53 protein-coding genes, 6 tRNA genes and 1 pseudogene (2 of these 60 cut by a window edge) are annotated in these 55,489 nt (G+C 61.7%); 51 read left to right on the forward strand and 9 right to left on the reverse strand.

Going from position 1 to position 55,489, the window contains the following annotated elements:
* Together ACZYR5_RS19160 and ACZYR5_RS19165 are read left to right on the forward strand one after the other, a co-directional pair.
* Positions 1-1,356, forward strand: the 3' portion of a protein-coding gene (locus ACZYR5_RS19160; protein WP_489091044.1) for an AMP-binding protein. 312 nt of this gene lie to the left of the window's left edge; only the last 1,356 of its 1,668 coding nucleotides appear in the window; its start codon lies off the left edge, out of view; the stop codon is at positions 1,354-1,356.
* A 30-nt stretch (positions 1,357-1,386) separates the two neighbouring features.
* Complete coding sequence (locus ACZYR5_RS19165; protein WP_489091045.1) at positions 1,387-1,830, forward strand: hotdog fold thioesterase; 444 nt, start codon at positions 1,387-1,389, stop codon at positions 1,828-1,830.
* Here the strand turns inward: ACZYR5_RS19165 and ACZYR5_RS19170 are convergent.
* Positions 1,827-4,886, reverse strand: a complete 3,060-nt coding sequence (locus tag ACZYR5_RS19170; RefSeq protein WP_489095172.1) for an RHS repeat domain-containing protein — start codon at positions 4,884-4,886, stop codon at positions 1,827-1,829. The genes ACZYR5_RS19165 and ACZYR5_RS19170 overlap by 4 nt on opposite strands.
* A 117-nt stretch (positions 4,887-5,003) precedes the next feature.
* Here ACZYR5_RS19170 and ACZYR5_RS19175 point away from each other — a divergent pair, with 117 nt between their 5' ends.
* The 6 genes from ACZYR5_RS19175 (at position 5,004) to pyrF (ending at position 10,132) form a co-directional block, all read left to right on the forward strand.
* The gene (locus tag ACZYR5_RS19175; protein ID WP_489091047.1) at positions 5,004-5,810 is read left to right on the forward strand and encodes an alpha/beta fold hydrolase; all 807 of its coding nucleotides are present in this window, start codon (positions 5,004-5,006) and stop codon (positions 5,808-5,810) included.
* On the forward strand, positions 5,807-6,661 hold the full coding sequence (locus ACZYR5_RS19180; protein WP_489091048.1) for an alpha/beta fold hydrolase: 855 nt from the start codon (positions 5,807-5,809) through the stop codon (positions 6,659-6,661). The genes ACZYR5_RS19175 and ACZYR5_RS19180 overlap by 4 nt, the downstream gene beginning before the upstream one ends.
* A gap of 50 nt (positions 6,662-6,711) precedes the next feature.
* Positions 6,712-7,371, forward strand: coding sequence for a glutathione S-transferase family protein (locus ACZYR5_RS19185; protein ID WP_489091049.1), 660 nt, complete (start codon positions 6,712-6,714; stop codon positions 7,369-7,371).
* A 23-nt stretch (positions 7,372-7,394) separates the two neighbouring features.
* The gene (locus ACZYR5_RS19190; RefSeq protein ID WP_489091050.1) at positions 7,395-8,201 is read left to right on the forward strand and encodes a DUF4892 domain-containing protein; all 807 of its coding nucleotides are present in this window, start codon (positions 7,395-7,397) and stop codon (positions 8,199-8,201) included.
* A 71-nt stretch (positions 8,202-8,272) separates the two neighbouring features.
* Positions 8,273-9,325, forward strand: coding sequence for an AI-2E family transporter (locus ACZYR5_RS19195; RefSeq protein ID WP_489091051.1), 1,053 nt, complete (start codon positions 8,273-8,275; stop codon positions 9,323-9,325).
* 108 nt (positions 9,326-9,433) lie between these two features.
* Positions 9,434-10,132, forward strand: a complete 699-nt coding sequence (gene pyrF, locus ACZYR5_RS19200) for an orotidine-5'-phosphate decarboxylase (protein WP_489091052.1) — start codon at positions 9,434-9,436, stop codon at positions 10,130-10,132.
* A 42-nt stretch (positions 10,133-10,174) separates the two neighbouring features.
* Here the strand turns inward: pyrF and ACZYR5_RS19205 are convergent, their stop codons facing one another.
* On the reverse strand, positions 10,175-11,179 hold the full coding sequence (locus ACZYR5_RS19205; RefSeq protein WP_489091053.1) for an NADP-dependent oxidoreductase: 1,005 nt from the start codon (positions 11,177-11,179) through the stop codon (positions 10,175-10,177).
* A gap of 232 nt (positions 11,180-11,411) precedes the next feature.
* On the opposite strand from ACZYR5_RS19205, the gene ACZYR5_RS19210 reads away from it, so the two are divergent.
* From ACZYR5_RS19210 to ACZYR5_RS19225, 4 genes and pseudogenes are all read left to right on the forward strand, one after another.
* On the forward strand, positions 11,412-12,173 hold the full coding sequence (locus ACZYR5_RS19210; protein WP_489091054.1) for an SDR family oxidoreductase: 762 nt from the start codon (positions 11,412-11,414) through the stop codon (positions 12,171-12,173).
* 215 nt (positions 12,174-12,388) lie between these two features.
* The gene (locus ACZYR5_RS19215) at positions 12,389-13,744 is read left to right on the forward strand and encodes an aminotransferase-like domain-containing protein (RefSeq protein WP_489091055.1); all 1,356 of its coding nucleotides are present in this window, start codon (positions 12,389-12,391) and stop codon (positions 13,742-13,744) included.
* 182 nt (positions 13,745-13,926) lie between these two features.
* Positions 13,927-14,982 (forward strand): annotated as a pseudogene (locus ACZYR5_RS19220) (HAMP domain-containing protein); the annotation flags it as partial.
* Positions 14,980-15,843, forward strand: coding sequence for a methyl-accepting chemotaxis protein (locus ACZYR5_RS19225; protein ID WP_489091228.1), 864 nt, complete (start codon positions 14,980-14,982; stop codon positions 15,841-15,843). The pseudogene ACZYR5_RS19220 and the gene ACZYR5_RS19225, both read left to right, overlap by 3 nt.
* A 53-nt stretch (positions 15,844-15,896) precedes the next feature.
* Here ACZYR5_RS19225 and ACZYR5_RS19230 read toward each other — a convergent pair whose 3' ends face one another.
* Positions 15,897-16,655: a hypothetical protein gene (locus tag ACZYR5_RS19230; RefSeq protein ID WP_489091056.1), complete on the reverse strand. Its 759-nt coding sequence runs from the start codon at positions 16,653-16,655 to the stop codon at positions 15,897-15,899.
* Between the two features lie 370 nt (positions 16,656-17,025).
* Between ACZYR5_RS19230 and ACZYR5_RS19235 the strand changes: the two genes are divergently transcribed.
* The 10 genes from ACZYR5_RS19235 to ACZYR5_RS19280 all read left to right on the forward strand — a co-directional run bounded on the left by ACZYR5_RS19235 (position 17,026) and on the right by ACZYR5_RS19280 (position 21,233).
* A tRNA-Glu gene (locus tag ACZYR5_RS19235) sits at positions 17,026-17,101 on the forward strand.
* Between the two features lie 2 nt (positions 17,102-17,103).
* Positions 17,104-17,179: transfer RNA gene (locus ACZYR5_RS19240), tRNA-Gly, on the forward strand.
* Between the two features lie 104 nt (positions 17,180-17,283).
* A tRNA-Glu gene (locus ACZYR5_RS19245) sits at positions 17,284-17,359 on the forward strand.
* Positions 17,360-17,362: 3 nt separating this feature from the next.
* A tRNA-Gly gene (locus tag ACZYR5_RS19250) sits at positions 17,363-17,438 on the forward strand.
* A gap of 77 nt (positions 17,439-17,515) precedes the next feature.
* Positions 17,516-17,591, forward strand: a tRNA-Glu gene (locus ACZYR5_RS19255).
* Positions 17,592-17,595: 4 nt separating this feature from the next.
* A tRNA-Gly gene (locus ACZYR5_RS19260) sits at positions 17,596-17,671 on the forward strand.
* Between the two features lie 420 nt (positions 17,672-18,091).
* Positions 18,092-18,874: a transporter substrate-binding domain-containing protein gene (locus tag ACZYR5_RS19265; protein WP_489091057.1), complete on the forward strand. Its 783-nt coding sequence runs from the start codon at positions 18,092-18,094 to the stop codon at positions 18,872-18,874.
* Between the two features lie 56 nt (positions 18,875-18,930).
* Entirely contained in the window at positions 18,931-19,659 is a 729-nt protein-coding gene (locus tag ACZYR5_RS19270) for an ABC transporter permease (RefSeq protein ID WP_489091058.1), read from the forward strand.
* Positions 19,656-20,366 carry an ABC transporter permease gene (locus tag ACZYR5_RS19275; RefSeq protein WP_489091059.1) on the forward strand — a complete coding sequence of 237 codons (711 nt, stop codon included), beginning with the start codon at positions 19,656-19,658 and terminating at the stop codon, positions 20,364-20,366. Before ACZYR5_RS19270 ends, ACZYR5_RS19275 begins: the two co-directional genes overlap by 4 nt.
* Before the next feature lie 102 nt (positions 20,367-20,468).
* The gene (locus ACZYR5_RS19280; protein WP_489091060.1) at positions 20,469-21,233 is read left to right on the forward strand and encodes an ABC transporter ATP-binding protein; all 765 of its coding nucleotides are present in this window, start codon (positions 20,469-20,471) and stop codon (positions 21,231-21,233) included.
* Between the two features lie 48 nt (positions 21,234-21,281).
* Here ACZYR5_RS19280 and ACZYR5_RS19285 read toward each other — a convergent pair whose 3' ends face one another.
* Positions 21,282-21,908 (reverse strand): alanyl-tRNA editing protein, encoded by a 627-nt coding sequence (locus ACZYR5_RS19285; protein WP_489091061.1) that lies wholly within the window; start codon positions 21,906-21,908, stop codon positions 21,282-21,284.
* Between the two features lie 91 nt (positions 21,909-21,999).
* Between ACZYR5_RS19285 and ACZYR5_RS19290 the strand changes: the two genes are divergently transcribed.
* Positions 22,000-22,998, forward strand: a complete 999-nt coding sequence (locus ACZYR5_RS19290; RefSeq protein WP_489091062.1) for a LysR family transcriptional regulator — start codon at positions 22,000-22,002, stop codon at positions 22,996-22,998.
* A gap of 72 nt (positions 22,999-23,070) precedes the next feature.
* Here ACZYR5_RS19290 and ACZYR5_RS19295 read toward each other — a convergent pair whose 3' ends face one another.
* Both ACZYR5_RS19295 and ACZYR5_RS19300 read right to left on the reverse strand, forming a co-directional pair.
* Positions 23,071-23,469, reverse strand: coding sequence for a PA2817 family protein (locus ACZYR5_RS19295; RefSeq protein ID WP_489091063.1), 399 nt, complete (start codon positions 23,467-23,469; stop codon positions 23,071-23,073).
* A gap of 94 nt (positions 23,470-23,563) precedes the next feature.
* Entirely contained in the window at positions 23,564-26,011 is a 2,448-nt protein-coding gene (locus tag ACZYR5_RS19300) for an acyl-CoA dehydrogenase (protein ID WP_489091064.1), read from the reverse strand.
* A 224-nt stretch (positions 26,012-26,235) separates the two neighbouring features.
* Between ACZYR5_RS19300 and ACZYR5_RS19305 the strand changes: the two genes are divergently transcribed.
* From ACZYR5_RS19305 to ACZYR5_RS19320, 4 genes are all read left to right on the forward strand, one after another.
* A complete protein-coding gene (locus ACZYR5_RS19305) occupies positions 26,236-26,895 on the forward strand; it encodes a transglutaminase-like domain-containing protein (protein WP_489091065.1) in 660 nt (219 codons plus the stop codon).
* 43 nt (positions 26,896-26,938) lie between these two features.
* Positions 26,939-27,562: a glutathione S-transferase family protein gene (locus ACZYR5_RS19310; RefSeq protein WP_489091066.1), complete on the forward strand. Its 624-nt coding sequence runs from the start codon at positions 26,939-26,941 to the stop codon at positions 27,560-27,562.
* Between the two features lie 134 nt (positions 27,563-27,696).
* Positions 27,697-28,629 carry an ABC transporter ATP-binding protein gene (locus ACZYR5_RS19315; protein ID WP_489091067.1) on the forward strand — a complete coding sequence of 311 codons (933 nt, stop codon included), beginning with the start codon at positions 27,697-27,699 and terminating at the stop codon, positions 28,627-28,629.
* Positions 28,626-29,405: an ABC transporter permease gene (locus ACZYR5_RS19320; protein ID WP_027618673.1), complete on the forward strand. Its 780-nt coding sequence runs from the start codon at positions 28,626-28,628 to the stop codon at positions 29,403-29,405. Before ACZYR5_RS19315 ends, ACZYR5_RS19320 begins: the two co-directional genes overlap by 4 nt.
* A gap of 47 nt (positions 29,406-29,452) precedes the next feature.
* Here ACZYR5_RS19320 and ACZYR5_RS19325 read toward each other — a convergent pair whose 3' ends face one another.
* Positions 29,453-29,968 (reverse strand): DUF2062 domain-containing protein, encoded by a 516-nt coding sequence (locus ACZYR5_RS19325; protein ID WP_489091068.1) that lies wholly within the window; start codon positions 29,966-29,968, stop codon positions 29,453-29,455.
* Positions 29,969-30,104: 136 nt separating this feature from the next.
* Between ACZYR5_RS19325 and ACZYR5_RS19330 the strand changes: the two genes are divergently transcribed.
* The 11 genes from ACZYR5_RS19330 (at position 30,105) to ACZYR5_RS19380 (ending at position 40,578) form a co-directional block, all read left to right on the forward strand.
* Complete coding sequence (locus ACZYR5_RS19330; protein ID WP_489091069.1) at positions 30,105-32,345, forward strand: DNA internalization-related competence protein ComEC/Rec2; 2,241 nt, start codon at positions 30,105-30,107, stop codon at positions 32,343-32,345.
* 93 nt (positions 32,346-32,438) lie between these two features.
* A complete protein-coding gene (locus tag ACZYR5_RS19335) occupies positions 32,439-33,074 on the forward strand; it encodes a MotA/TolQ/ExbB proton channel family protein (protein WP_489091070.1) in 636 nt (211 codons plus the stop codon).
* Positions 33,071-33,499: an ExbD/TolR family protein gene (locus tag ACZYR5_RS19340; protein WP_489091071.1), complete on the forward strand. Its 429-nt coding sequence runs from the start codon at positions 33,071-33,073 to the stop codon at positions 33,497-33,499. The genes ACZYR5_RS19335 and ACZYR5_RS19340 overlap by 4 nt, the downstream gene beginning before the upstream one ends.
* Entirely contained in the window at positions 33,499-34,509 is a 1,011-nt protein-coding gene (lpxK, locus tag ACZYR5_RS19345; protein ID WP_489091072.1) for a tetraacyldisaccharide 4'-kinase, read from the forward strand. The genes ACZYR5_RS19340 and lpxK overlap by 1 nt, the downstream gene beginning before the upstream one ends.
* Positions 34,510-34,531: 22 nt before the next feature.
* Complete coding sequence (locus ACZYR5_RS19350; RefSeq protein WP_027618679.1) at positions 34,532-34,717, forward strand: Trm112 family protein; 186 nt, start codon at positions 34,532-34,534, stop codon at positions 34,715-34,717.
* The gene (gene kdsB, locus ACZYR5_RS19355) at positions 34,714-35,478 is read left to right on the forward strand and encodes a 3-deoxy-manno-octulosonate cytidylyltransferase (RefSeq protein WP_489091073.1); all 765 of its coding nucleotides are present in this window, start codon (positions 34,714-34,716) and stop codon (positions 35,476-35,478) included. Before ACZYR5_RS19350 ends, kdsB begins: the two co-directional genes overlap by 4 nt.
* Positions 35,478-35,942, forward strand: a complete 465-nt coding sequence (locus ACZYR5_RS19360) for a low molecular weight protein-tyrosine-phosphatase (RefSeq protein WP_489091074.1) — start codon at positions 35,478-35,480, stop codon at positions 35,940-35,942. Before kdsB ends, ACZYR5_RS19360 begins: the two co-directional genes overlap by 1 nt.
* Positions 35,939-36,958, forward strand: coding sequence for a UDP-N-acetylmuramate dehydrogenase (gene murB / locus ACZYR5_RS19365; protein WP_489091075.1), 1,020 nt, complete (start codon positions 35,939-35,941; stop codon positions 36,956-36,958). Before ACZYR5_RS19360 ends, murB begins: the two co-directional genes overlap by 4 nt.
* 232 nt (positions 36,959-37,190) lie before the next feature.
* Positions 37,191-37,661 (forward strand): (2Fe-2S)-binding protein, encoded by a 471-nt coding sequence (locus ACZYR5_RS19370; protein WP_489091076.1) that lies wholly within the window; start codon positions 37,191-37,193, stop codon positions 37,659-37,661.
* Complete coding sequence (locus ACZYR5_RS19375) at positions 37,658-39,973, forward strand: molybdopterin cofactor-binding domain-containing protein (RefSeq protein WP_489091077.1); 2,316 nt, start codon at positions 37,658-37,660, stop codon at positions 39,971-39,973. The genes ACZYR5_RS19370 and ACZYR5_RS19375 overlap by 4 nt, the downstream gene beginning before the upstream one ends.
* On the forward strand, positions 39,973-40,578 hold the full coding sequence (locus tag ACZYR5_RS19380; RefSeq protein WP_489091078.1) for a nucleotidyltransferase family protein: 606 nt from the start codon (positions 39,973-39,975) through the stop codon (positions 40,576-40,578). The genes ACZYR5_RS19375 and ACZYR5_RS19380 overlap by 1 nt, the downstream gene beginning before the upstream one ends.
* Positions 40,579-40,644: 66 nt before the next feature.
* On the opposite strand, the gene rne is transcribed toward ACZYR5_RS19380, so the two are convergent.
* The gene (gene rne / locus ACZYR5_RS19385) at positions 40,645-43,824 is read right to left on the reverse strand and encodes a ribonuclease E (protein ID WP_489091079.1); all 3,180 of its coding nucleotides are present in this window, start codon (positions 43,822-43,824) and stop codon (positions 40,645-40,647) included.
* Between the two features lie 741 nt (positions 43,825-44,565).
* Here rne and rluC point away from each other — a divergent pair.
* Genes rluC through sppA form a run of 3 tightly spaced genes read left to right on the forward strand, consistent with a single transcriptional unit; the run spans position 44,566 to position 47,185 of the window.
* The gene (gene rluC / locus ACZYR5_RS19390) at positions 44,566-45,522 is read left to right on the forward strand and encodes a 23S rRNA pseudouridine(955/2504/2580) synthase RluC (protein ID WP_489091080.1); all 957 of its coding nucleotides are present in this window, start codon (positions 44,566-44,568) and stop codon (positions 45,520-45,522) included.
* Positions 45,512-46,171, forward strand: a complete 660-nt coding sequence (locus tag ACZYR5_RS19395; RefSeq protein WP_489091081.1) for an HAD-IA family hydrolase — start codon at positions 45,512-45,514, stop codon at positions 46,169-46,171. The genes rluC and ACZYR5_RS19395 overlap by 11 nt, the downstream gene beginning before the upstream one ends.
* A 24-nt stretch (positions 46,172-46,195) precedes the next feature.
* Positions 46,196-47,185 (forward strand): signal peptide peptidase SppA, encoded by a 990-nt coding sequence (gene sppA / locus ACZYR5_RS19400; protein ID WP_489091082.1) that lies wholly within the window; start codon positions 46,196-46,198, stop codon positions 47,183-47,185.
* 49 nt (positions 47,186-47,234) lie between these two features.
* Here the strand turns inward: sppA and ACZYR5_RS19405 are convergent, their stop codons facing one another.
* A complete protein-coding gene (locus ACZYR5_RS19405; RefSeq protein WP_489091083.1) occupies positions 47,235-47,813 on the reverse strand; it encodes a Maf family protein in 579 nt (192 codons plus the stop codon).
* A gap of 105 nt (positions 47,814-47,918) precedes the next feature.
* Between ACZYR5_RS19405 and ACZYR5_RS19410 the strand changes: the two genes are divergently transcribed.
* From ACZYR5_RS19410 to tmk, 10 genes are all read left to right on the forward strand, one after another.
* Positions 47,919-48,446, forward strand: a complete 528-nt coding sequence (locus ACZYR5_RS19410; protein WP_004371317.1) for a YceD family protein — start codon at positions 47,919-47,921, stop codon at positions 48,444-48,446.
* 13 nt (positions 48,447-48,459) lie between these two features.
* Positions 48,460-48,642, forward strand: coding sequence for a 50S ribosomal protein L32 (gene rpmF, locus ACZYR5_RS19415; protein WP_003179396.1), 183 nt, complete (start codon positions 48,460-48,462; stop codon positions 48,640-48,642).
* 4 nt (positions 48,643-48,646) lie between these two features.
* The gene (gene plsX, locus ACZYR5_RS19420; RefSeq protein WP_489091084.1) at positions 48,647-49,657 is read left to right on the forward strand and encodes a phosphate acyltransferase PlsX; all 1,011 of its coding nucleotides are present in this window, start codon (positions 48,647-48,649) and stop codon (positions 49,655-49,657) included.
* A 126-nt stretch (positions 49,658-49,783) separates the two neighbouring features.
* On the forward strand, positions 49,784-50,722 hold the full coding sequence (fabD, locus tag ACZYR5_RS19425; RefSeq protein ID WP_442101937.1) for an ACP S-malonyltransferase: 939 nt from the start codon (positions 49,784-49,786) through the stop codon (positions 50,720-50,722).
* Positions 50,723-50,738: 16 nt separating this feature from the next.
* A complete protein-coding gene (gene fabG / locus ACZYR5_RS19430; protein WP_489091085.1) occupies positions 50,739-51,479 on the forward strand; it encodes a 3-oxoacyl-ACP reductase FabG in 741 nt (246 codons plus the stop codon).
* Positions 51,480-51,676: 197 nt separating this feature from the next.
* A complete protein-coding gene (acpP, locus tag ACZYR5_RS19435) occupies positions 51,677-51,913 on the forward strand; it encodes an acyl carrier protein (RefSeq protein WP_024076962.1) in 237 nt (78 codons plus the stop codon).
* A 110-nt stretch (positions 51,914-52,023) separates the two neighbouring features.
* Entirely contained in the window at positions 52,024-53,268 is a 1,245-nt protein-coding gene (fabF, locus tag ACZYR5_RS19440) for a beta-ketoacyl-ACP synthase II (RefSeq protein ID WP_027618696.1), read from the forward strand.
* Positions 53,268-54,083 carry an aminodeoxychorismate lyase gene (gene pabC, locus ACZYR5_RS19445; protein ID WP_489091086.1) on the forward strand — a complete coding sequence of 272 codons (816 nt, stop codon included), beginning with the start codon at positions 53,268-53,270 and terminating at the stop codon, positions 54,081-54,083. Before fabF ends, pabC begins: the two co-directional genes overlap by 1 nt.
* Before the next feature lie 3 nt (positions 54,084-54,086).
* Positions 54,087-55,244 carry an endolytic transglycosylase MltG gene (gene mltG / locus ACZYR5_RS19450; RefSeq protein ID WP_489091087.1) on the forward strand — a complete coding sequence of 386 codons (1,158 nt, stop codon included), beginning with the start codon at positions 54,087-54,089 and terminating at the stop codon, positions 55,242-55,244.
* Between the two features lie 19 nt (positions 55,245-55,263).
* Positions 55,264-55,489: the 5' portion of a dTMP kinase gene (gene tmk / locus ACZYR5_RS19455; protein ID WP_489091088.1), read on the forward strand. 407 nt of this gene lie beyond the right edge of the window; the window shows 226 of its 633 coding nt (coding positions 1-226); it begins with the start codon at positions 55,264-55,266; the stop codon falls past the right edge of the window.

The raw sequence follows: 55,489 nt of genomic DNA on the forward strand, positions 1-55,489 counted from the left end.
GATCATTCCGAAGCGGCGCTGGCGTTCATTGGCAAGCTGGACGACTGGCCGGGCATGTCCAAAGGCGTCAGCGCCGACCTGCCGACCATCAGCCTTCCGCTGTGTCCGGAAGGGGTGTTCGACTTCACCTGGGCCGACCTGCAGCGCAGCTCGCCGATCCAGGACAGCCCGACCCCGCCAGCCGATGCGCTGGCGACCATCATCTATACCTCGGGTACCACCGGGCTGCCCAAGGGCGTCATGCACAATTTCGGCAACCTCGGGTTCGCCGCCACCCGTGGCACGCAGTTGTTCAACCTCAATGAGTCGGATCGACTGCTGTCGTACCTGCCGCTGTGCCATGTGGCCGAGCGCATGTTTGTCGAACTCGCGTCGATCTACACCGGCCAGACGGTGTTCTTCGCCGAAAGCCTGGAGACCTTTCTGACCGATCTGCAGCGTGCGCGTCCCACCGCGCTGTTCGGCGTGCCGCGTATCTGGACCAAATTCCAGATGGGCGTGTACGGCAAGATCCCGGCCAAGCGCCTGGATCTGCTGCTGGGCCTGCCGATCATCGGCAAGCGCGTCGGGCACAAGGTGCTGGCCGGCCTGGGGCTGGACGCACTGCGTGTCGCCTTGTCCGGTGCCGCCCCGGTGCCGCTGGCGCTGCTCAATTGGTACAAGCGCCTCGGGCTGGATGTGCTGGAGGTCTACGGCATGACCGAAAGCTGCGGTTACTCGCATATTTCCCTGGCAGGGCAACAGCGTTCGGGCTGGATCGGCAAGCCGTGCCCGGAAGTCGAGGTACGCATTGACGAGGCGGGCGAGGTCCAGGTGCGCAGCGGCGCCAACATGCAGGGTTATTTCAAGGAGCCGCAGAAGACCGCCGAGACCCTGACCGAGGACGGCTTCTTGCGCACCGGCGACAAGGGTGAACAGGACGCCGAAGGCTATTTGCGCCTGACCGGACGGCTCAAGGAAATCTTCAAGACCAGCAAGGGCAAATATGTCGCGCCGGCGCCGATCGAAAACCGCCTGGCGGTGCATAGCCGCATCGAACAGGTGTGCGTGGTGGGCGATGGGCTGAGTGCGCCGCTCGGGCTTTGTGTGCTGTCCGCGGTCGGCCTGCAGGACGCCACCAGCGCCGCGCGCCATGCCTTGCAGGCGAGCCTGGAACGCTTGCTCGAAGAGGTCAACGGGGCCCTCGACAAGCACGAACGGCTGCGTCGCCTGGTGGTGGTCAAGGACAGCTGGGCGGTGGAAAACGGCTTTCTGACCCCGACCCTGAAGATCAAGCGCAACGTGATCGAGGCCACCTACGGGGCGCGCTTTGAAGAATGGAGTGCCCGCAGCGAAGCCGTGCTATGGCAGGATTGACCTCCAATAACACCAACTGGGGATGAAGTGATGAGTCTGTGGCGTACCACTCCGAACATCGAGCAACTCAACGCGATTCAGAAAAACACCATCGGCGAAGTGCTGGATATCCGTTTCGAGTCCTTTGACGAGCAGTCACTGACCGCCAGCATGGTCATCGATCATCGTACCCATCAGCCCTATGGTCTGTTGCATGGCGGTGCATCGGTGGTGCTGGCCGAGTCGGTCGGTTCGATGGCCAGCTACCTGTGTATCGACGCCAGCAAGTTCTACTGCGTCGGCCTGGAAATCAATGCCAATCACCTGCGTGGCCTGCGCAGCGGGCGAGTCACGGCGGTGGCCACGCCCATTCATATTGGACGCACCACCCATGTCTGGGACATTCGCCTGAGCAGCGATGAGGGCAAGGCCAGTTGCGTGTCGCGCCTGACCATGGCGGTGGTGCCGCTGGGTCAGGCGCCGGCCGAGCGTTAGACTGAACGTCGGCGTGCTGCCGTCATTTCGATCACCTCAGATGACGAAGCAATCACATCACTGATTGTGGCCGGTGTGTGTTGATCAAGGCGAGGGTTCCAATCGTTCAGCGGGGTCAGTTCACTGAAACCCGCTTTCACCTGCTGCCCCGCCAACGTCCTGGCTTCGGTGGGAGTGGCCATGCCATCAATGACGGCCTGGCGCAGAATGGGGTTGGCAATCGCCTCGGTCAGCGGGGTGGACAGGGCGGTCAGCGAGGCGGTCAGGCTTGAACCGGCGGTGCGCGTCGCCCAGCCATACAGCAGTTCGTCGCTCTTCGGCATGCTCAACGAGCGCCCGCCCTCGGTAAAATCGCCGCCACGCCAGGCATTGATCGCGACGGCGGACGCGCCATCCAGGCCTTCGACGGCTGCACCAACAGCAACACCCAGCAGGGGCGAAAGCTCGGCCTTGAGCAGGCCGCCGGCGAACAGTTGGCCGGCATAAACCGCAGTGCGCGCCGCCGTCGCGACACCCTCGGGCGGGAGCGTGATGTTGGGCCCCAGGTCAGCGCTGACGCGTTGTCCTGTTTCCCTGGTCAGGTTGCCGGCCATGGCTGAGATCAAGCTGATGGCCACGGTATTGAGTTGGTCGGGATTGCTCCAGTAGGTATAGAGCGGGGTTGCGGCACCTGCCGCTGCACCCACCACGGCACCCAAGGCTGCCCCCAGGCGCTTTACAGAACGGTGGTCGCTGTACCGGGACGCGATATTGCTTCCCGCCCCCATCCCCATGGACCCTCCCGCGAGAACTCCGACTGTGGCACCTGCTACCGTCAACGCCAGATTAGTGCCAGGGGTCACCGCCTGGCCATCGGAGTCTTCAGTAGAACTGCTTGAATACTGGGTCAGCAGTTGCCCTGCCAGAAACCTGACAGCGCCGCCGGCCAGGGCGCTCAAACCATCACGACCAATCGTCGCAGCGGCGGCACTCAACCCCTGGCCCACAGTGATCAAGCCCTGGAGATCCACGTGCCCGATCGGATTGCCATGCACCATCGCATACAGATTCAAGCCATCCGCGGTGCCAGCGGGATCCGCGTTCAGCCAGCGTTGGCACCAGGGAATGTAGTAGCGCAATCCGTAGTAATACAGACCGGTCGCATCCCGTTCCTGGCCGCAGTAGCGCAGCGTCTTGTAGCTGGCCTCCAGCCTGTTGCGTCCGGCCCACCAGGAGGTTGCGCCGTAGGGGTAGTAGCCTTCCCAAGAGATCAACGCAGCCGCTTCGTCCAGTTCCAGGGTGCTGGAGCCCAATTGATCGGTAAAACTGTAGCGATGCTGATCCTGGGCAATACCCGTTGGCGGTTCAGTGGGCCAATGGAGGATCTGCACGGTGCTGCGTCCGGCCGTGATCGTCATGACGTGGAGCGTCTGGTCGGCCCCTTTGCGGATTTCCACAGCCGGCAGGTAACGGGTCTCGTGCGTGCGGAGCAAGGTGCCGGTATCGGCTTGACGGATTTTTTGCTGACGCCTGCCACCGCTGTCATACAGGTAAAACTCGCAATCGTCCGGTCCGTCTTCACGCTTCAACTGATCGACCTGTCGTAACTGGTTACGCAAATCCCACTGCAGGGCCTGCCCCGGTTGAAGCTCGCTACGGTTGCCGTTCAGGTCATAAGCAAGGGCAATTTGCTGTTCGTCAGGCAGCTCGCCATCGTGCCTCTGGGGCAGGCTGCGATTGCTGAGGCGGGCGATAGCCGTGCGTTCGGTCCGATTGCCGCTGCTTGCCTGATGCTGCATGAGCGTCAGGTTGCCGGCTTCATCGTAGGTGTAGGAACGCTGGTAATTTTCCTGCTGTCCGGGGTCGGCAGGGGACTGGAAAGCGGGTGGCTGGTGGCCGCCTGGGGCATTGCGCACCTGCCGGCCGGTCGCCTCGATCAGTCGGTAAAGGCTGTCGTAGCGGTAGCGGCTGACGGGATCGATGCGCTGGTTGCGTTGATAGCGAGTCACTTCGGCGCCGTCGGCGATACTCGTGACATTGCCCACTGGGTCATATTCATACCTCAGGTCCTGCAGTGCCGGCTGACCCGGTACGCCGGCTTTCAGGTGTTGCAGGCGGCCGTCGTTGGGGCTGAACGTCGCCCATGAAACAACGCCGTTACCGGCGCATTGTTGTTCGATCTGGCCGAAGGCGTTGTAGCGGATGTCGCGGACCAGGGTGGTTTCAGCGGCGCGACCGGCCAGCCGCACGCGGGTTTCCCGCAGTTGACCGGCACCGTCATGGACGAATGCCTGCCGGTTACCCACCGCATCTATCTGGCTGATCGGCTCGCCGACGGCATTGCACTGAAGGCGAGTGATGGCGGGCTCGCTCTCCAGCAGGGCGTCGCGTGCTGGCACGGAGACGGGCCAGTCCACCCGCCAGCGCGGGTCGGCGAGGAAGGTGCGGCAGTGCTGCAGTGGTGTGGCGTGCAGGCTGAACTCGGTGAAGACCAGATTGCCGGCGGTGTCGTCGTGGCGAATCAACTGGCCGCGCAGGTTGCTGCCGGCATCGGCGTCGCTGCCGGCGTAGGTGAGCCGGGCGATGCAGCGTTCCGGTCCTTGCCTCGGGCGCTCGAGTGTGGCCACCGGGCGACCCAGGAGGTCGTACTCGATGTGGCTCTGGCTGAGTTTCTGGTCCCACCCTGCAACAGGTTGCCCATGCGCCCCGAACAATCCCAGGCGCCAGCCCGTGTCGACGTTCTGTGTCAACAGCACAGCCCCCGAGAGGCTGAATACAGTCTGTTGGTTGGCCGCAGGCTCGCCATGCTGATTGATGCAGAACAGCCGGGGATCGCGGCTCAGCTCGGCCCGGCCGGCGGCGTCATGCACCTGTTGAGTGATATAGGCCTGGGTAGCCGCTGCTTCCTCGCGCCGATGGTATGCCACGCCTCGCACGTTCAACCCACGCGGGTCGATGACTTGGAGGGACGGAGTTTGGGTGTGGAGCATTTCAGATTCTTCCATGAAGGGTGGTAAAGACGTTCTTATCCGTCCGATGACGGTTGCCGGACAACTGTCAGAAATAACGGGTTGCACGCCCAGTGGCGTCCGGGCAACGGCAGGTCTGTCATCACTCCTGGCAGTTACGGTCATTGCCGCAGGACGCGGTCTTGCGGACAATCAAGGGCTGTTCTCGCTGATGGATTCGCAGGTATGTCGCAACAGATCTTTTTCGCCCACGCCAATGGGTTTCCTTCGGGGACCTACGGCAAGTTGTTTGCGGCGCTGGCACCCGAGTTTCAGGTGACGCATCTGGAGCAGCACGCCCACGATCCGCGCTTCCCGGCTGACGACAACTGGTACAACCTGGTGGATGAGCTGATCCATCACCTGCAGCAGCAAGCCGAGCCGGTGTGGGGTGTCGGTCACTCCTTTGGTGGCGTGTTGCACCTGCATGCAGCCTTGCGTTGCCCCGAGTTGTATCGGGGCGTGGTGATGCTCGATTCGCCCGTGCTGACCCGAGCCGATCGCTGGGTGATTCGTGCGGCCAAACGCTTTGGCTTCATCGACCGCCTGACCCCGGCCGGGCGCACCCTGGGCCGGCGTGAAGAGTTCACCGACCTGCACAGCGCACGCCAGTATTTCGCCGGTAAAACCCTGTTTCGCAGCTTCGACCCGGAGTGCTTCGATGCCTACCTGCAACATGGCTTGCAGCAAGTCGACGACAAGCTGCGCCTGCGCTTCGACCCGGCCACGGAAATCAGCATCTATCGCGGCGTGCCGCACACCAGTCCAGGCAGCACCCGGCAATTGCAGGTGCCGCTGGCGGTGGTTCGCGGACACAGCAGCCGTGTGGTCATGCGCCATCACGCCAGTTCGGTCGACCGGCTGCCCCTGGGTGAGTCGTTGACCATGCCCGGCGGCCACATGTTTCCCCTCGAACGTCCCCTGGATACGGCCCAGATGCTCAAGGGCCTGTTCCAGCGCTGGGGCGGTCGTCGCCAACAGGATTGCGCATGAGCCAGATCGTCGAAGAAATCCGCCTGAACCTGCCGCATATCGAGTTGGCCGCCCACTTGTTCGGGCCTGAAGACGGTCTGCCGGTGATCGCCCTGCACGGCTGGCTGGACAACGCCAACAGTTTTGCGCGACTGGCACCAAAACTTCAGGGGCTGCGCATCGTCGCCCTGGACATGGCCGGGCACGGTCATTCCGGGCACCGCCCGCCGGGTGCCGGGTATGCGTTGTGGGACTACGCCTACGACGTGCTGCAGGTCGCCGAGCAGCTGGGCTGGAAACGCTTTGCCCTGATGGGGCACTCCCTGGGGGCGATTGTCTCGTTGGTCATCGCCGGGGCCATGCCTGAGCGCATCACCCATCTGGCGTTGATCGACGGGGTCATTCCACCCACTGCCGAGCACGACAACGCGGCCGAACGCATGGGCATGGCGTTGCAGGCCCAACTCGACCTGCAGGGCAAGCAGAAGCCGGTGTACAACACCCTGGAGCGCGCCGTGGAGGTGCGCATGAAGGGCCTGGTCGCGGTCAGTCGCGAAGCCGCCGAATTGCTCGCCCGGCGTGGCCTGATGCCAGTGCCGGGCGGTTACACCTGGCGCACCGACAGCCGCCTGACGCTGCCGTCACCCCTGCGCCTGTCCAGCGAACAGGCGATGTCCTTTGCCCAGCGTCGCACCTGCCCGGCGCACCTGGTGGTCGCCGAGGACGGCATGCTCGCCAGGCATCCCGAATTGCTGGAGCGTCTACCCTTCAGTCGCGAACAGCTGCCGGGCGGCCATCATCTGCACTTGAACGACGAGCACGGTGCGACCCTTGTTGCAGACTGTTTCAATCGGTTCTTCGCCATTCCTTGACTTGCCGCGGGCAACTGTCGAGGCTGGTCGGGTTGAAATGGGAGACAACCATGATAGATCTCTACACCGCTGCGACCCCGAATGGCCACAAGGTCTCTATCGTGCTCGAAGAACTCGGCATGCCCTACACGGTGCATGCCCTGAGTTTCGACAAGAAGGAACAAAAGACCCCCGAGTTTCTCAAGATCAATCCCAATGGCCGGATCCCGGCGATTGTCGATCGTGCCAACGGCGATTTCGCTGTGTTCGAGTCCGGCGCGATTCTCCTCTACCTCGCCGAACTGAGCGGTCAACTGCTGCCCAAGGATCCGAAGGGACGCTCGCTGGTGATCCAGTGGCTGATGTTCCAGATGGGGGGAGTAGGGCCGATGCAGGGCCAGGCGAACGTATTTTTCCGCTACTTCCCGGAAAAGCTCCAGGGCGCCATCGACCGTTACCAGCATGAAACCCGCCGCCTCTACGAAGTGCTCGACAGCCGCCTGCAGGTCGCCGAATACCTTGCCGACACCTATAGCATTGCCGACATTGCCACTTATCCCTGGGTCCGCGGCCACGAATGGTCCGGTGTCTCGGTCGACGGCTTGCCGGCCCTGCAACGCTGGATGGCGACCCTGGCCGGGCGCGATGCGGTGCAACGTGGCCTGCTGGTCCCGCAGCGGATCGACGACGCCAGCGTCATCAAGGGCGCCCAGTCCATGTTGATCCGATGAGAGTCTCTTCAAGGTTGAAGCCCATGCGTTTTATCAGTTTGCTGGTGGTCGGTTGTTTCAGTTCGCTGGCAGCAGCTGCCGATGTGCCGGGCAGCCAGGACTTGCCATTGCTGCCCCGCCCGGACGACGCGCAAATCGTCGATTATCGTCAGGCCGCGCAACTGGAGCGGTTGTACCCCATGGGTTCGATCCGCAAGATCAGTAACCGGATTCGCTCCGAGAGCCAGCTCAATCCGCGTGGGCAGTTGACCGCGGTGACCTATGAACTGCCAGCGGAGCACACGGCCCAATCGGCCTTCACCCATGCTCGCGAAGCCTTGCAGAAGCAGGGCGCCGAACCGTTGTTCTGGTGCCAGGCGCGTGATTGCGGGGAAAACAGCCTGTGGGCCAATGAGGTCTTCGGCAATGCCAAGCTCTCCGGGGCCGACAACGAGCAGGCTTACCTGTTGCTGCGCCTGGCCGCACCCCAGGACAACTCGCTGGTGGCGCTGTACAGCATTACCCGAGGCAATCGCCGGGCCTACCTGCATGTCGAGCAGTTCGACGCCAGCGCACCGTTGGGCGAGGTGTTGCCCACGTCCGCGACCTTGCTGCGCCAGCTCAAGGACACCGGCAAGCTTGACCTGGCACGCCTGACCGGCGATCCGCAGGCGCCTTGGGTCACACTGTTGTCCCGTGGACTGAACCTCGACACCACCTCCCGCGTCAGCGTTTCCGGCACTCAGGCCGAGGCCTGGCGTCAGGCGTTGATCGACGCCGGGGTACGCAGTGCGCGTCTGGAGCTGGGCGAGGTGCAGGCACCTGGCCTGCATTTCGAACTCTTGCGTTAAGCTCTGTGTTGGCGGACGTACCGTTGGTCGTTCGCCCGCGCACTTTTTGATCAACCTGTTCGAGATTGTCCATGCTCAATAACGATCGCCTGTTGGTGCAGATCCTCCTCCTGGTGTTGTTCGGTGCCAGCTTCTGGGTGATGGCACCCTTCTGGTCGGCGCTGTTCTGGGGCGCGGTGCTGGCGTTCGCCAGTTGGCCGCTGATGCGCCTGCTGACCGGTTGGCTCAAGGGCCGCGAATCCCTGGCCGCTGCCTTGCTGACCTTGTGCTGGATGCTCCTGGTGGCGGCGCCGCTGGTGTGGTTGGGCTTGAACCTGGCGGATCACGTGCGCGATGCCACGGCCTTCATCAAGGACGTGCAGGTCGACGGCCTGCCTGAAGCGCCGGTTTGGCTGGCTGGGGTGCCGCTGGTGGGCGGACGGTTGGTGGGCATCTGGAACAGCATCGACCAGCAAGGGGCGGCGCTGATGGTGGCGATCAAGCCGCATCTCGGACAGGTCGGCAACTGGCTGCTGGCGCGCAGTGCCCAGATCGGTGGCGGGATCCTCGAGCTGACCTTGAGTATCGTCTTCGTGTTCTTCTTCTATCGGGATGGTCCACGCCTGGCGATGTTCGTTCATCGCCTGCTGGAGCGGCTGATCGGCGATCGTGCCGGTTATTACATCGAGTTGGTGGCCGGGACCGTGCAGCGCGTGGTCAACGGGGTGATTGGTACGGCGGCGGCGCAGGCGCTGCTGGCGCTGATCGGTTTCCTGATCGCCGGCGTACCGGGGGCGCTGGTGCTGGGCATCGTGACCTTCCTGCTCAGCCTGATCCCCATGGGCCCGCCGCTGGTATGGATTCCGGCCACCGCCTGGTTGGTGTGGAAAGGCGAGTACGGGTACGCGGTGTTCCTGGGGATTTGGGGCACCTTTATCATCAGTGGCGTGGACAACGTGCTCAAGCCTTACCTGATCAGCCGTGGCGGCAACCTGCCGCTGGTGATCGTGCTGCTCGGGGTATTCGGCGGCTTGATTGCCTTTGGCTTCATCGGTCTGTTCATCGGTCCGACCTTGCTGGCAGTGGCGTACAGCCTGCTGAACGACTGGAGCAAGAGCCAGGCGCGGGTCGAAGAGCGGCGCTAGGCCTGCGGTTTTTCAGGGGTAATGGATGATTTACCGATCATCGGGTCCCGGAGGGGCTCGTGTTCCGCTACAATGCGCGCCGATTTCGACTTGCCTGAGAGCCCACTCATGTCCGCCTGCCAGACTCCTATCATCGTCGCCCTGGATTTCCCTACCCGTGACGCCGCACTGAAACTGGCGGATCAGTTGGACCCGAAACTGTGCCGGGTCAAGGTCGGTAAAGAGCTGTTCACCAGCTGCGCTTCGGAAATTGTCGGCACCCTGCGCGACAAGGGTTTTGAAGTGTTCCTCGACCTGAAATTCCACGATATCCCGAACACCACCGCGATGGCCGTCAAGGCTGCCGCGGAAATGGGCGTATGGATGGTCAACGTGCACTGCTCCGGTGGCCTGCGCATGATGGCGGCCTGCCGCGAAGTGCTGGATCAGCGCAGCGGTACCAAGCCGTTGCTGATCGGCGTGACCGTGCTGACCAGCATGGAGCGTGAGGATCTGGCCGGTATCGGCCTGGACATCGAGCCACAGGAGCAAGTGTTGCGTCTGGCGGCCCTGGCGGAAAAAGCCGGGATGGATGGCCTGGTGTGCTCGGCGCTGGAAGCCCAGGCCCTGAAGGCGGCGCACCCGTCGCTGCAACTGGTGACCCCGGGGATTCGTCCGGCAGGCAGTGCCCAGGACGACCAGCGCCGGATCCTGACCCCGCGCCAGGCGCTGGACGCCGGCTCCGATTACCTGGTGATCGGTCGCCCGATCAGCCAGGCGGCCGATCCGGCCAAGGCATTGGCGGACGTCGTCGCCGAACTCGCCTGAGGTGTTGCGGGAGCCGCCTGGCGGCTCCCGCAATGCTTTGCGTCACACCTTCAGCACCAGCTTGCCGAAGTTCTCGCCGTTGAACAGCTTCATCAGGGTTTCCGGGAACGCCTCCAGCCCTTCGACGATGTCCTCCTTGCTCTTGAGCTGCCCCTTGGCCATCCAGCCGGCCATTTCCTGGGCGGCGCTGGCGTATTGCGCCGCATAATCCATCACCACAAAGCCCTCCATGCGTGCGCGATTGACCAATAGCGACAGGTAGTTGGCCGGACCCTTGACCGCTTCCTTGTTGTTGTACTGACTGATGGCGCCGCAAATCACCACCCGGGCCTTGAGGTTCAGGCGGCTGAGCACCGCATCGAGGATGTCGCCGCCGACGTTGTCGAAGTACACGTCCACGCCTTTCGGGCATTCGCGCTTGAGACCGGCCACCACGTCCTCGCTCTTGTAGTCGATGGCACCGTCGAAACCCAGTTCGTCGATCAGGAACTGGCACTTGTCGGCGCCCCCGGCAATCCCTACCACTCGGCAGCCCTTGAGCTTGGCTATCTGCCCGGCAATGCTGCCGACAGCGCCAGCCGCACCGGACAGCACCACGGTGTCACCGGCTTTCGGCGCGCCGACGTCGAGCAGGGCGAAGTAGGCGGTCATGCCAGTCATGCCCAAGGCGGACAAATACCGCGGCAGCGGCGCCAGTTTCGGGTCGACCTTGTAGAAACCGCGCGGTTCGCCGAGGAAATAATCCTGCACGCCCAAGGCGCCATTGACGTAGTCACCCACCGCAAACCCCGGATTGTTCGAGGCGATCACCTGGCCGACACCCAGCGCGCGCATGACCTCACCGATGGCCACGGGCGGAATGTAGGACTTGCCTTCATTCATCCAGCCGCGCATCGCAGGGTCCAGCGACAGGTACTGGTTCTGCACCAGGATCTGCCCAGCGGCCGGTTCGCCCACCGGGACTTGCTGGTAAGTGAACGTCTCGCGGGTCGCGGCACCCACCGGGCGTTTGGCGAGCAGGAATTGACGATTGGTCTGGGCAGTCATGGCGATCACTCAAGGGTCAAAGAAGAATGATTGATAGACCTTCAGGCTCGATGCCGCAAGGTTTGCCGTGCCAGCGAATACGCGTCGATCCAGTGCAGTGATAGTCGTTCCGGGCTATTCATCACTGCGATTCATGAGTGGCCAACCGGCCCTTCAATAGTGCTGCCGCCCCAGGAGATTGGCTGGCTAGACTGCGAATACGCGATCAGTGCGATCTTTCGAGGACATAACAATGAGCATGAAATTTTCTGGCCGGGTAGCGTTGGTGACGGGGGGCGCAGCCGGTATTGGCCGTGCGACCGCCCAGGCGTTTGCCGGCGAAGGGTTGCAGGTAGTGGTCGCGGATCTCGATGTGGCGGGCGGCGAAGGCACTGTCGAACTGATCCGCGCGGCAGGCGGTGACGCCGTGTTTGTGCGTTGCAACGTCACCGACGAAAGCGACGTGCAGAATCTGCTGGCGCGGGCGGTCAATGCCTACGGCCGTGTGGACTACGCCTTCAACAATGCCGGGATCGAGATCGAAAAGGGCAAGCTGGCCGAAGGCACCATCGATGAGTTCGATGCGATCATGGGCGTCAACGTCAAGGGCGTCTGGTTGTGCATGAAGTATCAATTGCCACTGATGCTGGCCCAGGGCGGTGGTGCCATCGTCAACACCGCATCGGTGGCGGGACTTGGCGCGGCGCCGAAGATGAGTATTTATGCGGCGTCCAAGCACGCGGTGATCGGCCTGACCAAGTCGGCGGCCATCGAGTACGCGAAGAAAAGCATTCGGGTGAACGCGGTCTGTCCGGCGGTGATCGATACCGACATGTTCCGCCGGGCGTATGAAGCGGACCCGAAAAAAGCCGATTTCGCTGCCGCGATGCACCCGGTGGGGAGGATCGGTAAGGTAGAGGAAATCGCCAGTGCGGTGCTGTATTTGTGCAGCGACGGTGCGGCGTTTACCACCGGGCACTCTTTGGCGGTCGACGGCGGCGTGACGGCGTTTTGATAGATGGCGGCTGTTGCGCTGAGTGCCGCTCAGCGCAACAGCCGCAAATTGTGTGAGACCCAGCCCACATGCCTGTGGGCTTTTTTCATGCGTGGGAGAATGTGTTTCAAAGGATTAGAGCCTGCAGGTTTGAGGGTTATGTCGCACATTCGCGACAGGAGCGCTGTGCTTAACTGATTGCGGAAATACCCTCAAACAGTTGGAGTTGGACTCTCATGGAGTTGAGAATCGATCGTCAGGCGCTGGTCCCCGTGGTGCAGCAAATCGTCGATGCACTGGGGAGCTGGATTCGCCACAGCGGCATCGAACCTGGAACGCGTTTACCCTCTATCCGGCAACTGGCCCGCGACAACCTGCTCAGCCAATCCTGTGTCATTGAAGCTTATGAACGAATGGTCGCGCAGGGCGTACTCGCCTCGCGCTATGGCTCAAGCTTTTTCGTTGCGGCACCTGTACCCGTTCCTGGCGTTGCTTGCACTCCATCGGACAGTTTGCCCCTGGGCCAAGGGGGCCTGCCGGAAGGCTGGCGAGAGAGCGATGACTTGGGGTACGCCATCCGCCAGGTTTCGCGCACCGATATGCAAGGCCTGTTCAGCTATTGCTCGGCCTATGGCTTGCCCGCTCTGCGCCAGCAAATCCTCAAGCGTTTGCGGGCATTCAATATCGTTGCCGACGAATCTCGGGTGCTGACCACGACGGGCGCCACTCACGGCCTTGACCTGATCATCCGGGCGCTGCTCAAACCGGGGGATTGCGTGGTGGTCGAGAGTCCCGGCTATCCCAACCTGTTCGAGCAACTGCGCTTGCACGGCGTGCACATGCTGGAGGTGGCCCGCACACCGCGCGGGCCGGACACCGATGCCCTCGACGCGCTATTGCAGGTGCATAAACCCAAGGCCCTGTTTATCAACAGTCTGTGCCACAACCCGACGGGCAGCAGCTTGTCACTAGAGGTGGCGCAGCAGGTACTGCAATTGACCCAGCAGCATGGGGTCATGGTGGTCGAGGACGATGTGTATGCTGATTTCCAGGGGCGTAGCGCTGTTCGGCTCGCAGCGTTGGATCAGTCGGCCACTGTGGTCTATGTCGGCAGTTTCTCGAAGACCCTGAGCAGTTCGTTGCGGGTCGGGTTTGTGCTGGCCAGCGAAGAAATCGTTGCACGCCTGGCGGGCGTCAAGCGGATTACCAGCCTGGGGGGCTCGCATTTCAGCGAGTCGGTGCTGTCCAAGCTGTTGGCCAATGGTGCCTATCGCAAGCTGGTGCAACGCCAGCGCCTGCGATTGCGGCGTGACATGCGGACGGCGCTGCAAATGCTGGAAGATCGGGAGTGGGAAGTCTTCGGCAAACCTACCGCGGGTTTGTACATCTGGGCCCGGCCCAAAAAACGCGATCGCCTGTTGGTCTGCGCCAACGCGTTGCGCTACGGCGTTTCGTTGTCGTGCAGCACGGCCTTCAATGCCGGCGCCCAGGCCAGCGATTGGTTGCGCATCAATGTGGCGTACGTGGGGGATGCGCGGGCGCTGGCGTTTTTCCAGGCCTGCACGTTGCCAGATCGACCTCAAGCGTCCTGAAAGCGACGGTTGCGTAGCTTTTTGCCATTATCGGCGTGTTTGAGGCTTGTATTCCGGGGTGGCCCGTTGCGAATCTGCGGCAACAGATAATGACCCTGTTGCCGTTGGCCACAGACAGGAGATAGCGAGCAATGATTCCAGGCGTGCAAGGACAATTTGCCAACCTCGGCATGGCAAAGAAAATGGCACTGGGCTTTGTCCTGGTGTTGCTGCTGACCGCCCTGGTGGCCGCCATTGGTGTCTGGTCGTTGCACACCGTCAGCCAGCGTTTCGATGGACTCAAGCAGATGTCGTCGCTCAACCGTGGCCTGCTCAACGTGCGTCTCCTCGAGCAGGAGTTCGCCTTGCACGGCGACGGCAAAACAGTGGAAGCCTTGCATCAGGGTATCGACGAGCTGAAAACCCTGGCCGCCAGCCTCAAGGCCCGATCCCCGGGCAATGCTTCGGTGATGACCGAGGTCGAACAGTCGTTGAGCGCCTATCGCCTGGCGTTTGATCAATTTGTCGAGCTGACGTCGGCCAAGGACCTGGCGCTGGAAATGGCCAGTTGGTCGGTGTCCAGTGTCGCCAACAATCTCGATGTCTTGCAGGCCGGGCTGGCGGATGACGGGGCTTACACCCTCAAGGAGTCGGCCGGCCGGGAAGGGGCCGAGTTCATCGAACAGGCCAATCAGGTCAGCCAGGTGTCCAAGCTGATGTTGCAGGCCATGAACGAAGCGCGCGTGCGCCTTGACCAGAGCCGCAAGGCCGATGCGGACGAGAGCAATCAGGGCAAGATCGAGCAGGCCGACCAGGCACTGAGCCAGGTCGAGGCGCTGAAGGGGTCGGTCAAGGATGCGGGCTATCAGACTGTGCTCAATGAAGTGGCCGGGCACATTGCCGGCTTCAGTGAAAAGCTGGCCGAGTACACCGGACTGCTGGGCCAGGAAAAACGTGTCTACCAGCAGTTGCGTGAGCGCGCCGGCGAAGTGGTGCGCCAGGTTGACCAGGCCTACGCGGCACAGGATCAGGCCATGCAGGCGGAACTGCAGAAAAACACCGGGTTGATCATCGCGTCGTCGCTGTTGGCGCTGCTGGTCGGACTGGTTGTTGCCTGGGTGATCACCCGGCTGATTGTTACACCGCTGCGCAGTGTGATCCGGGTCGCCGAACAAATTGCCGCAGGGGACTTGAGTGCCACGGTGACCGTGACTCGACGGGACGAGATTGGCCAGTTGATGCAGGCCATGCAGTCGATGGGCTCGGGTTTGAGTCAGATTGTCAGCGGGTTGCAGGCGGGGATCGAACAGCTGGCCAGCTCCGCGCAGTCGCTGTCGAGCGTGACCGAACAGACCAATCTGGAGGTCAGCAGCCAGAAGGAAGAGACCGAGCAGGTCGCCACCGCGATGAACCAGATGACCGCCACCGTGCATGATGTCGCACGCAACGCCGAGGAGGCCGCGCAGGCAGCCCAGACCGCGGACGACAAAGTTGAAAATGGTCAATCGGTGGTGCGCCAGAGCATGCAGCGCATTGAACAACTGGCCGACTCGGCGACCTCGGCCAGTTCGAGCATCGATGGCTTGAGTGCGCAGATCCAGAATATCGGCAGCGTGCTCGATGTGATCAAGAGTGTCGCGGAGCAGACCAACCTGTTGGCGCTCAACGCCGCCATCGAAGCGGCCCGCGCGGGTGAGCAGGGCAGGGGCTTTGCAGTGGTGGCCGATGAGGTCCGTGCCCTGGCCCGGCGCACCCGGCAATCGACCGAGGAAATCGAGGCGCTGGTCAGTAACCTGCGCGCGGCGGCCCAGGCATCCGTGCAGCAGATCCGCAGCAGTGGCGACCTGGTCAAGCTGGCGGTCAGCGATGCGCTACAGACCGAAAGCGCCTTGGGCAGTATCGCGGCGGCGGTTTCGTTGATTCAGCAAATGAACCAGCAAATTGCCGCAGCTGCCGAGCAGCAGAGTTCGGTGGCCGAAGAAATCAACCGCAGTGTGACCAGCATCCGCGCCAGCGCCGATCAATCATCGCTGGCCATGCAAGGCAACGCCACGTCCAGCATCGAGTTGGCGCGGTTGGGGGTTGAGCTCAAGGGGATGGTGGGGCATTTCAGGTTGTAGGCGGGAGGAACATCGCCGGCAGCTGCGGCCGGCGATTTTTCCTGGTGTCAGCTTCAGTCGTAGATCGCTTTCTTCTTCCAGTCTGCCTCGACTTCGACGTCCTTCAGGCCTTCGGTCAACTCGTTGACGTCATCTTCCGCCGGCGCGCTGTTGGTCAGCACCATGGAATTGGAACGCGCGAGGAGTTTTTCAAGAAACTTCAACTGCTCGCTATACACCTGCGGATCCGGTTGTTTGCGCAGGTACTGCACGCCGCGCTCAAATGCCAGGCGGGCCTGGCCGGGTTGCTCCTGTTGCAGCGCGTGCTGGCCGAGGTTGCTGAAGAACTCGATGTGCAGCAACACCAGGATGTGGCGTATCTCACGGATCCAGCCTTTCGCTTCATTGGTCGGCAGGAACCCGTCGTGGGCCGCTCGCGTGACCTGGCCATGCAGGGCCTCGAGGAGAAAGCGCACGTCCTTGGCCTTGGCTTCGGTAAGGATGGGGGCTGGTGGGTTGTTGACCGGAATCGACTCGCCCTGGGCGATCAACGCGTTCAACTCTTCGATCCGGGTTTTCAGTACGCTGCTGGATTTTTCCAGATGGAGCAGGCGCTGGCAGACGTTGAGTTCGAGCCGCGCCAGTAACAACTTGAGTGCCGGCGTCATCAGCTGGCCGGGAAAGGTCTCGGTGATTTCGCCGCAGCGGCGCAGGCGGTCATTGAGTTCGACCTTGGTGCGGGCCTTTTGCAGCTTGTTGTTTTCCACCACGTTGTTCATGTAGCCAATAGCGATCAGTAGTGCGATCCCGACTATTACTAGCAGGGTGATCATGAGTGGTGTCACCGTGAAGACCTCTTTGATGGGTTTGCGTGCGAGTGTAGAGGCTATGTATGGGAGCGCATAGGCCAGTACGACGATCTGAAGCGGGCCTTACAGCTCTCTATATAGATGCCGGGTAGCGAGGTGCACATTGCCACTACCGGCGTGCCAAGGACTATAGCGCCTTGGCGAGTGCCAGAATATAGGCGTCAAACACCGGTCGGCCGAAAACCCTGAATAGTCCGTGAAAGGGCAGGGAAGTCATTGATTTAAATAAATTTATATCGGGGGGTTGACGACCCCTCAATCCATCCATAGAATGCGCGCCACTTACAGCGGAAAGCGAATAGCGAAACGCGGTAAGGAGTGAAGTTGTAGCTGTGTCCCCTTCGTCTAGTGGCCTAGGACACCGCCCTTTCACGGCGGTAACAGGGGTTCGAGTCCCCTAGGGGACGCCAATGCGGGAATAGCTCAGTTGGTAGAGCACGACCTTGCCAAGGTCGGGGTCGCGAGTTCGAGTCTCGTTTCCCGCTCCAATTTTAAACAGCAGTGCTTTCGGGCGGTGCTGAGTGAAACCAGAGCCAAGTCTTCGGATGCGGGTCTGGACACCGAAACACACACCATGTGTTCCGGGTAGCGTGTCCCCTTCGTCTAGTGGCCTAGGACACCGCCCTTTCACGGCGGTAACAGGGGTTCGAGTCCCCTAGGGGACGCCATTTGCGGGAATAGCTCAGTTGGTAGAGCACGACCTTGCCAAGGTCGGGGTCGCGAGTTCGAGTCTCGTTTCCCGCTCCAAATTTAACGAGAGCGCCACTCATGGAGTGGCGTTTTTGTTCGGTACCAGACCACACACTCTGTGGTCCGGGTAGTGTGTCCCCTTCGTCTAGTGGCCTAGGACACCGCCCTTTCACGGCGGTAACAGGGGTTCGAGTCCCCTAGGGGACGCCATTTTGCGGGAATAGCTCAGTTGGTAGAGCACGACCTTGCCAAGGTCGGGGTCGCGAGTTCGAGTCTCGTTTCCCGCTCCATATTCATCAAGAACGCCGCTCATTGAGCGGCGTTTTTGTTTGTGCGTGTTTTATCCCTCCTACCTGCATTGCCTGCCAGTCCCACTGCGCGGGCTTTTGCTGTTTCCCAGCACCGGTGAACTTTGCAAATTGTTACCGCACGCACCAATACGAGGCGAATTTCCATAAAGGTAACAGTCGCTGACCTGGATGCGGATAACCCGCTGCGCTGCATTTTTCTTCTAAAACCCCTGCAACTGTGGGCTTGCGCCTGATTCCTGCAAGCGGTATCGCGAGTTGGCTGGTTGATTGCATATGCTTGTACGTACAAGTAAATCTATGTGTGTAGGTGTTTCTACGCCGGATGACTCTGCAGCAGCCTTGCACGCCACAGTACTCACGCGCCACAAGCGCCCGTAGCGGTTTTAGGAATTGATAATAATGAAAAGAACATTGCTGACCCTTTCTGCACTGACCCTCTGCATGGCCGCCGGTGCCGCCATGGCCAAGGAGTACAAGGAGCTGCGTTTTGGCGTTGATCCGTCCTACGCGCCGTTCGAATCGAAAGCCGCCGACGGCAGCCTGGTGGGGTTCGACATCGATCTGGGCAATGCGATCTGCGCCGAGCTGAAGGTCAAGTGCAAATGGGTCGAAAGCGATTTCGACGGAACCATTCCGGGCCTCAAGGCCAATAAATTCGACGGCGTGATTTCCTCGATGACCGTCACCCCGGCCCGCGAAAAAGTCATCGATTTCTCCAGCGAACTGTTCTCCGGCCCAACCGGTCTGGTCTACAAAAAGGGCGCCAACCTGGGCATTGATCCGGCGGCACTCAAGGGCAAGAAAGTTGGCTACGAGCAGGGCACCATCCAGGAGGCGTACGCCAAGCAGGTGCTGGACAAGGCTGGAGTGGAAACCCAGGCGTACGCCAACCAGGACCAGGTCTATGCCGACCTGGTATCCGGCCGTCTCGACGCCTCGATCCAGGACATGCTGCAAGCCGAACTGGGTTTCCTGAAATCGCCACAAGGGGCCGATTTCGAGGTCAGCAAACCGCTGGACAGCGAACTGCTACCGGCGAAAACCGCAGTCGGCATCGCCAAGGGCAATACCGAACTCAAGGCGCTGATCAACAAAGGCATCCAGGCGTTGCACGATGACGGCACCTACGCTTCGATCCAGAAGAAGCACTTCGGCGATCTGAATCTCTACAGCGGCAAATAACGCCCTCGCGCCCTCCCCGGCGGGGGGCGCTTAAATCGCTATAGGTCCTGAGAATCATGTTCGAAACTCTCCTGCAGACACTCGGGCTTTCCGCATTCAGCTTGAAGGGCTTCGGCCCGCTGTTGCTGGAAGGCACCTGGATGACCGTCAAGTTATCGATCCTCTCACTGTTGCTGAGCGTGCTGCTTGGCTTGATCGGCGCCAGCGCCAAACTCTCGAGTGTGAAACTGTTGCGCATCCCCGCACAGCTCTACACCACACTGATTCGCGGCGTTCCCGACCTGGTGCTGATGTTGCTGATTTTCTACAGCCTGCAAACCTGGCTGACCAGCTTCACGGTGGCCATGGATTGGGAATACATCGAAATCAATCCGTTTGGTGCCGGGATCATTACCTTGGGCTTTATCTACGGCGCCTATTTCACTGAAACCTTTCGCGGGGCGATCCTTGCTGTTCCTCGCGGGCAGATGGAGGCGGCCACCGCCTATGGCCTGAGTCGCGCCCAGCGTTTTCGGTTTGTGGTCTTCCCGCAGATGATGCGCTTCGCCCTGCCGGGTATCGGCAACAACTGGATGGTGATTCTCAAGGCCACCGCGCTGGTGTCGATCATTGGCCTCGCCGATCTGGTCAAGGCGGCCCAGGATGCCGGCAAAAGCACCTATCAATTGTTCTTTTTCCTGGTGCTGGCGGCGCTGATCTACCTGGTGATTACCAGTGCGTCCAACGTTGTCCTGCGCTGGCTTGAACAACATTACGCGGCGGGTTCCCGGGAGGCGGTACGATGATTGAACTCATGCAGGAATACTGGAAGCCCTTCTTCTATAGCGATGGCTACCACATCACCGGCCTGGCCATGACCCTGTGGTTGCTCAGCGCTTCGATCTGCATCGGTTTCCTGGCCTCGATCCCGCTGTCGATCGCCCGGGTCTCATCGAAGTTCTACGTGCGCCTGCCGGTGCAGTTCTACACCTACCTGTTCCGCGGCACGCCGCTGTATATCCAGTTGCTGATCTGCTACACCGGGATCTACAGCCTGGCCGCCATCCGCGAGCAGCCGGTGCTCGACGCGTTCTTCCGTGACGCGATGAACTGCACCATCCTCGCCTTTGCCCTGAACACCTGCGCCTACACCACGGAGATCTTTGCCGGGGCGATTCGCAGCATGAACCACGGCGAAGTCGAAGCGGCCAAGGCCTATGGTCTGACCGGCTGGAAGCTGTATGCCTACGTGATCATGCCTTCGGCCCTGCGCCGCTCGCTGCCGTACTACAGCAACGAAGTGATCCTGATGCTGCACTCGACCACCGTGGCCTTCACCGCGACCATCCCGGACATTCTCAAGGTCGCGCGCGATGCCAACTCGGCGACGTTCCTGACGTTCCAGTCGTTCGGCATAGCCGCGTTGATTTACCTGGTGGTCACCTTTGCCCTGGTCGGTCTGTTCCGTGTGGCCGAACGCCGCTGGTTGGCGTTTCTCGGGCCGGCTCACTGACAGTGGGTCATCCCCGCGGCCGCCAGGCGGGCCGTGGGTTTTTTCGCTGCGGGCGCGATTGACGTCGTGGCGATCCATTTCCCTGATTGGATGTTTGCGCACATGTACAAACTGACCATTGAAGACCTGCACAAGAGTTACGGCAGCCACGAAGTACTCAAGGGCGTTTCCCTCAAGGCCAACACCGGCGATGTGATCAGCCTGATCGGCGCCAGTGGCTCGGGCAAGAGTACCTTTCTGCGCTGCATCAACTTTCTTGAAACCCCCAACGATGGCGCCATGAGCCTGGACGGCAAGCCGATTCGCATGGTCAAGAATCACCATGGCATGCAGGTTGCCGACGACGCCGAGTTGCAGCGCCTGCGCACGCGCCTGGCGATGGTCTTCCAGCACTTCAATCTGTGGGGCCACATGACCGTGCTGGAGAACATCACCATGGCCCCGCGCCGGGTGCTGGGCGTCAGCAAGAAAGACGCCGAAGACCGTGCCCGCCGTTATCTGGAGAAGGTCGGCCTGCCGGCCCGCGTGGCGGATCAGTACCCGGCGTTCCTTTCCGGCGGCCAGCAGCAGCGCGTGGCTATTGCCCGGGCGTTGGCGATGGAACCGGAAGTGATGCTGTTCGATGAGCCGACTTCGGCGCTGGACCCTGAACTGGTCGGTGAAGTGCTCAAGGTGATCCAGGGGCTGGCGGAAGAAGGCCGGACCATGATCATGGTGACCCACGAAATGAGCTTTGCGCGCAAGGTTTCCAACCAGGTGCTGTTCCTGCATCAGGGGCGGGTCGAGGAGGAGGGGGCGCCGGAGGAGGTATTGGGCAATCCCAAAAGTGAGCGCCTGCAGCAGTTCCTCAGTGGCAATTTGAAGTAGTTGACCTGGGGTTTGAGTGTCGATGACGGCTGCTCAAACCCTGCTCTTTCAGTTCACCGCGTAACGAACCGAAAGCGTGCCTTTTTTCTGTGCGACCGACTCAACGACCACCGCCCCGAGGTCCTGCAGGCGCCGCACGTGAGTGCCGCCGCAGCCATAGGCGGGCAGTTCGCCGAAGCTGATTTCCCGCGCGCCTTCGCGCAGTGAGGTCAGGCGTGGCAGGTCAGCGCGGATCCACCGGTCCAGCGCGTCCTGCACTGCAGCGCTGTCGAGCTCGGCGGGCGTTTGACCAGGCTTGAAGGTTACCCGGCTTTCACCCGGCCAATGATGTCCCTTGACCGCAATCCAGCCCTGGCTTTCGGCGAAGTGGCCGATCAGATGCCCGGCACTGTGCAGTCGGCTATTGAGTTGGCGGCGTTGTTCGTCGACTTCGATGCGGACCATTCCCGGGCTGAGCGCCTGATCGACGAAGTGCACGATCCGTCCAGGCTCCTGGACCACCCGCAGCACCTGGCTTTTACCGATCCAGCCGGTGTCACAGAGCTGACCACCCCCTTGCGGATGGAACAGCGTGGCGCGCAGCACGACTGCAAATTCGTTCTCGCAGGGCGTGCACTCCAGCACTTCCACATTGGCTTGCAGCTCATCGCTGTGGAAGAACAGGCGAAGCGTCATATTCCATACTCTGAAAAAATTCTCGATTTTCAATTATATGGATGGCTTATAAGCGTGATAATCCGCTCAAACATCAAAGGACTGTTGCGCCGTGAGCATAAATCTTCCACTGCCACTGCTGGGCGAAATGGCCATTTTTGTCAAAGTGGTGGAAACCGGCAGCTTTTCGGAGGCAGCCCGCCAGCTCGGCTCTTCGCCTTCGGCGGTGAGCCGGAGCATTTCACGCCTGGAAAAGGCCCTGGCCACCCGCTTGTTACAACGAACCACCCGTAAATTGCGCCTCAGCGACGCTGGCGAAGAAGTATTCAAGCGTTGTCAGGAGATGGTCAGCGCAGCGCGCTCGGTGATGGAAATCAGCGGCCAGTTCACCCAGGAACCGGAAGGGCGAGTGCGCCTCAGTGTGCCCAAGGCCGTGGGGCGATTTGTGATCCACCCGCACATGCCGGAATTCTTGCGGCGCTATCCCAAGGTCGATGTCGAGTTGCTGCTGGAGGATCGTCAGGTCGACCTGATCGACGACCATGTCGACTTGGCAATTCGCATCACGGACCGGCCGCCGCCGGGACTGGTCGGCCGACAGTTGCTGAGCATTGACCACATCCTTTGTGCGAGCCCGCAGTACCTGGCCGAGCACGGCACGCCGAGTCATCCCCATGACCTGCTCAATCACAGTTGCATCTACCTGGGCGAAACCCCCAGCGATGCCCGCTGGAAATTCAGGCAGGGCACCCGCAGCGTGACGGTCGGTGTACGGGGTCGCTATGCCGCCAATCACACCGGAGTGCGCCTTGGGGCGGTATTGCAGCACATCGGGATCGGCAGCCTGCCGTATTTCACCGCCCGGCATGCCCTGGAACAGGGGCTGATGGTGCAGGTGCTGCCGGACTGGACCTTCCTCGCTTCTTATCACGGTGGCGCCTGGCTGCTGTATTCGCCCACGCGCTATCTGCCCGCCAAGTTGCGGGTGCTGATCGATTATCTGGTGGAGTGCCTGGAGCAGGAGCCGACCCTGGACAATCCGGGCAAGGGCGCGGCTACAGGGCGCAACGCGGGCGAATACGAGTTGCCGGAGAGCGAAGGGCTGTTCTGAGCCTGGCGGCGCGACAAATAAAAAAGGCCCGCCTGTCTGGTAGGCGAGCCTTCTGTCAGTGCTGATCGAGGATCAGTGCTTGCTGTCCTGGTTCGACAGGGTCATCAGTTGTTTTTCCTGGTTCCAGTCGAACGGTTCGTCGTTCTGTTCGGCCTCGAAGCGGCGTTCCTCCAGCGCCTGATACATATCCAGTTCGTCATCGGGCATGTAATGCAGGCAGTCGCCGCCGAAGAACCACAGCAGGTCGCGCGGCACCAGATGGGCGATTTGCGGGTAACGCTGGATGACCTGGCACATCAGGTCCTGACCCAGGTACTGGCTTTCGATCGGATCGACCGGCAGTGCCTGACGCAGTTCATCGAAACGCTCCAGGAACAGCGCATGGCTTTCTTCCGGAACCTGCTCGGCTTCACCGACAGCGACCAGGATACTGCGCAGGAGGTCGAGCTGGACGAGGGTTTGATCGAGCATAAGGGCAGTCCTCTACAACAAAGCAAAACGGGCGCCGGAGTATATAGCCCTGGCGCCCGTTTTTCATCACTGGACCGCTCGACGTGTCCTGACGCTAGCGGATCTTGCCTTCCGCCAACTCCAGCTGTTCCTTGGGGAAGTCATCGACATCGATCACCTTGCGCCGCGCCACTTCGGCTTCACGCAAGCGTTGCGCCTCGCCCGCCTGCAGTACGCCGGCTTCCAGCGCCGCGTCGATCAGCGGCTCGCCGGCAGCGGGTTTGAACTGGCCGCTCTTGAGCGCCAGATGGATCTTTTTCTGCAGGGGCTGCACCTCGTTGAGCAGGTTGCACGCCTGTTGCAGGGCGCCCACCGGATCCTCGGCCGATTGCGGGCGGTAGCAGCCCGCCAGCAACTCTTCCAAGGCAGGATCACCCTTGGCCCGGCCAATCACTGCCGCCACTTCGGCGCCCAGCTTGTCGCTGGGGCCCTTGTGCCGGCGTCCGAACGGAAACACGATCACGCGCAGCAGGCAGCCCAGCACCCTGTTGGGGAAGTTGCCGAGCAATTCGTCCAGTGCGCGCTCGGCCTGGCCGAGGCTTTCCTCCATGGCCCAGGTAAACAGCGGCGTCAGATATTCCGGCGAATCGAGGTCGTGATAACGCTTCAGCGCTGCCGAGGCGAGGTACATGTTGCTGAGCACATCACCAAGGCGAGCCGACAGGCGCTCGCGACGTTTCAGTTCACCGCCCAGCAGCATCATGCTCAGGTCGGCGAGCAGGGCGAAAGCGGCCGCCTGGCGATTGAGGGCGCGGAAGTAGCCTTGGCTGAGCTTGTCGCCGGGGCTGTGTTCGAGATGGCCGAAGCCCAGGTTGAGGACCAGGGTGCTGGCAGCGTTGCTGACGGCAAAGCCAATGTGTTTGAGCAGCAGCGCGTCGAACTCCTTGAGCGCCTGGTCCTTGTCTTCGCGCCCGGCCAGGGCCATTTCCTTGAGAACGAACGGATGGCAGCGAATCGCGCCCTGGCCGAAGATCATCAGGTTGCGTGACAGGATGTTCGCGCCTTCGACCGTGATGAAGATCGGCGCGCCTTGCCAACTGCGGCCCAGGTAGTTGTTCGGTCCCATGATGATGGCCTTGCCGCCATGCACGTCCATCGCGTGGCTGATGCATTCGCGGCCGCGTTCGGTGAGGTGATACTTGAGCACGGCCGACAGCACCGAGGGTTTTTCCCCCAGGTCCAGCGCGCTGGCGGTGAGCATGCGGGCGGCATCCATCATCCAGGCGTTGCCGCCAATGCGTGCCATGGCTTCCTGGATACCTTCGAAGGCGGACAGCGGCACATTGAATTGCTCGCGCACCTGGGCGTACTGGCCAGTCACCAGGCTGGTGAACTTGGCGGCGCCGGTGCCTACGGCAGGCAGGGAAATGGAGCGGCCCACCGACAGGCAGTTCATCAGCATCATCCAGCCCTTGCCGAGCATCTCCTGGCCGCCGATCAGGCAGTCCAGGGGGACGAATACGTCCTTGCCGGAGTTCGGGCCGTTCATGAACGAAGCGCCGAGGGGCAGGTGCCGTCGGCCGATTTCCACGCCGGGGGTGTCGGTGGGGATCAGCGCCAGGCTGATGCCCAGGTCGACCTTGTCGCCGAGCAGGTGGTCCGGGTCGTAGGCCTTGAAGGCCAGGCCGAGCAGGGTCGCGACCGGGCCGAGGGTGATGTAGCGTTTTTCCCAGTTCAGGCGCAGGCCGAGGGTTTCCTGGCCCTGCCATTCGCCCTTGCAGATGATTCCGCTGTCGGGCATGGCGCCGGCGTCGGAGCCGGCCAACGGGCCGGTGAGGGCGAAGCAGGGGATATCGTCGCCGCGCGCCAGGCGTGGCAGGTAGTGGTCGCGTTGGGCGTCGGTGCCGTAGTGCAGCAACAGTTCGGCAGGGCCGAGGGAGTTGGGCACCATCACGGTGGAGGCGAGGTCACCACTGCGGGTTGCCAGTTTCATCGCCACTTGCGAGTTCGCGTAGGAAGAGAAGCCTTTACCGCCGTACTCCTTGGGAATGATCAGGGCAAAAAAGCCATTGTCTTTGATATGGCTCCAGGCTTCGGCCGGCAGATCCATGGTCTGGCCGATATGCCAGTCGCTGACCATGGCGCACAGTGCTTCGGTCGGGCCGTCGAGAAAGGCCTGTTCTTCTTCGCTCAGTTGCGCCTTGGGGTAGGCCAGGAGCTTGTTCCAGTCCGGGCGGCCGCTGAACAGTTCGCCGTCCCACCAGACGGTGCCAGCATCGATGGCGTCGCGCTCGGTTTGCGACATCGGTGGCAGGGTTTTCTGGAACCAACTGAATAGCGGAGCGGTGAAGAACTTGCGGCGCAGGTCCGGCAGCAGCAGGGGCGCCGCGACGGCCGCCAGCAGTATCCAGGTGATCAGCAGCAACCAGCCTGGCGCGTGGCCCACGATGCCCATCGCCAACAGGTAGAAGGCGACAATGCCCAGGGCGGGCATCGGGGCGGTGCGGCGGTGCGCCAGGTAGGCAATGCCCAGCACCAGAACCAGTATCCACAACAGCAGCATATTCAATCCTCCGTGAAACCAGGGGCAAAACAACCCCCAGAGCTTAGACGTCATCTGCAGAACGGGGTGTTCGCAACAGTGTGTTTGAATGTGTTGGCGCACGGCGTGAAGGTTGTTTCATGAGTGTCGAGTGAAGTCCGGGCGCTCTCATGTTTGGCCGAAACGTCGTTATCTCTGTGCTGAAGCTCTCGCTAGACTCGGGGTTCAATCAGGAGATTGTTCCCATGCACGAGTATCTGAATCCCGGCCGCTTCATCGATAGTGACCACCCAGCGGTGGTGGAGTTCGCCGAAAAACATCGGGGTGCCAGCCGTGACCCGGTCGCGCAGGCGGTCAATCTCTATTACGCGGTACGCGAGGCGGTCCGCTACAACCCCTATACCTTCAGTCGTGACCCCGAGACCCTGCGTGGCAGTTATGCCTTGGCCACCGGCGAAAGCTATTGCGTGCCCAAGGCCACGTTGCTGGCCGGCTGTGCCCGGCACTGCGGGATTGCCGCACGGATCGGCCTGGCAGACGTGCGCAATCACCTGTCGACGCCGCGCCTGATCGAGTTGCTCAAAAGCGATGTGTTCGCCATGCACGGTTACACCGAGTTGTATCTGCAGGGGCGCTGGGTCAAGGCCACCCCGGCGTTCAATGCGCGGCTGTGCGAGCTGTTCGATGTGCCGCCGCTGGACTTTGACGGGCTCAACGACAGTGTGTTTCATGCCTTCAACCGGCAAGGCCAGCAGTCCATGGAGTACCTGGTCGATCATGGGCAGTTTGTCGATGTGCCCGAGGTGTTCTTTTTCCAGCACCTGGAAAAGTGCTACCCCCATCTGTTCAGCGAGCAGATGCCGGCCTTGCTGGGCGATATGCAGAGCGATTTGTCTCGCGCCTGATACGGCGTAGACTGCCTCGGCATTCATCCATTGAGGGAAGGTCATGCTGAAGATCTGGGGTCGGAAAAATTCGTCGAACGTCAGGAAAGCACTGTGGGCCGCCGAGGAACTCGGCCTGGCGTACGAAGCCATTGATGCCGGCGGTGCGTTTGGCGTGGTCGATACCCCCGAGTACCGCGCCATGAACCCCAATGGCCGGGTGCCTGTTATCGAAGACGATGGCTTCGTACTGTGGGAGTCCAACGTCATCGTGCGTTATCTGCTCGCCCGCCACGCCCCGGCAACGGCCTGGTACCCAGACAATGTGCAGGCCCGTGCTCATGGCGAAAAATGGATGGACTGGACCACTTCAAGCTTTGCCGGGCCGTTTCGCACGGTGTTCTGGGGCGTGTTGCGCACGCCGAAGGAACAACAGGACTGGCCGGCCATCCAGGCGGCGATCAAGGAATGCGAGGGCTTGCTGGCAATGGCCGATCGAGCGCTTGCCGTTACGCCTTATCTGTCCGGAGACGAAATCGGCATGGGTGACATCCCGCTCGGCAGCTTCATTTACGCCTGGTTCGAAATGCCCATCGAGCGTACGCCCCAACCCCATCTGCAAGCCTGGTATGAACGCCTGAAACAGCGCCCGGCCTATCAGAAGGCCGTGATGACCGCGTTGACTTAATACTCACTATCAATACTGATGACTGTACTTGTGCGGCGTCGCCAAGCACCATTGCGTCAATGTGCCGCGGTTGTCTTGCGCGCCGTCGGCCCTGACGAATTTTCCAATTTCCCTTCTTGGTGCGTAAATCCGCTATGAGTTCTGCTCTGTCCATCCGGCAGCTAACCAAAACCTACGGCAACGGTTTCCAGGCCCTGAGTGGTATCGATCTGGATGTCGCCGAAGGTGACTTTTTCGCCTTGCTCGGCCCCAACGGTGCCGGCAAATCCACGACCATCGGCATTCTCTCGACCCTGGTGAACAAGACCAGCGGCACGGTGAATATCTTCGGCAACGACCTGGACCGTAATCCGGCCGCGCTCAAGCGCAGCATTGGCGTGGTGCCCCAGGAATTCAACTTCAACCAGTTTGAAAAGACCTTCGACATCGTCGTCACCCAGGCTGGCTATTACGGTATCCCGTCAAAGGTGGCCAAGGAGCGCGCCGAGCAGTATCTGACCCAGCTTGGGCTGTGGGACAAGCGTGACGTGCCATCGCGCTCGCTATCCGGTGGCATGAAGCGCCGCCTGATGATCGCCCGGGCACTGGTGCATGAACCGCGGCTGCTGATCCTCGACGAACCGACGGCTGGCGTTGATATCGAGCTGCGCCGCTCGATGTGGAGCTTCCTTACCGAGCTGAACCAGAAAGGCATCACCATCATCCTTACCACCCATTACCTGGAGGAGGCTGAGCAGCTGTGCCGCAACATCGGCATCATCGACCACGGCACCATCGTCGAGAACACCAGCATGCGCAATCTGCTGGGCCAGTTGCATGTCGAGACGTTCCTGCTGGATCTCAAGCACAACCTGAGCACCGCGCCGCAGTTGCTCGGCTACCCGAGCCGGCTGCTTGATCCGCACACTCTGGAAGTCCAGGTCGACAAGGAAATGGGGATCACTGCGTTGTTCAGCCAGTTGGCCACACAGAACATCGAGGTGCTGAGCCTGCGCAACAAAACCAATCGTCTCGAGGAGTTGTTCGTGTCCCTGGTGGAGAAAAATCTGGCGAAGGTGGCGGTATGAGTTCGGAGCTGAAACCCAACCTGGTTGCCCTCAATACCATCGTTTATCGCGAGATCCGCCGGTTTACCCGGATCTGGCCGCAGACCCTGCTGCCGCCCGCCATCACCATGGTCCTGTACTTCGTGATCTTCGGGAACCTGATTGGCCGGCAAATCGGTGACATGGGTGGCTTCACCTATATGGAATACATCGTGCCGGGGCTGATCATGATGTCGGTGATCACCAACTCCTACGGCAACGTGGTGTCGAGCTTCTTCGGCAGCAAATTCCAGCGCTCCATCGAAGAACTGATGGTGTCGCCGGTATCGCCCCACACCATTCTGATCGGCTACACCCTGGGTGGCGTGCTGCGCGGGTTGATGGTCGGCATCATCGTGACCCTGCTGTCGTTGTTCTTCACCCATCTGCAGGTTCATCACCTGGGCGTGACCGTCCTGGTGGTGGTGCTGACGGCCACCATCTTCTCGCTGTTGGGGTTCATCAATGCTGTCTTTGCACGTAACTTCGACGATATCTCGATTATCCCGACTTTCGTGCTGACGCCGTTGACCTACCTCGGCGGGGTGTTCTACTCCATCAGCCTGTTGCCACCGTTCTGGCAGACCGTGTCGCTGGCCAACCCGGTGCTGCACATGGTCAACGCGTTCCGCTACGGCATCCTGGGGGTGTCGGACATCAAGATCAGCATCGCCATCACCTTCATGCTGGTGGCCACTGTGGTGCTGTATTTCGGCTGTGCCCGGCTGCTGGTCAGTGGGCGCGGGATGCGCACTTAAGCTCAGGCTTGCACGGAAAACGGCACCCAGGGTGCCGTTTTCTCGTTCTAGCGCCGGCTTTGCTTGCGCCGCCGCCACTGGCGGGCGACCCACCAGCGCCAGTAGGTCATGGTCATGCAATAGGCCAGGGCGCCCAGCACCACTCCCGCCACTACCGAGCCCAGCAGGAAGGGTTGCCAGAGGGTCGACAGTTCGCCGCTGATCCATTCCCAGGTCAGTTCTTCCGGCAGGCTGCGTGCCGGGACATTCATCAGCCAGGCGCCGGTCTGATAGGTGCAGAAGAACACCACGGGCATGGTAATCGGATTGGTCAGCCAGACCAGGCTCACCGCAATCGGAATGTTGCCACGTACCCAGACGGCGAGCGCAGCGGCCACCAGCATCTGCATGGGGATCGGCAGGAAAGCGGCGAACAGGCCCATGGCCATGGCGCGCGCCACCGAGTGCCGGTTGAGATGCCAGAGGTTGGGGTCATGCAGCAGGTTGCCGAGAAAGCGTAAGGATTTGTGTTCCCTGATGCTGGTCGGATCTGGCATGTAGCGTTTGAATAAGCGCCGGGGCATAAGGCTTCTCGGTCAGTTCAGTGCGCAAGTATGCCCGTATTCTGCGAGGCGCCCATTCAGACTTTGTGACAATTATTAAACGCCAATACCGCACGCTGGGCTAATCCAAGAGGGGTGATCTCTCAAGGACGGGCCTATGCGCACAGGGATGTTGGCGCTGGCCGGGGGGCTGTTGACCCTGGTTTTTTTACCGGCATTGCCGCCGGTCGGGTTATTGCTGGCGCTACCGGTGGCGGCCTTGATGCTGTTGCCGTTTCGCAGCTACCCAGTTGGGTTTTTTCTGCTGGGCCTGAGCTGGGCCTGCGCCAATGCGCACTGGGCGCTCGACGATCGACTGGCGCCGGGATTGGACGGGCAGACCCGCTGGATCGAAGGGCGGGTGGTGGGGTTGCCGCAGAATACCCAAGGCGTGGTGCGTTTTGAGCTGAGCGACGCCGAGTCGCGGCGCGGGGCGCTGCCCAAGCGGATCAGGCTGGCCTGGTACGGCGGCCCGCCCGTCAACAGCGGCGAGCGCTGGCGCCTGGCGGTCAAGTTGAAGCGGCCTGGCGGGCTGCTCAATCCCCATGCCTTCGATTATGAAGCCTGGCTGCTGGCGCAACGGATTGGCGCCACGGGCACGGTCAAGGATGGGCAGCGACTCGCGTCCGCGCAGTGGGCCTGGCGCGACGCGATCCGCCAGCGCCTGATGGCCGTCGATGCGCAGGGGCGCGAAGGGGCGCTGGCAGCACTGGTGCTGGGCGATGGTTCCGGTCTGAGTCGTGAAGACTGGCAGGTGCTACAGGACACCGGCACCGTGCATTTGCTGGTGATTTCCGGGCAGCACGTCGGGTTGCTGGCGGGCATGGTGTATTTGCTGATCGCTGGAATGGCCCGTTACGGCCTGTGGCCACAGCGTTTGCCGTGGTTGTCCTGGGCGTGTGGCCTGGCCTTTGCGGCGGCGCTGGGCTATGGCCTGTTGGCGGGTTTCCAGGTGCCAGTACGCAGGGCCTGCGTGATGATCGGCCTGGTCCTGCTGTGGCGCTTGCGCTTTCGCCATCTGGGCGCCTGGTGGCCGTGGTTGCTGGCTCTGAACGCGGTGCTGGTGCTTGATCCGCTGGCGAGTTTGCGTCCGGGACTGTGGCTGTCGTTTGCCGCGGTGGCGGTGCTGATTTTCACTTTCGGCGGCCGGCTGGGTGCCTGGCGATGGTGGCAAACCTGGACCCGCGCGCAGTGGTTGATAGCAATCGGTCTATGCCCGGTGTTGTTGATCCTGAACCTGCCCATCAGCCTGACCGGTCCGCTGGCCAACTTGATGGCCGTGCCTTGGATCAGCCTTCTGGTTCTGCCTGCGGCCTTGCTCGGTACTTTGCTGCTGCCATTGCCCTATGTCGGCGCGGGGTTGTTGTGGCTGGCCGGCGGTCTGCTGGACCTGCTGTTCAACGGCCTGGCGCTGGTGGCAGGAAAGATGCCGGCCTGGATTGCACCGGCCATCCCTCTATGGGCCTGGGCGATCGCCGTGCTGGGGGCCATCCTGCTGCTGATGCCCAAGGGCGTGCCGCTGCGCGTTCTGGGCTGGCCGATGCTGTTGCTGCTGGTGTTTGCGCCGACGTCCAGGGTGCCGGAGGGTCGGGCGCAGATCTGGCAACTGGATGTGGGGCAAGGGTTGGGGATTGTGGTCCGTACGCGGCATCACACCTTGCTGTACGACACCGGGCCGGGATTCAAGGACAGCGACCTGGGGGCGCAGGTGGTGCTGCCGGTCTTGCGCAAGTTCGGCGTGCGCAAGGTGGACCTGATGCTGATCAGCCATGCCCATCTCGATCACGCGGGCGGAGCGCGCTCGATTGCCAGGGGATTGCCGGTGGCGCAGGTCATCGGGGGCGAACCCTGGGAGGTCGCCAGGCGTTTGCCGACCCAGGCTTGCGAAAGCGGCAAGCGCTGGGAGTGGGATGGCGTGCGTTTCACCTTGTGGCGGTGGGCCGATGGCCGCAACAGCAACCAGAACTCCTGCGTGCTGCAGATCGAGGCCAACGGCGAGCGCATGTTGTTGACCGGCGATATCGATGCCCTCGCCGAGCGGGTCTTGCTCAAGAGTCCGCTGGCGGTGCCCACCGAGTGGCTGCAGGCGCCGCACCATGGCAGCCGCAGTTCTTCTTCCGAGGCTTTTGTGCGGGCGCTGGCACCCAAGGCGGTGCTGATCTCACGGGGGCATGGCAATGCTTTCGGCCACCCCCATCCCCAGGTGATCGCCCGTTACCAGCGCCATGGCGTGGCGATCCTGGACAGCGCCGAGCAGGGGGCGGTGCGCGTGCTGCTTGGCGATTTCCAGCCGGCGCAGGCCATGCGCGACGCTGCGCGCTTCTGGCGCAGCGCGCCGCCGGTCAGCCATGCACCCTGACTCGCGACCCAGCCGGCACGGTCGTCGGTAGGGCGGGCCTCTTGAGTGAGTCGATATGTTAAAGTGGCGGACTTTTTCGAGGGGAATGTCACTGTGTGGGAATTGGTCAAATCCGGCGGCTGGATGATGTTGCCGATCATTCTGAGTTCCATCGCTGCACTGGGCATTGTCGCCGAGCGCTTGTGGACCTTGCGCGCCAGTCGTGTGACCCCGGAGCATCTGCTCGGGCAGGTCTGGGTCTGGATCAAGGACAAGCAGCTCAACAAGGAAAAGCTCAAGGAACTGCGCGCCAATTCGCCGCTGGGGGAAATTCTCGCCGCCGGCCTGGCCAACTCCAAGCATGGTCGCGAGATCATGAAGGAGTGCATCGAAGAGGCGGCTGCCCGGGTCATCCATGAGCTGGAGCGTTACATCAACGCGCTGGGCACCATCGCTGCCATGGCGCCGTTGCTCGGCTTGCTCGGCACGGTGCTGGGCATGATCGATATTTTCAGCTCGTTCATGGGTTCGGGCATGACTACCAATGCCGCGGTCCTTGCTGGTGGTATTTCCAAGGCGCTGATCACCACCGCTGCGGGCCTGATGGTGGGGATCCCGTCGGTGTTCTTCCATCGCTTCCTGCAGCGTCGTATCGATGAGCTGGTGGTGGGCATGGAACAGGAGGCCATCAAGCTGGTGGAAGTGGTGCAGGGCGACCGCGATGTCGATCTGGCCGAGGGCAAAGCGTGAAGTTTCGCCGCAAACAACGGGAAAATGTCGACATCAACCTCGCGTCGCTGATCGACGTGGTGTTTATCCTGCTGCTGTTTTTCGTCGTGACCACCACCTTCACCCGGGAAACCCAGCTGCGGGTCGAGTTGCCGCAAGCGGTCAGCGGCTCACCCGCCGAAGACCAGCAGACCAAGCAACTGGACATTGCCATCAGTGCCGACGGGACGTTTTCGGTGAACAACCAGTTGCTGCCGAAAAATGACCTCGCCAGCGTGATCGAGGCCCTGCAAAAGGAATCCGCCGGCGATACCAACCTGCCACTGTCCATCAGCGCTGATGGCAAGACCCCGCACCAGGCGGTGATCACTGCGATGGATGCGGCCGGCAAACTGGGCTTTACCCATTTGCGCATGACCACCGTCGAGGCGGCGCCCGTACCCTGATGGCCATGTCCGATCGATTGCTCGCCGCGTGGTACGCCGGTCATCCGGCGCTGAAATTGTTGCTACCGCTGGAGTGGTTGTACCGCCGCGTGGTGACTGGCAAGCGCGCGCGGTTCCTTGCCGGCGAAGGTGATATCTACCAGCCACCCGTGCCGCTGGTGGTGGTGGGCAACATCACCGTCGGTGGCACCGGCAAGACGCCGTTGATCCTGTGGATGATCGAGCACTGCCAGCGCGCCGGCCTGCGGGTCGGCGTGGTCAGTCGTGGCTACGGCGCCAACCCCCCGCAGTTGCCCTGGCGCGTCGATGCCACGCAGAGTGCGGCGGTGGCGGGGGATGAGCCGCTGTTGATCGTCCAGCGCAGCGGCGTACCCTTGATGATCGACCCGGACCGCAGTCGCGCAGTCCAGGCGCTGCTGGCCGCCGAGCCGCTGGACTTGATCCTCTCCGACGACGGTATGCAGCATTATCGCCTGGCGCGGGACCTTGAGCTGGTACTGATCGACGCCGCACGTGGCCTGGGTAACCGCCGCTGCCTGCCGGCAGGTCCATTGCGCGAGCCAGTCGAGCGCCTGCAAAGCGTCGACGCGGTGCTGTACAACGGCGCTGAAAGCGATCGTGACGATGGCTACGCCTTTCGCCTGCAACCTACGGCGCTGGTCAACCTGCTGTCCGGCGAACGCCGTTCCCTCGAGCACTTTCCCCCAGGCCAGGCGTTGCACGCAGTGGCCGGGATCGGCAATCCGCAACGTTTCTTCAAGACCCTTGAAACGCTACACTGGCAACCCATTGCCCACGCATTTGCCGACCACGCCGAATACAGCGCGGCGGTCTTGAATTTTTCGCCGTCGCTGCCGCTGGTGATGACCGAGAAGGACGCGGTGAAATGCCGTTCCTTTGCCAGCAGCGACTGGTGGTACCTGGCGGTCGATGCGCTGCCGTCACCGGCATTCGTGGCCTGGTTCGACACGCAGCTGATGCGGCTGCTGCCCGCACGTCTCTTGCCTTAATCGCTTTTATCCGGGAGTTTCCATGGACACCAAATTGCTCGATATCCTCGCCTGCCCGATTTGCAAGGGGCCGCTCAAGCTCAGCGCCGACAAGACCGAATTGATCAGCAAGGGCGCGGGCCTGGCATTTCCGATCCGCGATGGCATTCCGGTCATGCTGGAAACCGAAGCCCGCACTCTGACGGCCGAAGAGCGCCTGGACAAATGAGCGCACCCTTCACCGTCGTCATCCCCTCGCGTTTCGCTTCCACTCGCCTGCCGGGCAAGCCCCTGCAGATGATCGCTGGCAAGCCGATGGTTCAGCACGTCTGGGAACAGGCGCGTAAAAGCAGCGCCGAGCGCGTGGTGATCGCCACTGACGATGCACGCATCGTTGCCGCCTGCGAGGCATTTGGCGCCGAAGTGGTGATGACCCGGGTCGATCACAACTCCGGGACCGACCGCCTGGCCGAAGTTGCCACGCAACTGGGGCTGGCGCCGGACGCGATCGTGGTCAACGTGCAGGGCGACGAGCCGTTGATCCCGCCGAGCGTGATCGACCAGGTGGCGGCCAATCTGGCAGCTCATGCCGAAGCCGGCATGGCCACCCTGGCGGAGCCGATCGACGATGTTGAAACCCTGTTCAACCCCAATGTGGTCAAGGTTGTCAGCGACCTCAATGGGCTGGCGCTGACCTTCAGCCGCGCCACCCTGCCATGGGCGCGCGACCCGTTTGCCAAAAGCCGCGAGCAATTGCCCGAAGGCGTGCCATACCGCCGTCACATCGGTATCTATGCCTACCGCGCCGGCTTCCTGCACGACTTCGTCAGCTGGGGCCCGTGCTGGCTGGAAGACACTGAGTGCCTGGAACAACTGCGGGCGCTCTGGCACGGCGTGCGTATCCATGTCGCTGACGCGCTGATTGCCCCGCCGCCAGGTGTTGATACGCCGGAAGACCTCGAGCGCGTTCGCCGCCTGCTGGAGGCCTGATGCGGGTTCTGTTTGTCTGTCTGGGCAACATCTGCCGTTCGCCGACCGCCGAAGGTGTACTGCGCCATAAGCTGCGCGCAGCGGGGCTGGCCGAGCGCATCGAGGTGGCATCGGCCGGTACCGGCGACTGGCATGTCGGCAATCCACCGGACAAGCGCAGTCAGGCCGCCGCCTTGCGCCGCGGCTATGACCTGTCGACGCAACGCGCCCAGCAAGTCAGCCGCGCCGACTTCTCCAGCAGCGACCTGATCCTCGCGATGGACCAGAGCAACCTGCGCAACCTCAAGGCCTTGCAGCCGGCCCAGGGCAAGGCCGAGCTGGACCTGTTCCTGCGCCGTTACGCGGCGAGTGTGGACGAGGTACCGGATCCTTATTACGACGGCGATCAGGGTTTCGAGCGGGTGCTCGACCTGATCGAGCACGCCTGCGACGCGCTGGTGATCGAATTGAAGGGACGTTTATGACATTGCTCGTGCAACCGCAGGTTTCACTCAAGCCCTTCAACAGCTTTGGCGTGGACGTTCGCGCACAGCTGTTTGCCCAGGCCGAGAGTGACGCCGACGTGCGCGAGGCGCTGGCCTATGCGCGCGAGCATGAATTGCCGTTGCTGGTGGTCGGTGGCGGCAGCAATCTGCTGTTGACCGCCGACGTCGAGGCGCTGGTGCTGCGCATGGCAACCCGTGGTATTCGTCAGTTGAGTGATGACGGCCAGCGGGTGGTGATCGAAGCCGAGGCGGGGGAAACCTGGCATCCGTTCGTACAATGGACGCTGGCCCAGGGCCTGTCGGGGCTGGAGAACCTCAGCCTGATCCCGGGCACTGTGGGCGCGGCGCCGATGCAGAACATCGGCGCCTATGGGGTCGAGATCAAGGACGTGTTCGCCGGCCTGACCGCGTTGGATCGCCAGACCGGCGAGCTGCGGGAATTCAGCCTGGAAGACTGCAACTTCGCCTATCGCGACAGCCTGTTCAAGCAACAGGCCGGGCGCTGGGTGATCCTGCGGGTGCGCTTTGTCCTCGATCGCGTTGCCCGCTTGCACCTGGACTACGGTCCGGTGCGCCAGCGCCTGACGGAGCAGGGCATAGATCAGCCTACGGCCAGCGATGTCAGCCAGGCGATCTGCAGTATTCGCAGCGAAAAACTCCCCGATCCAGCGGTACTGGGTAACGCCGGCAGTTTCTTCAAGAATCCGCTGGTGTCGGCCGCCTTGGCCGCACAGATCCGCCAGACCCATCCGGGCCTGATCGGTTATCCACAGGCGGATGGCCAGGTCAAGCTGGCGGCTGGCTGGTTGATCGAGCAGGCGGGCTGGAAGGGTTTTCGTGACGGCGACGCCGGTGTGCATCGCCTGCAATCGCTGGTGCTGGTCAACTATGGCAGTGCCAGCGGGCTCGAGTTGCTCAGCCTGGCGCAGCGAATCCAGAAAGACATTGCCGAGCGTTTCAATGTCGAACTGGAAATGGAACCCAACCGTTATTGAGCTAGGCTTGAACGCTGGAACCAGAGCCCTGCAGACCTGATTCGGTGGCAGGGCTTTTTTGTTAACGTTCGGTTAACGTAGCCTCCTAACGATGTAGTTCAAACAAAGGCCCGGTGAAGGTCATTCTTCACAAGAGAGCCCGATAGCCTGAGTCGATCTGCGTGTGCCGACCCCTTGCCACATCCCGGCAGATTGCTCGACCCCATAACCCAATCTCTATGCGGGCGTGCCCATGATTACCTTGAAACTCAATGGTCAGGATCATCCACTCGATGTCAGCGAGGACATGCCGCTGCTCTGGGCCATTCGTGACGTCGCCGGTTACAGCGGTACCAAATTCGGCTGCGGCCTGGGCCTGTGCGGTGCCTGCACCATTCATATCGACGGTGAGCCTGCACGCAGTTGCATCACGCCGGTGGGCTCGGTGCGCGGGCAGAACGTCAGCACCATCGATAACCTGCACAACGACCCGCTCGGTCAGCGCGTGCAGCAAGCCTGGCTCGATACCGCCGTTGCGCAGTGCGGGTTCTGCCAGGGTGGGCAAATCATGTCGGCCACGGCCCTGCTCAGGAGCAACCCCAATCCCAGCGACGAGGACATCGAAGCGGCGATGGTCGGCAATATCTGCCGCTGCGGCACCTATAACCGCATCAAGACCGCGATTCGCCAGGTGGCAACTCATCTGCAGGAGGCCAAGGCATGAGCCCGTTACCGAGCGATTTCGCCCTGAGCAACCTCAGTCGCCGGGGTTTTCTCAAAGGGCTGGGTGCAACCGGCGCGTTGGTGCTGGCGGCCAGTTGGGGCTGGCAGGATGCGCTCGCCGAAGGCAAGCAGTTCGGTGCCGACGGCATGCCTAACGGCTGGGTCGATGATCCCAAGGTCTATGTGAGCATCGCCAGCGATGGCCGAGTGACCGTGGTGTGCAACCGTTCGGAAATGGGCCAGGGCGTGCGTACTAGCCTGAGCATGGTGGTGGCGGACGAACTGGAGGCCGATTGGGCGCAGGTCAGTGTGCGTCAGGCGCCGGGCGATGAGGTGCGCTTCGGCAACCAGGACACCGACGGCTCACGCAGCATGCGTCATTGGTACGAGCCGATGCGGCGTTGCGGTGCCGCGGCGCGCAGCATGCTGGAACAGGCGGCAGCCAATCAGTGGCAAGTGCCGGTCGGCGAGTGCCGCGCGCAATTGCACAAGGTGGTTCACCAACCTTCCGGACGTGAACTCGGCTATGGCGCGCTCGCCGAAGCGGCTGCGGCTTTGCCGGTACCGACGCGCGACAGCCTGCGACTCAAGCAACCCGGGGAGTTTCGCTACATCGGCAAGGAGTCGGTGCGGGCGATCGATGGCGAGGACATCGTCAACGGACGCGCGGTCTACGGCGCGGACGTGCACTTTGAAGGCATGCTCTTTGCCACCGTGGCCCGCCCTGCGGTGTACGGCGGCACGGTGAAATCCTTCGATGCCAGCGCGGCGATGAAAGTCCCGGGGGTGATCAAGGTCCTGCAGATCGAAAGCCGGCCCATTCCTTCCGAGTTCCAGCCACTGGGCGGGATTGCCGTAGTTGCCAGCAATACCTGGGCAGCAATCAAGGGCCGAGAGGCGCTGAAGATCGTCTGGAATGATGGCCCCAACGCTGGCTACGACTCGATTGCCTACCGCAAGGAGCTGGAAGCGGCCTCACTGAAGCCGGGCAAAGTGGTGCGCAGCACCGGCAATATCGATGAGGCGCTGAATGCGGCGGACAGCAGTCTGGAGGCGAGTTACTACCTGCCGCACCTGGCGCAGTCGCCCATGGAGCCGATGGTTGCGGTGGCCCGCTTCAAGGACGGTCATTGCGAAGCCTGGGCGCCGAGCCAGGCCCCTCAGGTCACCCGTGAGCGCATCGCTGAACGGTTGGGGATCGCCTTCGACAAGGTCACGGTCAATGTCACTCTGCTGGGCGGCGGTTTCGGCCGCAAGTCCAAGCCGGACTTCGTCCTCGAGGCGGCGATCCTGGCCAAGGCCTTTCCCGGCAAGGCGCTGCGGGTGCAGTGGACCCGAGAGGACGACATTCATAACTCCTACTTTCATACGGTCTCGGTCGAATACCTCAAGGCCAGCCTGAACAAGGACGGCATGCCTTCGGGCTGGTTACACCGCACCGTCGCGCCCAGTATCACCGCGTTGTTCGCGCCGGGGATGAATCACGAAGCGGCGTTCGAGCTGGGCATGGGTTTTACCAACATGGCCTACGCGATTCCCAACGTGCGCCTGGAGAATCCCGAAGCCGCAGCACATACCCGGGTTGGCTGGTATCGCTCGGTGTCGAACATTCCCCATGGCTTCGCGATCCAGAGCTTTGTCGATGAACTGGCGCACAAGGCCGGCCAGGACCCATTGAAGTATCAGATCAAGCTATTGGGGCCTGATCGCCAGATCGATCCGCGCACCTTGAGCGAGGAGTGGAACTACGGCGAATCGCCAGAGCGTTATCCGATCGATACCGCGCGCCTGCGTGGCGTGCTGGAAACCGCTGCCAAGGCCGCCGGTTGGGGGCGTGAGTTGCCCAAGGGTCGCGGATTGGGATTGGCGGTGCATTACAGCTTTGTCACCTATGTGGCGGCGGTGATCGAGGTCGAGGTCAAGGATGATGGCACCGTGCTCGTGCACAAGGCCGACATCGCCGTGGACTGCGGCCCGCAAATCAACCCCGAACGCATCCGCTCGCAATTCGAAGGCGCCTGTGTGATGGGCCTGGGCAATGCGGTGCTGGGGGAAATCAGCTTCAAGGACGGCAAGGTCCAGCAGGACAACTTCCATATGTACGAAGTGGCGCGCATGTCGTTGGCGCCCAAGGTGGTGGCTGTGCACCTGGTGACGCCGCCAGGCACTGTGCCTTTGGGGGGCGTTGGCGAGCCGGGCGTACCGCCGATTGCCCCAGCGCTGTGCAATGCAATTTTTGCCGCGACCGGCAAGCGTATTCGCAGTTTGCCGGTGCGTTGGCAGTTGCAGGGCTGGCAGCAGGCCAAGGTGTGATGGGCGCCGTCAAGACAGGGCTCGGCGCGATCATTCTGGCGGCGGGGCAGGGCAGTCGCTATCGGCAGGTGGCCGGAGCGGACCAGGACAAGCTGCTGGCCTTGTGCAAGGGGCGCGACGGGGTGGTGCGTCCGGTGATCGAACAGTCCTTGCGCAACCTGCCGCCAAGTCTCGAGCGGCGTTTGCTGGTGACGACCGCAGACCGCTCCGAGGTGGCGCATCTGGCTCGAGCTTATGGCTGTGAGGTGCTGTTGCTGGCATCGACCGGGATGGGCGACAGCATTGCGGCGGCGGTTGCCGCGTGCCCTGTGCTGGATGGCTGGCTGGTGCTGCTGGGGGATATGCCGTTTGTCCTGCCCGACAGCATCAGTCGCGTGGCGGCGCAGGTCATGGTCGATACCATCAGCGTGCCGGTGCAGGCTGGAGAATTCGGGCATCCGGTGGGGTTTGGCGCTTCGTTCGCCAAGGCCCTGATGGAGTTGTCGGGAGATCGCGGCGCCAAGCCGTTGTTTGCCTCGGCCAGGGTGGTGCGGGTGCCGGTGGAGGATCCAGGGGTGCTGTGGGATGTGGATGTGCCGCAGGCGTTGGTTTTCCCTGGCGTGTAGCGGCGTCGCGAGATAAAAAAAGCCCCGCCTGATTGCTCAGGCGGGGCTTTTTAATGGCTGATGGAATCAGGCGAGCGGTTTAGGCTCGTGCTCTTTTTCCAGGGCCTCAGGGTGTTGCTCTACCACTTCTTCGACGGAGCGCAGGGTTTCGTCGATGGCTGGGGCGGGTGCAGCTTCAAGGGCCTCGACAACGGCAGCCGGAGCAGCAGCGGCAGCCAGTTCGGCTTCCTTCTGCAGGCGCTCGGCTTCGCGCTTGCGGCGACGCACTTCACGTGGGTCGTTCGGGGCGCGGCCATTCTCGGTCAGGACGATGGCAGGTGCGGCTTCGACAGCCGAGGCAGCCACTTCCTCAACGACGGGCGCTTGGACTGCAACAGGCTCAGGCTCGGCAGCAACCACTACCGGCTCGACGACCGCTTCAGCCACGGGCTCAACCATTTCGGCAGCGACAGGCTCGGTGACCGCTGGCTCGGCAACTACCGGCTCGGCAACCCAGTTGAACGCAGTTTGCTCTTCGCGAACTTCAGGCGCTTTTTCAACGGCTGGCGATTCAACAACTGGCGCTTCAACAGCGGGCTCTGCAGCGACAACCGGCGCTTCAGTCACTTCTGCGACTTGTGGTTGTGCCTCGACCACTGGAGCAACCTCTACCGCCGGCGCTACAGGAGCTTCGACTGGCGTGGTGGCTTCAACGACCGGTGCTTCAACCTGAGCAGTTTCCTGCACAGCTTCTTCAGCAACGGCAGCGGTTGCGCGTTCAGCCTGCTGATGGGCCTCGGCTTCGGCTGGCGCGCTGATCACGCTGCTGGCCACGGCAGCAGTTACCGCAAGACCGGCAGCCAGTTCAGCGCCAGTTGGCTCTTCGTTACCCTCGGACTCTTCCGAGCCTTCGATCACGTTACCGTTGGCATCGCGTTGACGCTCGCGACGGTTGCTGCGACGACGCTGGCCACGGGAGCGACGGCGTGGACGATCGCCTTCGGCGCCGTCTTGACCTTCTTCCGACAGCTGCTCTTCGTTGCCTGGCAATTCTTCTTCGGCAACAGCGGCAGCCGCCTGTTCAGCACGTGGCTGACGCTCTTCACGCGGTGGGCGTGGCGCGCGCTCTTCACGCGGCTGGCGAGCTGGACGCTCTTCAGCAGCGGCGACAGCGCTGGTGGCAGCGGCAGCAGCAACGGCTGGTGCAGCGTCCAGCGGCTCGCGCAGTTCACGTACCGGACGCTCTTCACGCTCGCCACGTGGCTTGCGATCTTCACGTGGTGGGCGTGGTGCACGCTCTTCGCGCGGTGCGCGCGGAGCACGCTCTTCACGGGCTACGGCTGGAGTTTCTTCGCGCAGTTCGCGGGGTTGGCGCTCTTCGCGCGGAGCCCGTTCTTCACGCGGAGCACGCTCTTCGCGTGGCTTGCGCTCTTCATCGCGACGACCGTTGCGGTTGCGGCTTTGCTGGCGACCGTTGCGACGTTCTTCGTTGCGCGCCGGGCGCTCGACGACAGGCTTCTCGACCACCACCGGAGCCACTGGCTCTTCCTTGGAGGCGAACAGGCTGACCAGCGACTTCACCAGGCCCTTGAACAGGCTTGGCTCCGGCACGACGGCAGGGGCGGCAACCGGTGCTGCAACCACTTCGGTCGGAACCGGAGCGTTGGCGCGGGCTGGAGCGGTCTTCACCGCGGCTTCCTGGCGAACCAGGGTGCGGGTGGCGGCAGCTGGCTGGACTTCTTCGACTTCGGCGGCGGCCGCAGCGATTTCGTAGCTGGACTGGTTGTTGGCCGCTTCCGGGCTGTCATCACGCAGGCGCTGAACTTCGAAATGCGGAGTTTCGAGGTGATCGTTCGGCAGAATGACGATGCGCGCACGGGTACGCAGTTCGATCTTGGTGATCGAGTTGCGTTTTTCGTTGAGCAGGAAGGCTGCAACCGGGATCGGTACCTGGGCGCGTACTTCAGCAGTACGGTCTTTCAGCGCTTCTTCTTCGATCAGGCGCAGGATCGCCAGGGACAGCGATTCAACGTCACGGATGATGCCGGTGCCGTTGCAGCGTGGGCAGACGATGCCGCTGCTTTCGCCCAGGGATGGACGCAGGCGCTGACGGGACATTTCCAGCAGGCCGAAGCGCGAAATGCGGCCAACTTGCACGCGGGCGCGGTCGGCTTCCAGGCATTCGCGGACTTTTTCTTCCACGGCGCGCTGGTTCTTGGCAGGGGTCATGTCGATGAAGTCGATGACGATCAGGCCGCCAATGTCGCGCAGGCGCAACTGACGGGCGATTTCTTCGGCGGCTTCAAGGTTGGTCTGCAGGGCGGTTTCTTCGATATCGCTGCCTTTGGTGGCGCGGGCCGAGTTGATGTCGATGGACACCAGGGCTTCGGTCGGGTCGATAACGATGGAGCCGCCGGAAGGCAGTTCAACGACGCGCTGGAAGGCGGTCTCGATCTGGCTTTCGATCTGGAAACGGTTGAACAGCGGAACGCTGTCTTCGTACAGCTTGATCTTGCTCGCGTACTGCGGCATCACCTGGCGGATGAAGGTCAGGGCTTCGTCCTGGGCTTCAACGCTGTCGATCAATACTTCGCCGATGTCCTGGCGCAGGTAGTCGCGGATCGCGCGGATGATCACGTTGCTTTCCTGGTAGATCAGGAAAGGTGCGGAACGATCCAGGGATGCTTCCTTGATGGCGGTCCACAGTTGCAGCAGGTAATCGAGGTCCCACTGCATTTCTTCGCTGCTGCGGCCCAGGCCGGCAGTGCGCACGATCAGACCCATGTCGGCCGGGGCAACCAGGCCGTTCAGGGCTTCACGCAGTTCGTTGCGCTCTTCACCTTCGATGCGACGGGAGATACCGCCGGCACGCGGGTTGTTAGGCATCAGTACCAGGTAACGACCGGCCAGGCTGATGAAGGTGGTCAGGGCCGCGCCCTTGTTACCACGTTCTTCTTTTTCGACCTGGACGATGACCTCCTGGCCTTCGCTGAGGACGTCCTTGATGTTGACGCGGCCTTCAGGAGTCTTCTTGAAGTATTCGCGGGAGATTTCCTTGAGGGGCAGGAAGCCGTGGCGCTCAGAGCCGAAATCGACAAAGGCAGCCTCCAGGCTTGGTTCGATGCGAGTAATCCGGCCTTTATAGATGTTGGCCTTCTTCTGCTCGCGTGCACCGGATTCGATGTCCAGGTCGTAGAGGCGCTGGCCATCTACCAGTGCAACACGCAACTCTTCGGGTTGAGTTGCGTTAATCAGCATTCTTTTCATGTAGTACCGTCGGTTTCCGGGCTGCCGGAAACGGCGTTCGGCACACACGACTTCTCACGGTCGGTGTCAGGTGCGTCGGGAGTGGTTGGCCATTCCCGTGTCCAGCAATGTGCGGCCAATGTGGGCCGGCATCGCGACGTACGCGTCCTGCTTGCTGTGGCTACTTAAGCACTCAGTCAGGAGGAGGAATCAACCGGCGACTGTGGACGAGATGAAGCGTCTAAATATAAGCCTAGTGCTACACGGTCCGACGGTTGTGCATCTCCACCCTACACGTATCCCTGATAATTCGGGTGCTGCCGCGCGCTGAATCCGCAACGGGTTGGCATTTACCGTGTTCTCCAATGGGGAGTCCACGCTCATGGCTACACAAGACTGGGTGAAAGCTGTTTGGCTGGCTCCCAGCTTGTTTCAGGCGTTGTTTCCGAAACTCTTGCCCCAGGTCTGGAACAGGACTGACTGCACTTTGTGAACTGGCCGTAAATATCGGTGCAACAGACGAGTGGTACTCTGCTTGCTGCACTCGCTTCAGGCCTCATGTCACCTGCGCTTGTTACAATCCTGAGCCTTCCAGTTGGTGCGAAAGCCCCGTAGGACGGCCTCGCGTCCTGATGAATTGCGTTGGTCAGGGCCGGCAACTTGCCGTTGGTCCTCTGTCCAGGCCGCTTTTGGCGGCGTTCGCGACTATAGCAGCAATGATTAAGTGCTTCAATTCCATAAAAAATTGTTATCATTCGCGGCATGACGACTACTGCCCCCCCGACCCCTGGCGTACAACTGCTCGAGGTCTCGCCGGAATATGCCGGCCAACGAATTGACAACTTCCTTCTCTCTCGGCTCAAAGGCGTGCCCAAGACCTTGATTTACCGCATTTTGCGAAAAGGCGAAGTGCGTGTGAACAAGGGCCGGATCAAGCCCGAGTACAAGCTGCAGGCAGGCGATATCGTGCGTGTGCCGCCGGTGCGAGTGCCTGAGCGTGACGAGCCGGTGCCTCTGGCCCAGGGCTTGTTGCAGCGCCTGGAAGCCTCGATTGTCTTCGAAGACAAGGCCCTGATCGTGATCAACAAGCCCGCCGGGATTGCTGTTCACGGTGGCAGCGGCTTGAATTTCGGGGTGATCGAGGCCTTCCGCCAATTGCGTCCGGATGCCAAGGAGCTGGAGCTGGTGCATCGCCTCGATCGGGACACCTCCGGTCTGTTGATGATTGCCAAGAAGCGCAGCATGTTGCGCCATCTGCACACCGCCCTGCGCGGCGATGGCGTCGACAAGCGCTATATGGCGCTGGTCCGTGGGCGCTGGGAGACCGCGGTCAAACAGGTGCGCGCGCCGCTGCTCAAGAGCAACCTGCGTTCCGGCGAGCGCATGGTTGAAGTCAATGAAGAGGGCAAAGAGGCCCTCACGGTATTCAAGGTGCTGCGTCGTTTCGGCGACTTTGCCACCATGGTCGAAGCCAAGCCGGTTACCGGTCGCACCCACCAGATTCGCGTGCACACGCTGCATGCCGGCCACAGCATTGCCGGTGATACCAAGTACGGCGATGAAGATTTCAGCAAGGAAATTCGCGAACTGGGCGGCAAGCGCCTGTTCCTGCACGCCTACATGCTGACCGTGCCGCTGCCCGACGGCGGCGAACTCAAGCTGCAGGCGCCAGTGGACGAAATGTGGGCCAAGACCGTGGAGCGCCTGAGTGCGGAATGACTACAAGCTGCTGATTTTCGACTGGGATGGCACCTTGGCCGATTCCATCGGGCGGATTGTCGAGGCGATGCATGTCGCCTCGCAGCGCTCCGGTTTCGCCCTGTGCGACGATCTGGCGGTGAAGGGCATTATCGGCTTGGGATTGCCGGAGGCGATTCGCACGTTGTATCCACACATCAGCGACGCTGAGCTGGTGGCCTTCCGTCAGCACTACGCCGATCACTACATTGCCCTCGAGGCTGAGCCCTCGCCGCTGTTCGACGGTGTGGTCGAGTCGCTGGCAGCGTTCCGCGACCAGGGTTATCACCTGGCGGTCGCTACCGGCAAGGCACGTCGTGGTCTGGATCGGGTGCTCAAATCCCACGGCTGGGAAGATTATTTCGATATCACTCGTGCTGCCGACGAAACGGCGAGCAAGCCGCACCCCTTGATGCTGGAGCAGATTCTCGCCCATTGCGCGGTGCGCCCCGAGCAAGCGTTGATGGTCGGGGATTCCTCGTTCGACCTGCAGATGGCCCGCAACGCCGGGGTGCCGTCGGTGGCGGTCAGCTACGGTGCCCAGTCAATCGACGCCTTGCGCGCCTTCGAGCCGCGACTGGCGATCGATCATTTTTCACAATTGCGTACCTGGCTGGGTCAGCAGGTCTAATGAATTCGGGTTGGAGTGCAAGCCATGGCTGACGAATGGAAAGCGCCTGTCAAAGCGAGTGCTGATGACGGCGAAGGCAAAAGCTGGAAGCTGCTGGAGAAGACGCTGCTTGCCGGCGTGCAGGAGCAGCGTCGCGCGCGGCGCTGGGGGATTTTCTTCAAGCTGTTGACCTTCACTTATCTGTTTATCGCGTTGATTCTGTTCACGCCGCTGATGGACATCGAAAAGAGCGCGACCCGAGGTCCGGGTTACACGGCGCTGATTGAAATTACTGGGGTGATCGCCGACAAGGAGCCGGCCAGTGCCGACAACATCGTCGGCAGCCTGCGTGCGGCGTTCGAGGACACCAAGGTCAAGGGCATCGTATTGCGCATCAATAGCCCGGGTGGCAGTCCGGTGCAGTCGGGCTACGTCTACGACGAAATCCGTCGCCTGCGCGATCTGCATCCAGATACCAAGGTCTATGCGGTGATATCCGATCTCGGAGCCTCGGGAGCCTATTACATTGCCAGTGCTGCGGACCAGATCTACGCCGACAAGGCCAGCCTGGTCGGCTCCATTGGCGTGACGGCAGCCGGTTACGGCTTCGTTGGTACCATGGAGAAGCTGGGGGTTGAGCGTCGCACCTACACCTCGGGCGAGCACAAGTCGTTTCTTGATCCGTTCCAGCCGCAAAAGCCGGAAGAGACTGCGTTCTGGCAAGGTGTGCTGGATACCACCCATCAGCAGTTCATCGCCAGCGTGAAGAAGGGGCGTGGTGATCGCTTGAAGGACAAGGAGCATCCAGAGTTGTTTTCCGGGCTGGTCTGGTCGGGCGAGCAGGCGCTGCCGCTTGGCTTGATTGATGGCTTGGGTAGCGCCAGTTCGGTGGCGCGGGATGTGATCGGCGAGAAAGAGTTGGTCGACTTCACGATTCAGGAGTCACCGTTCGATCGCTTCTCGAAAAAGCTGGGCGCCAGCGTGGCGCAGCAGATGGCCATGTGGATGGGCTTTCAGGGTCCGGCACTGCGCTGATTGCGATGCGCATCAAAAAAACCGGCCCTTGTGGCCGGTTTTTTGTCGCTCAGGGAATCTGTACGCCTTCGGCGAGCAGCATGTCCACCAGGCGGATCAGCGGCAGGCCGACCAGGCTGGTGGCGTCCGGCCCTTCGGTGCTCTGGAACAGGCTCACGCCCAGGCCCTCGGCCTTGAAGCTGCCTGCACAGTCGTAGGGCTGTTCGGCGTTCAGGTAACGCTCGATGCGCGCCGGGTCGAGAGGGCGCATGTGCACGGTGAAGGGGATACAGTCGATCTGGCAGGCGCCGGTCTGGCTGTTCAGCAGTGCCAGGCCGGTAAGGAAGGTTACGCGGTTGCCGCTGGCGGCCAGCAGTTGCTCGCGGGCCTTGTCGAAGGTGTGGGGTTTGCCGATGATGCGTCCGTCGAGAACGGCCACCTGGTCCGAGCCGATGATCAGGTGGGCGGGATGGTCGTCTGCCAGTGCCCTGGCCTTGGTCTCGGCCAGGCGTTTTACCAGGTCGATGGCGGACTCGCCCGACTGGTGGCTTTCATCGATATCCGGGGAACTGCAGATGAAAGGTAGCTGCAGGCGAGCCAGTAGTTCTCGGCGATAAATCGAGCTGGAAGCGAGTAATAAAGGCAGCATGAGGCTCTCCAAAAGTCAGTCGCCGATTCTAGCGGGGCTTCCAAGTGACGGACAGGGCTGAATTTCCTTTGACATGGGCGGGGGCATCCCTATAATGCTGCGCCTATGTTGAATGACCCGATTCCACCTCACGTTGACCCGCGCAAATTGGCTGACCGTGGCACCACCCTTCAAGGTGAACTGCTGCTGGCCGATTTGGAGAGACTCTGCGACCCGCTTTCCGACACCGTCGGTACGGTGCAGGCTAAATTCGTTTTTGAGCGAGATGAACGTAAATCTGTGGTGATCCACAGCTTTATCGACACCGAGGTCAAAATGGTTTGCCAGCGTTGTCTTGAGCTGGTCACCCTGCCGATTCACAGCGAATGCAGTTATGCTGTGGTAAAGGAGGGTGCGAATACCCAGTCGTTGCCGAAAGGTTATGACGTGCTGGAACTGGGCGAAGATCCTTTGGATCTGCAGTCACTGATCGAGGAGGAGCTTCTGCTCGCCTTGCCCATTGTGCCTGCTCATCATCCGGAAGAATGCCAGCAGCCGGCGGGTCTCGATGAGCCCGAACCGAGCGAGGACGAGGTAACGCGGTCCAACCCGTTCAGTGTATTGGCGCAGTTAAAGCGTGACCCAAACGTTTAGGAGTTAATCAATTATGGCTGTTCAGCAGAACAAAAAATCCCGCTCCGCCCGTGACATGCGTCGTTCGCACGATGCTCTCGAGGCAAGCACCCTGTCCGTAGAAAAGACCACTGGTGAAGTTCACCTGCGTCACCACGTATCGCCAGAAGGCGTATACCGTGGCCGTAAAGTGATCGACAAGGGCGCTGACGAGTAATCACTTGTCCGCTCAAGTCATCGCGATTGACGCAATGGGCGGGGACTTCGGTCCCCGCAGCATTGTCCAGGCCAGTCTCGCTTGCCTGTTTGCTACGCCCTCGCTGCACCTGACCCTCGTCGGTCAACCCTCCATTCTAGAAGATTTGATTGCCAGCCAGTCGGCTGTGGATCGCGCGCGCCTGACGATTGCGCCTGCGCTCGACGTCATCGGCATGGACGAAAAACCCTCCCAGGCCCTGCGCGGCAAGCCCGACTCATCCATGCGCGTCGCGCTCGAGTTGCTGCGTGATGGCAAGGTCCAGGCCTGTGTCAGTGCCGGCAATACCGGGGCGCTGATGGCCTTGTCGCGTCATGTGCTCAAGACGCTGCCGGGAATCGACCGGCCCGCCATGGTTGCCGCAATCCCGACCCAGCGCGGCTATTGCCAGTTGTTGGACCTGGGGGCGAATGTCGATTGCAGTGCCGAGCACCTGTTCCAGTTCGCGGTCATGGGTTCGGTGGCGGCGCAGACGCTGGGGGTGGTGCGTCCTCGGGTGGCGTTGTTGAACATCGGTACCGAAGACATCAAGGGCAATCAGCAGGTCAAGCTTGCGGCGACCCTGCTGCAAAACGCCCGCGGGCTGAACTACATCGGTTTTGTCGAGGGGGACGGTCTGTACCGTGGCGAGGCGGATGTCGTGGTGTGTGACGGTTTTGTCGGCAACATCCTGCTCAAATCCAGCGAAGGCCTGGCGACCATGATCGCCGGGCGCGTCGAGGCGCTGTTCAGGAAAAACCTGGCGACAAAACTTGTAGGTGCCTTGGCCCTGCCGCTGATGAAGCGCCTGCAGGCCGACCTGGCGCCGGCCAGGCACAACGGCGCGAGCTTTCTCGGCTTGCAGGGGATTGTCGTCAAGAGCCATGGCTCGGCCGGTGTGCAGGGTTTTCAGAGTGCTATCCAGCGCGCCCTGATCGAGATTCAGGAGAACCTGCCGCAGCGCCTGCATGGTCGTCTGGAGGATTTGCTGCTTTAGGCATTTTCGTCGGACAATGCTTAAATGTGACCGCTCAGTGCAATTGGCCATCCAACTGTCAGTTTCTTGCGTCCCCCATGGCGGGACGTCAATTCTCCGACGACAAGATCATTAGGGGCTTGTTACATGTCTGCTTCCCTCGCATTCGTCTTTCCAGGACAGGGTTCGCAGTCCCTCGGCATGCTGGCCGAGTTGGGCGCGCAACATCCAGTGGTCCTCGATACTTTCAAAGAAGCTTCCGATGCCCTGGGCTACGACCTGTGGGCGCTGACCCAGCAGGGGCCGGAAGAGCAACTCAATCAGACCGACAAGACCCAGCCTGCCATTCTCACGGCCTCCATCGCCTTGTGGCGCCTGTGGTTGGCTGAAGGCGGCGCGCGTCCGGCCTACGTCGCCGGTCACAGCCTGGGCGAGTACAGCGCGCTGGTCGCTGCTGGCAGCCTGAGCCTGGGCGACGCGGTAAAGCTGGTCGAAACGCGCGGCAAACTGATGCAGGAAGCCGTGCCGGCCGGGCAGGGTGGTATGGCGGCAATCCTCGGCCTCGACGATGCCGACGTCGTGGCGGCCTGTGCCGAAGCGGCACAGGGCGAAGTGGTCAGTGCGGTCAATTACAACTCGCCTGGCCAGGTGGTGATCGCCGGCGCCAAGGCGGCTGTCGAGCGTGCCATCGAAGGTTGCAAGGCGCGTGGTGCCAAGCGTGCGATGCCGCTACCGGTCAGTGTGCCGTCGCACTGCGAGCTGATGCGTCCGGCGGCCGAGCGCTTTGCCGAGTCGATCGCCGCGATCAACTGGCAAGCGCCGCAGATTCCGCTGGTGCAGAACGTCAGCGCGGCGGTGCCGGCTGATCTGGAGACCCTCAAGCGCGATCTGCTTGAGCAGCTCTACAAGCCAGTGCGCTGGGTCGAGTCGGTGCAGACCCTGGCGGCCAATGGCGCGACCCAACTGGTCGAGTGCGGCCCAGGCAAGGTCCTGGCTGGATTGAACAAACGCTGCGCCGAAGGCGTGTCGACCTCTAACCTCAATACCCCAGATGCCTTCGCTGCCGCTCGCGCAGCGCTGGCCTGAATTAGGAGAAGCTTGCATGAGTCTGCAAGGTAAAGTTGCACTGGTAACCGGTGCCAGCCGTGGTATTGGCCAGGCCATTGCCCTGGAATTGGGTCGTCAGGGCGCCATCGTTGTTGGCACTGCGACCTCCGCCAAAGGTGCCGAGGCCATTGCCGCCACGCTGAAAGAGCACGGTATCCAGGGTACGGGTCTTGAGCTGAACGTCACCAGCGACGAATCGGTCAGCGCAGTGCTGGCAAGCATCCAGGAGCAATTCGGTGCGCCGGCGATCCTGGTCAATAACGCCGGTATCACCCGCGATAACCTGATGATGCGCATGAAAGACGACGAGTGGTACGACGTTGTCGACACCAACTTGAACAGTCTGTATCGCCTGTCCAAGGGTGTTTTGCGCGGCATGACCAAGGCCCGTTGGGGACGAATTATCAGTATTGGTTCGGTTGTGGGTGCCATGGGCAACGCAGGCCAAGTAAACTATGCCGCTGCCAAGGCAGGCCTGGAAGGTTTCAGCCGCGCGCTGGCGCGTGAAGTCGGTTCGCGTTCGATTACGGTAAACTCGGTGACCCCTGGGTTCATCGACACCGATATGACCCGCGAGCTGCCTGAAGCACAGCGTGATGCCTTGCAGACGCAAATTCCGCTGGGCCGTCTGGGGCAAGCTCAAGAGATCGCGTCCGTGGTCGCTTTTCTTGCATCCGACGGTGCGGCTTACGTGACTGGGGCTACAATCCCGGTGAACGGCGGGATGTACATGTAAGTTTAAATGTGACGGATTGCTTCAAAAAAATGTCATACGAGCTGTCTAAAATCCGTTATAAAGCTGCAATCTATTTATAGGCAGATGGCTGCAGGGTTCGAGGAGTGAAGCTTTCAGTTGAAAAGCTGAAAAGTCTTTCTATACACTTACCCACTGGCCAGCTGCCTGAATTTGTCCATTAGGAGTGAAAACAAGGTATGAGCACCATCGAAGAGCGCGTCAAGAAAATCGTTGCTGAGCAACTGGGCGTTAAAGAAGAAGAAGTGATCAACACTGCTTCCTTCGTAGAAGACCTGGGTGCCGACTCCCTTGACACCGTTGAGCTGGTGATGGCTCTGGAAGAGGAATTCGAGACCGAAATCCCTGACGAAGAAGCTGAAAAGATCACTACTGTACAAGCTGCAATCGATTACGTTACCAGCCACCAGGCGTAATAGTTTGTAATCGTTGTTCGCTGTCATGGAAAAACCGCACTGCCATCATGGCGTGCGGTTTTTTCTTTAGGTCTGATGCAAAGTCGTCATTTGAAAAAAAGGAGAGTGCTGTGTCGCGTAGACGCGTCGTAGTCACCGGTATGGGTATGTTGTCGCCACTGGGCACGGATGTGCCGAGCAGCTGGCAGGGCATTCTGGCTGGCCGCAGTGGCATTGGTCTGATCGAACACACTGACCTTTCTGCCTATTCCACTCGTTTTGGCGGCTCGGTAAAGGGCTTCAATGTCGAGGAGTACCTGTCGGTCAAGGAAGCTCGCAAACTCGACCTGTTCATTCAATACGGCCTGGCGGCCGGGTTTCAGGCGGTGCGCAATGCCGGCCTGGAAGTCACCGATGCCAACCGTGAGCGTATCGGTGTGGCCATGGGCTCGGGTATTGGTGGTCTGACCAATATCGAAGAGACCAGCCGCACCCTGCATGACACCGGTCCGCGGCGGATTTCGCCGTTTTTCGTGCCGGGTTCGATCATCAACATGATTTCCGGTTTCCTGTCGATCCACCTCGGGGTACAGGGACCCAACTACGCCATCGCCACCGCCTGCACCACCGGTACCCACTGTATCGGCATGGCGGCGCGCAACATTGCCTACGGCGAAGCCGACGTGATGATTGCCGGCGGTGCCGAAATGGCCGCTTGCGGCCTGGGCATGGGCGGCTTTGGTGCTGCACGCGCACTGTCGACCCGCAATGACGAGCCGACCCGTGCCAGTCGTCCGTGGGACAAGGGCCGTGATGGCTTTGTCCTCTCCGACGGTGCCGGTGCCCTGGTGCTCGAAGAGCTGGAACACGCCAAGGCCCGCGGCGCGACCATTTACGCCGAGCTGATCGGCTTTGGCACCAGTGGCGACGCCTACCACATGACCTCGCCACCGGCAGACGGTGCCGGTGCTGCGCGCTGCATCACCAATGCCCTGCGCGATGCGCGGATCAACGGTGACCAGGTGCAATACATCAACGCCCACGGCACCTCGACCTCGGCCGGCGACCTTGCCGAAGCCCAGGCGATCAAGACCGTGTTCGGCGATCACGCCTACAAGCTGGCTGTCAGCTCGACCAAGTCCATGACCGGTCACCTGTTGGGTGCGGCGGGCGCTGTCGAGGCGATCTTCAGCGTGCTGGCGATCAATGGCCAGGTGGCGCCTCCGACTATCAACCTCGATGAGCCGGACGAAGGCTGCGATCTCGATTTCGTGCCGCACACGGCGCGCAACATGGATATCGACGTGGTCCTGTCCAACTCGTTCGGGTTTGGTGGCACCAACGGCTCGCTGGTGTTCCGTCGGTTCGCCGACTGATGGACAGCTGGGTCGACGGTCAACCGGCTGACAGCCTGTCGCTCAAGGACCGCGGCCTGGCATACGGCGATGGCCTGTTCGAGACCATCGCTGTCAAGGCGGGCCAGCCGCTGCTGCTGGAACGCCATCTGCAGCGTCTGGCTGAAGGCTGTAAACGCCTGGCGATTGCGGCGGATCACGATCTGCTTCGTCGCGAGCTGCTGGTCTACGCTGCCGCTCTCGGCGATGGCGTACTCAAGCTGATCCTCACCCGTGGCGACAGCCAGCGCGGGTACACCGCCGACCCCGCAGCGGCGCCCCGGCGCATCCTGCAAGGCAATCCTCCCGCCGCCTATCCACCCGTCCATGCGGAGCAAGGTGTGCGCCTGTTTCCCTGCGCTACACGTCTGGCAACCCAGCCGCTGCTCGCAGGCCTCAAGCATCTGAACCGCCTTGAACAGGTACTGGCCCGTGCCGAATGGCAGGGCGGCGATTGCGCCGAAGGCTTGATGCTCGACCTCGAAGGGCGAGTTATCGAAGGCGTATTCAGCAACCTGTTCCTGGTCCGTGATGGCGTGCTGATCACCGCCGATTTGCGTCGTTGCGGTGTGGCCGGTGTGATGCGTGGCGAATTATTGGCCCAGGCCAGCGCTCTTGAAATCCCTAGTGAAATCACCGATATCAGCCTTCAACAGTTGCAGCAGGCTGATGAGGTCTTCGTCTGCAACAGCGTGTACGGCGTTTGGCCGGTATGCGCCTATGCTGCACTGAGCTGGCCGGTTGGGCCGCTCACCCGTAAACTGCAAGGCATTGCCCGCGCACTACTGGATGCTTGATTCGTGAGACGTAAACTCTTGCTGCTGCTGGAAACCGGACTGGTTCTGGCGGGGCTGCTGCTGGGCTTTTCCGCCTGGAAAATCGATTCGGCGCTGGAGCAGCCGCTCAATATTACTCAGGAAGAGTTGCTCGATGTCCCCACGGGTTCCACCCCCTCCGGAACCTTCAATCGCCTGGAAGCTGACGGCGTGCTTGAAGATGCCTTCTGGCTGCGCCTTTACTGGCGCTTCAACCTGGCGACCCAACCTTTGCACAGCGGCGAGTACCGCATGTTGCCGGGGATGACCGCGCAAGGCTTGATCGGTCTCTGGCAGCGTGGCGAAGTGGTTCAGTACAGCCTGACCCTGGTCGAAGGCTGGAATTTCCGCCAGGTTCGCGCAGCGCTGGCGAAAAACGACAAGCTGGAGCAAACCCTGGTCGGCCTGAGCGATAGCGAGCTGATGGAAAAGCTCGGCCATCCAGGGGTGTTTCCCGAAGGCCGGTTCTTCCCGGATACCTACCGTTTCGTGCGCGGCATGAGTGATGCCGACGTGCTAGAGAAGGCCTACGATCGGCTCGAAGACGTACTGGCCAAGGAATGGGCCAAGCGTGCGCCGGACTTGCCCTATGCCGATCCCTACAAGGCGTTGATCATGGCGTCCCTGGTGGAAAAGGAAACCGGTGTGCCGCAAGAGCGTGGGCAGATTGCCGGGGTGTTTGTGCGACGCCTGCAGATCGGCATGATGCTGCAGACCGATCCGACGGTGATCTACGGCATGGGCGAGCGTTACAACGGCAAGTTGACCCGTGCTTCGCTGAAAGAGCCTACGCCCTACAATACTTACGTGATTTTCGGCCTGCCGCCGACACCGATTGCGATGGTAGGCCGCGAGGCGATTCACGCGGCACTCAATCCGGTGTCGGGCAGCAGCCTGTATTTCGTCGCCCGCGGTGACGGCAGCCACGTCTTCTCCGATGACCTGGACGCCCACAACAGCGCGGTGCGCGAGTATCAGCTCAAGCGACGCGCCGACTACCGCTCGAGCCCGGCGCCGGTCAATGGTGTGACCACGCCGGGTGAATCGGCACCGGATGAGGTCCCGGAACCAGAACCGGTGATGCCGCCAGCGGTCGCGCCGGAACCCGAGCCTGAACCCGCACCAACGCAAAGCCCGCAATGACTCTGACTAAGGACTGCCTGTGACTGGCTTGTTTATTACCCTGGAAGGGCCGGAAGGCGCCGGCAAGAGCACCAATCGCGAATACCTGGCCGAGCGCTTGCGCAACGCCGGTATCGAGGTGGTGCTGACTCGCGAACCGGGCGGTACACCGTTGGCCGAGCGCATTCGCGAGGTGTTGCTGGCGCCGGTCGATGAAGTCATGAACCCGGATGCCGAGTTGCTGCTGGTGTTCGCCGCGCGGGCGC

It is taken from the genome of Pseudomonas sp. F007 (assembly GCF_057814275.1).

What these genes read in the sequence shown, in the direction of transcription:
- ACZYR5_RS19205 (WP_489091053.1), bottom strand. Translation starts at nt 11,179, where the DNA reads ATGACTGCCCAGACCAATCGTCAATTCCTGCTCGCCAAACGCCCGGTG.
- ACZYR5_RS19270 (WP_489091058.1), top strand. Translation starts at nt 18,931, where the DNA reads ATGTTCGAAACTCTCCTGCAGACACTCGGGCTTTCCGCATTCAGCTTG.
- rluC (WP_489091080.1), top strand. Translation starts at nt 44,566, where the DNA reads ATGACGACTACTGCCCCCCCGACCCCTGGCGTACAACTGCTCGAGGTC.
- rpmF (WP_003179396.1), top strand. Translation starts at nt 48,460, where the DNA reads ATGGCTGTTCAGCAGAACAAAAAATCCCGCTCCGCCCGTGACATGCGT.
- ACZYR5_RS19295 (WP_489091063.1), bottom strand. Translation starts at nt 23,469, where the DNA reads ATGCTCGATCAAACCCTCGTCCAGCTCGACCTCCTGCGCAGTATCCTG.
- ACZYR5_RS19285 (WP_489091061.1), bottom strand. Translation starts at nt 21,908, where the DNA reads ATGACGCTTCGCCTGTTCTTCCACAGCGATGAGCTGCAAGCCAATGTG.
- ACZYR5_RS19315 (WP_489091067.1), top strand. Translation starts at nt 27,697, where the DNA reads ATGAGTTCTGCTCTGTCCATCCGGCAGCTAACCAAAACCTACGGCAAC.
- lpxK (WP_489091072.1), top strand. Translation starts at nt 33,499, where the DNA reads ATGGCCATGTCCGATCGATTGCTCGCCGCGTGGTACGCCGGTCATCCG.
- rne (WP_489091079.1), bottom strand. Translation starts at nt 43,824, where the DNA reads ATGAAAAGAATGCTGATTAACGCAACTCAACCCGAAGAGTTGCGTGTT.
- pyrF (WP_489091052.1), top strand. Translation starts at nt 9,434, where the DNA reads ATGTCCGCCTGCCAGACTCCTATCATCGTCGCCCTGGATTTCCCTACC.
- ACZYR5_RS19185 (WP_489091049.1), top strand. Translation starts at nt 6,712, where the DNA reads ATGATAGATCTCTACACCGCTGCGACCCCGAATGGCCACAAGGTCTCT.
- ACZYR5_RS19210 (WP_489091054.1), top strand. Translation starts at nt 11,412, where the DNA reads ATGAGCATGAAATTTTCTGGCCGGGTAGCGTTGGTGACGGGGGGCGCA.
- ACZYR5_RS19360 (WP_489091074.1), top strand. Translation starts at nt 35,478, where the DNA reads ATGCGGGTTCTGTTTGTCTGTCTGGGCAACATCTGCCGTTCGCCGACC.
- fabG (WP_489091085.1), top strand. Translation starts at nt 50,739, where the DNA reads ATGAGTCTGCAAGGTAAAGTTGCACTGGTAACCGGTGCCAGCCGTGGT.
- acpP (WP_024076962.1), top strand. Translation starts at nt 51,677, where the DNA reads ATGAGCACCATCGAAGAGCGCGTCAAGAAAATCGTTGCTGAGCAACTG.
- ACZYR5_RS19330 (WP_489091069.1), top strand. Translation starts at nt 30,105, where the DNA reads ATGCGCACAGGGATGTTGGCGCTGGCCGGGGGGCTGTTGACCCTGGTT.
- pabC (WP_489091086.1), top strand. Translation starts at nt 53,268, where the DNA reads ATGGACAGCTGGGTCGACGGTCAACCGGCTGACAGCCTGTCGCTCAAG.
- sppA (WP_489091082.1), top strand. Translation starts at nt 46,196, where the DNA reads ATGGCTGACGAATGGAAAGCGCCTGTCAAAGCGAGTGCTGATGACGGC.
- fabD (WP_442101937.1), top strand. Translation starts at nt 49,784, where the DNA reads ATGTCTGCTTCCCTCGCATTCGTCTTTCCAGGACAGGGTTCGCAGTCC.
- ACZYR5_RS19305 (WP_489091065.1), top strand. Translation starts at nt 26,236, where the DNA reads ATGCACGAGTATCTGAATCCCGGCCGCTTCATCGATAGTGACCACCCA.
- ACZYR5_RS19230 (WP_489091056.1), bottom strand. Translation starts at nt 16,655, where the DNA reads ATGATCACCCTGCTAGTAATAGTCGGGATCGCACTACTGATCGCTATT.
- ACZYR5_RS19175 (WP_489091047.1), top strand. Translation starts at nt 5,004, where the DNA reads ATGTCGCAACAGATCTTTTTCGCCCACGCCAATGGGTTTCCTTCGGGG.
- ACZYR5_RS19265 (WP_489091057.1), top strand. Translation starts at nt 18,092, where the DNA reads ATGAAAAGAACATTGCTGACCCTTTCTGCACTGACCCTCTGCATGGCC.
- ACZYR5_RS19215 (WP_489091055.1), top strand. Translation starts at nt 12,389, where the DNA reads ATGGAGTTGAGAATCGATCGTCAGGCGCTGGTCCCCGTGGTGCAGCAA.
- ACZYR5_RS19410 (WP_004371317.1), top strand. Translation starts at nt 47,919, where the DNA reads ATGTTGAATGACCCGATTCCACCTCACGTTGACCCGCGCAAATTGGCT.
- ACZYR5_RS19320 (WP_027618673.1), top strand. Translation starts at nt 28,626, where the DNA reads ATGAGTTCGGAGCTGAAACCCAACCTGGTTGCCCTCAATACCATCGTT.
- ACZYR5_RS19325 (WP_489091068.1), bottom strand. Translation starts at nt 29,968, where the DNA reads ATGCCCCGGCGCTTATTCAAACGCTACATGCCAGATCCGACCAGCATC.
- ACZYR5_RS19370 (WP_489091076.1), top strand. Translation starts at nt 37,191, where the DNA reads ATGATTACCTTGAAACTCAATGGTCAGGATCATCCACTCGATGTCAGC.
- ACZYR5_RS19380 (WP_489091078.1), top strand. Translation starts at nt 39,973, where the DNA reads ATGGGCGCCGTCAAGACAGGGCTCGGCGCGATCATTCTGGCGGCGGGG.
- ACZYR5_RS19165 (WP_489091045.1), top strand. Translation starts at nt 1,387, where the DNA reads ATGAGTCTGTGGCGTACCACTCCGAACATCGAGCAACTCAACGCGATT.
- ACZYR5_RS19190 (WP_489091050.1), top strand. Translation starts at nt 7,395, where the DNA reads ATGCGTTTTATCAGTTTGCTGGTGGTCGGTTGTTTCAGTTCGCTGGCA.
- ACZYR5_RS19375 (WP_489091077.1), top strand. Translation starts at nt 37,658, where the DNA reads ATGAGCCCGTTACCGAGCGATTTCGCCCTGAGCAACCTCAGTCGCCGG.
- ACZYR5_RS19350 (WP_027618679.1), top strand. Translation starts at nt 34,532, where the DNA reads ATGGACACCAAATTGCTCGATATCCTCGCCTGCCCGATTTGCAAGGGG.
- murB (WP_489091075.1), top strand. Translation starts at nt 35,939, where the DNA reads ATGACATTGCTCGTGCAACCGCAGGTTTCACTCAAGCCCTTCAACAGC.
- ACZYR5_RS19225 (WP_489091228.1), top strand. Translation starts at nt 14,980, where the DNA reads ATGGGCTCGGGTTTGAGTCAGATTGTCAGCGGGTTGCAGGCGGGGATC.
- ACZYR5_RS19300 (WP_489091064.1), bottom strand. Translation starts at nt 26,011, where the DNA reads ATGCTGCTGTTGTGGATACTGGTTCTGGTGCTGGGCATTGCCTACCTG.
- ACZYR5_RS19180 (WP_489091048.1), top strand. Translation starts at nt 5,807, where the DNA reads ATGAGCCAGATCGTCGAAGAAATCCGCCTGAACCTGCCGCATATCGAG.
- ACZYR5_RS19275 (WP_489091059.1), top strand. Translation starts at nt 19,656, where the DNA reads ATGATTGAACTCATGCAGGAATACTGGAAGCCCTTCTTCTATAGCGAT.
- kdsB (WP_489091073.1), top strand. Translation starts at nt 34,714, where the DNA reads ATGAGCGCACCCTTCACCGTCGTCATCCCCTCGCGTTTCGCTTCCACT.
- ACZYR5_RS19405 (WP_489091083.1), bottom strand. Translation starts at nt 47,813, where the DNA reads ATGCTGCCTTTATTACTCGCTTCCAGCTCGATTTATCGCCGAGAACTA.
- ACZYR5_RS19310 (WP_489091066.1), top strand. Translation starts at nt 26,939, where the DNA reads ATGCTGAAGATCTGGGGTCGGAAAAATTCGTCGAACGTCAGGAAAGCA.
- ACZYR5_RS19280 (WP_489091060.1), top strand. Translation starts at nt 20,469, where the DNA reads ATGTACAAACTGACCATTGAAGACCTGCACAAGAGTTACGGCAGCCAC.
- ACZYR5_RS19195 (WP_489091051.1), top strand. Translation starts at nt 8,273, where the DNA reads ATGCTCAATAACGATCGCCTGTTGGTGCAGATCCTCCTCCTGGTGTTG.